We start from the raw sequence: 57,271 nt of genomic DNA, 5'->3' as shown, positions 1-57,271 counted from the left end.
CATTTCGAGTTGACCGGAACTCTCCCGCCGCTGGCAATCCCGGCTACGCTGCACGACTCGCTAATGGCTCGCCTCGATCACCTGGCGCCGGTCAAGGAGGTGGCGCAGATCGGGGCTGTAATCGGCCGCGAATTCTCGCACGATCTGCTGGCCGCCGTGGCGCCGCACGACGAAGGCAAACTGCAGGACGCTTTGGCCCAGCTCTGCAGGTCCGAGCTGATCTATTGCCGCGGTGCGCCGCCGGAAGCGACCTACAGCTTCAAGCATGCGCTTGTGCAGGATGCGGCGTATTCCAGCCTTCTTAAAACTCGGCGGCAGCAGATGCACGCGCGCATCGCCGCGGCTCTCGAAGAGCGTGTGGCAGCGGGTTCCGAGGCTTTGCCGGAGATCATTGCCCATCACTGCACCGAGGCAGGCCTTATCGAGCGGGCAGTCAGCTACTGGTGGCAAGCCGCGCAATCGGCGATCCAGCGCTCTGCAATTTTGGAGTCGATCGCGCACCTGGAAAATGGGCTAAGACTTGTCCGCACGCTACCTGACACTCAGGAGCGCGTCCGCCTGGAGCTGGATATGCAGGTTGCGTTGGGCACCGCCTTTATGGCGGCCAAAGGTTGGTCGTCGCCGGCCACCGCAGCGGCGTTCGCGCGAGCCGAGGAGTTGTGCGAGCGAGTGGACGACATCACTCTGCGCAGCGTGGCCGATTACGGCCGGTATCTCGTCTACCTCCTGCGTGGTCAACTCGATGCTGCGCTGGCAACGACGACATCGATGCTGCGCAGGGCCGAATGCGACTGCGATCGGGCCACAATCATGATCGCACACCGGTGCGTCGGCATCACGTCGGTGCACCGGGGAGATTTTGATGCAGGACGCAAGCATATGGAGGCGTCGTTGGCGCTGTACGATCCGAACGAGCACGCTGCGCTTGCCTATCGATTCGCCTATGATCCCCGTATCGCAAACCTTTGCTATATCGCCCACGCGCTGCTGCACCTCGGTTATCCCGATCAAGCATTCGAGAAATACACCGAGTTGTTACAGGCTATAAGGCACCACCGGCACAGCCCATCCGCGGCGTTCGGCCTGTTCCAATCGGCCCTGTTTTGCACTTATTCGAGAGATCTCGGCGCGTATAAGCGCGACAGCAACTTTGGTGCGGATGAGGCCATTGTCGATGAACTGATCTCAATCAGTACGGAGCACGGTTTCTCACTTTGGCGTACAGCAGGGGTCATTCTCAAGGGTTGGGTTCTGATCCAGGCGGGTGAGTCGGATAGCGGTCTTGCTCAAATGCGTGACGGCATAGTCGAATGGCGTGGCCACGACGCTAAGCTTTTTGTGCCACGCTGGCTGCTCATGCTCGCCAGCGCCCTCAGCAGGCTTGGCAACCCACGCGCGGCACTCGACAGGATCGAGGAAGGGCTCGCATTAATCACCGAGACCAACGAGCGGTGGAACGAGACTGAGTTGCACCTCCGCAAGGGCGAACTGCTCCTGGACTTGAAGGCGGACGAGAAGGCCGAGGCTTCCTTCCTGCACGCGCTTACGTGGCCCAACATCAACGCGCCAAGCTTTGGTAGCTGCGAGCCGCCACATCTCTTGCCCGACTCTGGGTCCAGGGAAGCGAGCGGCAAAGGGCCCACGACCTTCTCGCACCGGTTTGCGGCTGGTTCACAGAGGGCTTCGCGACGCCGGACATCAAGGAAGCGAGGACGTTCCTCGATTTAGTAGAATCCTGATCTGCCGTTTTGGACAATCTGCTGCAGTCAACAATTCAGGGAGGAGATGATGACGTTCCATTCACTCAGGACACGGGAAAAATTACACCCAGCTCGGATTTCGGCGGCGGTGCTGATCGCAATCACCTTGTCTGCCTTCGCGGTCGCTGCAGCGGAAGCGGCAAATGCAGCGGAAGCGGCAAAGAGATTCTTCGACGCTTACCGCGATCGGAAGGTAGACGCCATGACCACTCTTTTTACCGAGAATGCCACGTTCGTCTACGTGCCTTTCGGTGACGCTGGTTCCGGCAATGTCCTCAAAGATGGCGTGCCGGTCTGGCGGACGCTGATCGATGCTTTCCCTGACCTGCGCAACGAGGTTAACACAATCTGGGAGGACAAGAGCGGTGACGTTGCCTTCGTGGATGTTCACATCGGCGGAAAGCAGACTAAGGACGCGTTTGGAATCACGAACAAAGGCAAGGAGTATTGGTTGCGCCATCTGTTCATTCTGGAAACTAACAAGGAAGGCCGGATCATCAAGATCACGAGCTTTTGGGACAACGCTACTTGGTACACTCAGCTCGGCAAGACCAGCCTAGAGTGATCGCGAGTCGCGCTCTATTGCGCTCGAATGAGCCACATAACGACCCGGCCGAAACGGCGCGATTCATCCAACCCCAGGAAGCCGCGCCGGGTCGCTCGTCCCGAAGTAGCGCGTCAAGTCCAATCACTAGATTTCTGGATTGAGTGCGGATAACGATTTCGCAAGTGAGACCACGAAGGTCTGGTATGGCGCTGCCTGTGCGTTCCAATCGGCGACACGGACGGCAGTTAACCGCCCATCGCTGCAATTCGATTTGGGTATCAACCGTTAGATTTTCACGACTAGCACTATGTCTTTGCGGGCGCCGCGCCGCGGCCTGCCTTGGAAACAATGGTACTATCCGAGATCTGGTTCCATCGCTGGACCGGTGCAAAAACCGGCGTCTGGCAACGAGCGCCGATTTACCGGACAGCGCCCTGGCGATAAGCTTGGCACTTATGAGCGAAATCGACCACCGCACCATCATCGCCAGCCTTTCGGTCGAGGATCGTCGCGACCTCACCGCCAAACTGGACAGGCCCGGGATTGTCCGGCTGGCCGTTCACGGCGGGCTGGTTGTGGTGCTGGGTGCGCTGATCGCCGCCCGCATTCCGTTCTGGCCGGTTCTCGTGCTGCCGCAGGGAATCCTGGTCGTCTTTTTCTTCACGCTGTTGCACGAGACGATCCACGAAACCGCCTTCAGGACGCCGTGGCTCAATCGCGCCATCGCCACTGTCACCGGCTTCCTGATCCTGCTGCCGCCGGCATGGTTCCGTTATTTCCATTTCGCGCACCACCGTCACACGCACGATCCGGACAATGACCCCGAACTGATGGCTCCGAAACCGGAGACCATCGGCCAGTATGTGCGCTATCTCTCCGGGATCCCCTATTGGAGCGGCATGGCGCGCGTGATCGTCGTCAACGCCGCCGGCCGCAACCGCGACGGCTTCGTGCCGGACAAGGGCCGCGACAAGGTGATTTCGCAAGCGCGTTGGTTTCTGATCGCCTATGCGGTGCTGCTGGCAGTCTCCCTGGCCGTGCAGTCGGCGCTGCTGTTGTGGGTCTGGATTGTGCCGGTGCTCGTCGGTCAGCCGTTTTTGCGGGCCTATCTGTTGGCCGAGCACGCGCTCTGCCCGCATGTCGCCAACATGCTCGAAAACACCCGCACCACCTTTACCACAAGGCTGGTACGCTTCGTGGCGTGGAACATGCCTTACCACTCCGAGCACCATGCTTATCCGGCCGTTCCCTTTCACCGCCTGCCGCGTTTCCACCAAATTGTCGCCGAACATCTGCGCACGACCGAGCGAGGCTATATCCGCTTCCACAGGAAGCTAGTCGGCAGCTTCGATCGTCGCGCCGGCTGATCAAAACCAGGCCAAGCATCGAATATTTTCGCGTTTCCGTTGCGGCTGCCAATTGCGTCGCTTTTGAATGCGCGCGCGTCGTCCCATAACAAGCAGCCCGACAGCGCTTCCGGCAATGCTCGCACTCACTACAGCGCCGCGCGTCCTATTGGACGCGCAATGGACGCTGTAGCACTTTAAGTCGGCGCATGATCCTTTCCAAAATCGATGCCGATTTTCGGGGTCATGCGCGAGGAGTAGGAAATTCATGGCCGATCTGATCGTCGTCTACTGGCGCGACATCCCCGCCCAGGTCATCGTCAAGAAGGGCCGGCAGAACGCCAAGCGCGAACTGCCGCTGCGCTTTACCGAGGCGATCGACATGTGCGCGATGCGCACCGGCGCCGGCGGCACCGACGACTACCTTGCCGAATGGCGCAAGGCCGACCCCATGCCGGTCAGCGACGATCTTGAAGGCGAGGCGGAAAAAGCCTTTCAGGACATCGACGCGAAATACGACCGCGAGCGGCTGGTCGCTCTGGTCAAGGCGGGCGGAAAAGAAGATGTCTGAAACGACCCCGGCGATTACCCAGGCCACTCTGGTCAAGAAGGCAGCGCCGAAATCCGACTACAAGCCGGCCGACGTGTCGCCGCAGCGGCGCGTGCAGCGCTCCTTCGCAGTCAGGCTGTGGTCCGTCCGCCACTCGCGACTGCTCGAATGGTTCTACGCCAGGTTCTCCGACATGTTTTTGCTCCTCCATCCGCTGTGGAAGCGCATCGGTTACGGCCGCGTCGAAGGTCCGATCAAATTCGTCGAAAAACGCGTCAAGGGTTTTATGTTCGACTGCCGCATGTGCGGCCAGTGCGTCCTTTCTTCTACGGGCATGTCGTGCCCGATGAATTGCCCCAAGCAATTGCGCAACGGCCCTTGCGGCGGTGTGCGCGCCAACGGCAATTGCGAGGTCGAGCCTGATATGCCGTGCGTCTGGGTCAAGGCCTGGGAAGGTTCACGCAATATGGTGCATGGCGACAAGATCCTCGACGTGCAGAAGCCGGTCGACCAGTCGCTGCGCGAGACCTCGGCATGGCTGCGGGTGACCGCACAGGCCGCCGCCGCCCGCGAAGCCGCGCGCAACGTTCCAAAACCTGGGGCACCGGCATGATCGGCCGCCAGCCCGACGAGAACCCGGCCGGCATCCATCTGCCGCTCGACCCCCTGCCCGGCCACACCTCGCGCGGCCGGCTGGAGCGCGTCCTGAGGCGCGGCGAATTCGCCGTGACCACCGAGCTCAACCCGCCGGACAGCGCCGATCCGGAAGACGTCTACAACCGCGCCAAAATCTTCGACGGCTGGGTCGACGCCATCAACGCCGTCGACGCCTCGGGCGCCAACTGCCACATGTCGTCGGTCGGCATCTGTGCGCTGCTGACCCGCATGGGTTATGCCCCGATCATGCAGATCGCCTGCCGCGACAGGAACCGCATCGCCATCCAGGGCGACGTGCTGGGCGGGGCGGCGATGGGCGTCGCCAACATGCTGTGCCTGACCGGCGACGGCGTGCAGGCCGGCGACCAGCCAGGCGCCAAGCCGGTATTCGATCTCGACTGCATGTCACTGCTGGAAACCTGCCGCATCATGCGCGACAACGGCAAGTTCCTGTCCGGCCGCAAGCTGACGACGCCGCCGCAGCTTTTCCTCGGCGCGGCGATCAACCCCTTCGCGCCGCCGATCGATTTCCGCCCCTACCGGCTGGGCAAGAAAATCGCCGCCGGCGCGCAATTCGTGCAGAGCCAGTACTGCTTCGACGTGCCGATGTTCCGCACCTACATGCAGCAGGTCCGCGATCTCGGCTTTACGGAAAAATGCTTCATCCTGTGCGGCGTCGGACCGCTGGCCTCGGCCAAGACCGCCAAATGGATCCGCTCAAACGTGCCGGGCATTCATATCCCCGATTCGATCGTCAAGCGGCTGGAAGGCGCCCAGGACCAGAAGAAGGAAGGCAAGCAGCTCTGCATCGATATCATCAACGAGGTGAAAGAAATTCCCGGCGTCTGCGGCGTCCATGTGATGGCCTATCGCCAGGAGGAATATGTCGCCGAGATCGTCGATGAATCGGGCGTGCTGAAGGGGCGCCAGCCCTGGAAACGCGAAATCCGCCGCGACGATCAGCTCGTCGCCGACCGGCTCGACCACATTTTGCACGACGAGATCACCGAAACGCAGGTCGACATGGTCAAGACCGCGCATTGATGGCGCGGACGCCACCATTCGCTTGATCGAAAACAGAAACGATATAAAGAAGTCTTTATATCACGAGGGAGAGATTGCATGACCCGGACGATCGTCGCCTCGGCGACACGAGAAATCATCATCGGCTTCGACCAGCCCTTCTGCGTGATCGGTGAGCGCATCAATCCAACCGGGCGCAAGAAGCTCGCGGCCGAGATGATCGCAGGCAATTTCGATACCGTCATCAGGGACGCGCTGGAACAGGCCGCCTGCGGCGCGACCATGCTCGACGTCAATGCCGGCGTCACCTCGGTCAACCCGAACGAGACAGAACCCGGCCTGCTGGTGCAGACGCTGGAAATCGTGCAGGGGTTGGTCGACCTGCCGCTGTCGATCGACAGTTCGGTGACCGCGGCGATCGAGGCGGCGCTCAGGGTCGCCAAGGGCCGTCCGCTGGTCAACTCCGTCACCGGCGAGGAAGAAAAGCTCGAAGCCATCCTGCCGCTGGTCAAGAAATACAATGTCCCGGTGGTTGCCATCTCCAACGACGAGACAGGCATTTCGATGGATCCGGATGTGCGCTTCGCCGTCGCCAAGAAGATCGTCGAGCGCTGCGCCGATTTCGGCATTCCGGCGCATGACGTGGTCGTCGACCCGCTGGTCATGCCGATCGGTGCGCTCGGCGACGCCGGCCGCCAGGTCTTTGCCCTACTGCGCCGGCTGCGTGAAGAGCTCAAGGTCAACACCACCTGCGGCCTGTCAAACATCTCGTTCGGCCTGCCGCACCGCCACGGCATCAATGCTGCCTTCATCCCGATGGTGATCGGCGCCGGCATGACCTCGGCGATCATGAACCCGGTGCGTCCGCAAGAGATGGAAGCGGTGCGCGGCGCCAATGTGCTGAACGGCACCGACGAGAACTGCACCAACTGGATCAGGACCTACAAGGACTACAAGCTGGCCGAAAGCGGCCAGGCGATCGCGGCGCCCACGCAAGTCAATGCGCCGGGCGAAGGCAATGGCAATGGCGGTCGCCGGCGCGGGGGTCGTGAAGCCCGTATGGCCCGAGGATAGCGCGCAATCGTGAACTCTCCTGCCAACATCACCGATCCACTCGTGCTGTTCATGCCGTCCGGCAAGCGCGGGCGGTTTCCGGTCGGCACGCCGGTGCTCGATGCCGCACGCCAGCTCGGCGTCTATGTCGAGAGCGTGTGCGGTGGACGCGCCACCTGCGGGCGCTGCCAGGTCGAGGTGCAGGAAGGCAATTTCGCCAAGCACAAGATCGTCTCTTCCAACGACCACATCTCGCCCAAGGGCGCCAAGGAGGAACGCTACGAACGCGTGCGCGGCCTTCCCGAACGGCGCCGCCTGTCCTGCTCGGCGCAGATCCTCGGCGATCTCGTCGTGGACGTGCCGCAGGACACGGTCATCAACGCTCAGACCATTCGCAAGGATGCCGACACCAGGGTCATTGCCCGCGATTCGGCAATCCACATGTGCTATGTCGAGATCGAAGAGCCCGACATGCACAATCCATCAGGCGATCTCGATCGCCTGAAGATCGCGCTGATGAAGGACTGGGGGCTCAACAGCCTCGATTTCGATTTCCATCTGCTGCCGCAGGTGCAAGTCATCCTGCGCAAAGGCAACTGGACCGCGACCGCCGCCATCCACAAGGATGCCGACAGCGAGACCGCGCGGGTCATCTCGTTGTGGCCCGGCCTCAAGAACGAGGCCTACGGGCTTGCCTGCGATATCGGCTCGACCACCATCGCCATGCATCTGGTGTCGCTGCTGTCGGGCCGCGTCGCCGCCTCGTCAGGCACGTCGAACCCGCAGATCCGCTTCGGCGAGGATCTGATGAGCCGCGTTTCCTATGTGATGATGAACCCGGACGGCCGCGAAGGCATGACGGTCGCGGTGCGCGAGGCGATCTCGGGTCTCGTCGACAAGGTTTGCGCGGAAGGCAACGTCCAGCGCAACGACATCCTGGATTGCGTCTTCGTCGGCAATCCGATCATGCACCATCTGTTCCTCGGCATCGACCCGACCGAACTCGGCGGCGCGCCCTTCGCGCTGGCCGTCTCGGGCGCCGTGCACATCAAGGCGTCGGATATCGGCCTGAAGCTCAACCAGGGCGCCAGGCTCTACATGCTGCCTTGCATCGCCGGCCATGTCGGCGCCGACGCGGCTGCGGTGACTCTGTCGGAAGGCCCGCACCGCCAGGACGAGATGATGCTGATCGTCGATGTCGGCACCAATGCCGAGATCGTGCTCGGCAATCGCCAGCGGGTCGTGGCGGCATCCTCGCCCACCGGTCCGGCCTTCGAGGGCGCGGAAATCTCCGGCGGCCAGCGCGCTGCGCCCGGCGCCATCGAGCGCGTCCGCATCGATCCCGACACGCTGGAGCCGAAATACCGCGTCATCGGCTCGGAACTGTGGTCCGACGAGCCCGGCTTCCTCGACAGCGTCCAGGCAACCGGTGTCACCGGCATCTGCGGCTCCGGCATCATCGAGGTGGTCGCCGAGATGTACCTGGCCAGCATCATCTCCGAGGACGGCGTCGTCGACGGTGGGCTCTGCGCCCGCTCGCCGCGCGTCACCGCCAATGGCCGCACCTTCTCCTACGTGCTGAAGGAAGGCGAGCCGAGGATCACCATCACCCAGACCGACGTGCGCGCAATCCAACTCGCCAAGGCGGCCCTCTACGCCGGCACCAAGCTGTTGATGGAAAAGCAGCACACCGATCATGTCGACCGCATCCACTTCGCCGGTGCCTTCGGCTCCTTTATCGATCCGAAATACGCCATGGTGCTGGGACTGATTCCCGACTGCGATCTCGATAAGGTCTCGGCCGTCGGCAACGCCGCCGGTGCCGGTGCGCGCATGGCGCTGCTCAATCGCGGCTATCGCCGCGAGATCGAGGAAACAGTGAGCCGGATCGAGAAGATCGAGACGGCGCTGGAGCCGAGATTCCAGGAGCATTTCGTCTATGCCATGGCGCTGCCGAACAAGATCGACCCGTTCCCGAAACTATCGGCGGCGGTGAAGCTGCCGCCGCGCAAGACCGTGAGCGAGGACGGCATTGCCGGCGATGCCGCCCCACGGCGTCGTTCGCGCGAAGGCCACGCCGCCCGACGCGGCCGGGGGTAGCATCCCGCTGCTATAGGCTGCACTCACCCTCATTCTCATTTGCATGCATATGTTTCCGGATCAGCCCAAACAGAAACAAGGCGCTGTTTTCGCGAAATCCGCCCGATACACACGCGGCGCATTTAACCGGCATCGAACGGCAGGCAGGAAATAACTTTCAGCCGCCGCAGCACTCCAAGGGAGATGAAGATGTCGATGTTCGAAAGCCTCGGCCGCTTTGGTACGGTCATCAAGCATGCGCACAACAGGAACAGGTCGGTCCGGGCCATGAACAGCCTGCCGCCCGAAATTCAGAAGGATATCGGCTGGCCCGTGTCGCCGCGCAACGACCCGCAGGTCACCTTATCGGCCCTGCTTCTGGGTTCGGCGCGCTGATGACCTTCGCCGACAAATGCAAGCTGCTGGCCAAGCGCCGGAACCGTCATCCGGCTCCGGCAGCAAGCGACCGTCGGCTGCGCGCCGTACTGCTGCCCAGGCGCTGAGCGATGCTGCGCTGGCCTTGATTGCCAGCCAGATCACAGGGCCGTGTTGAGACCGCGCAAATCTTGACATTCTGGGCGAAGGCACGATCTTCGATTGCGAGGGGGTTCTCTTAGTCGGCTCAGCCGAAGTCCGTGTGTCCGCATGCCCAGTATCAAAAGCCACGTCGTTTCCTTCGTGCTCAGGTATAGCCGCAAGAAAGCCTTTTCCAGCCCGGAAAACCTGCAGCGCTGGATCGCCTACGCCCGCAAGACGGAGAACCATCAGCCGCCCGCATCGCTGCATCAGCGTTTCGAGATCGCGACGCGTAGCGTGGACGGCTTTCCCGTGTACGAGATCGCGCCGAAGACCGGCGAGCGAAAGCGGATCCTCTACCTGCATGGCGGCGCCTATGTCTTTCAAATCACGTCTTATCACTGGGGACTGATCGCCGATATGGCCGACCGGCTGGGCTTCGGCATCACCGTGCCGATCTACCCCATTGCTCCCGAACACGATTTCCACGCCATGTTCGGCATGGTCGGCGAGGTCTACCGTCAGATGCTCGACGAAACGGAAGCGCAGGACATCGTCTTCATTGGCGATTCCGCCGGCGGCAACATGGCCGTGGTGCTGACCATGATGGCCGCGGAGGAAGCCCTGCCATTGCCGTCGCGCCATGTGCTGATTTCGCCCGGGCTCGATCTGTCGCTCGCCAACCCCGAAGTGTTCGAGGCGGAACGCTACGATCCGTGGCTGGGAATTCCTGGCGGGCTGGAGGCAGTCCGGCTCTACAGTGCCGGCATAGATCCCAGCGACTGGCGCATCAGTCCGCTTTACGGTGACCTCTCGGTGTTGCCGAAAACGCTGCTTTTGACCGGTTCGCGCGACATGCTGACCCCCGACAATCTGATCTTCGCGCAAAAGGCCCGTGCCGCCGGTGTCGCGATAGAGGTTGTGCACGAGCAAGGCATGTTCCATGCCTGGCCGCTGATCGACATGCCAGAAGCGCGGCGCGCGCGGGACAGCATCGTGACGTTTTTAGCCAGCGACAGCGAAAGCTATCATGCCAATGCCGGCGAATTGGCACTGCAAAGGACAGGTCGTGAAGTCTCCACTCACAACCTGTCTGCGCCGTCGAAGTCCTGAAATCAAAACTTTCCGGTTTCTTTGAACACTTCGAAGGTCGCGCGGATGTGATCGGCAACGGCTTTCACTGGCGCGCTGGCGTCCGGCGCCACGACCATGGCCAGATTGTAGGTGCCGATGTCGGGCATGCCGTCCTTCGGGCAAAGCTCGACCATGTCGCTGCCGAGGAACGATTTCGGCAGCGGCGCCACCGCGAGGTCGGACATGATTGCGGCGCGCTGGCCGGCGGTGTGCGCACTCATATAGGCGACGCGGTAGTTGCGGCCCTCACGCCCAAGCGCCTCGAGGGCGCCTGCCCGCCAGGCGCAGCCCTCTTCCCACAATGACACCGGCAGCGGTTCGCGCAGATGCGCGCAGCCGCCCTTGGCGCCGGCCCAGACGATCGGCTCGGTGAGCAGCACTTCGGCGCCGAGCGCGCTGGTCTTGTAGGAATTGGTGAGAAGCGTGATGTCGAGCGCCCGGTCGTCCATGCGCCGGCGCAGATTGATGCTCTGGTCGATGGTCACGTCGACGGCGATCGAAGGATGCGACTGTGCAAAACGCTTCAGCACGTGTGGCAGCACGCGCTCGCCATAATCGTCGGGCGAGCCGAGCCGCACCACCCCGACAATGTCGGGGATGATGAACTTCGACACCACCTCGCGGTTGATCGACAACAGCCGGCGGGCGTAGCCGAGCAGCATCTCGCCATCCGTGGTCAGCGTCACCGAGCGGGCGTCGCGCGCAAACACCGAGCGGCCGAGAATGTCCTCAAGCTTCTTGATCTGCATGGAGACGGCCGACGGCGTGCGGAAGACGGCACTGGCAGCGGTGGTGAAACTGCCGGTCTCGGCGATCGCCACGAAGGTGCGCAAGACGTCGAGATCGAGCAGCGGCAACGGATGATTGAGTGGGGCGTTCATCGGGATCGACCTTCAATTTTTCTGATGCAAACTATCATTCCATTTCGTTTGATTGAACATCACTTTGGGAGGATAGTCAACTCCATCGAAGGCGGACGGCAATGACACTGATCTGCAATCGACACGAAATGAAGCTGAACAAACCGGGTGTAGCGCTTGGTCCGCCGAGCGACCGGCACCCCGGCCCAAACTTAAAGGAGAATTGAAATGTCTATCCTGTCATCCATCGGTCGCATCGCGACCGAATTCAGCGCGGCCCGCGCCCGCTACCAGACCGAACGCGCCATCCACTCTCTGCCGATCGAACTGCAGAAGGATATCGGCTGGCCTGAAGCCGCCGACACCAAGACCGGCACTCGCCACGGCGTTGGATCCTGGGCTGGCGGAGCAAAATAGATCGTGTGTATCAAAAGCTGAAGGCCTGCCGCACAGACCATGTCCGGCAGGCCTTTTTATTTTGCAGCCATTTCCGAGCCATGCCGTCGTTGCATGGTGCCTATGACCGGGCCACATAACAGCTCAAATTTTGAACTAACGCATTGTAAGTGATCATTAATCTGGCGGAATGCCCAAATACGTCGCATGCCGTGTCGCTTTTCCTATCAAGTGCTTCGCTTTTGCGATTTAGTTTCCCTTCACGTAAGCCTATATCAGCGCCAGCCAACGAGCTGCCCCACTCCATCACGCGAAGGCGACCCGTCTGAGCAACCGAATGGAGATGATGATGAAGCTTTTTGCCCGCCTTTTTGCTCGCCGTGAAATGAGCCTGACGACCGCGCTCGAGCGCCAGCGCCTTGCCAACACCATGCCGGGCCAGACCGGCGCCGTGGCCGCCGCACGCCTCGGCTTCGTCGCCTGATCTGCCAAGCTCGCAAGCGGCGCTCGCTGCTGCTGCTTCGAAGTTGATCACAACGCCGCTTCGGTTTGCCGAGGCGGCGTGCTTGGTCATGCCCCGACCTCATGCGAAATGCGCTCAATCCGGCAGCAGGTTTGGTCGTCATCGCCTAGCGATTGCCCATTTGCGACCCATGTCGCAAATAAAGTGTATCCGTTGCCGCCTAGCCGATTGACAGGAAAAGTTTTTCCTGATGTCGCTATGCTGATCGCGACATCCTGTTCGCGCCATTGCAGCGTGAGGGTTACCCTGTGAACGTCGTAAATCATCCGATCAGGCGATCGTTTGTATTCTTCCTGGTCCCCGATTTCACCATGATCGCCTTTGCAACGGCGCTCGATCCGTTGCGCTCGGCCAACCGGATGCTCGGCTACGAAGCCTACCGCTGGCGGCTCGCCAGCATCGACGGCAAGCCGGTGCGCGCCTCGAACGGCGTCGAATGCGCCGTCGACACCTCGCTGGAGGACGAACGCAAGAAGATGTCCGGCCCCGAACGGCCGAACATGGCGGTCGTTTGCAGCGGCATCAATGTCGAGCGCTATCAGAACAAATCGGCCTTCGCCTGGCTGCGCGAGGAATACAATCGCGGCGTCGCCATCGGCGGCCTGTGCACTGGCGCTCATATACTGGCCGCCGCCGGCCTGTTGTCCAACAAGCGCTGCGCCATTCATTGGGAGAACCTGCCGGGCTTTTCCGAAGCGTTCCCGAAGGCCAATGTCTTTGCCGACCTCTTCGAGATCGACCAGAACATCTACACCTGCGCCGGCGGCACCGCGGCGCTCGATATGATGCTGAAGCTGATCGGCGACGATTTCGACGACAATCTCGTTAACAGGGTCTGCGAGCAGGTCTTGACTGACCGCGTGCGCAGCCCGACCGATCGCCAGCGCCTGCCGCTGCGCGCACGCCTTGGCGTGCAGAACTCCAAGGTGTTGACCATCATCGAATTGATGGAAGCAAACCTGTCCGAGCCGCTGTCGTTGATCGAGATCGCCGACCATGTCGACCTGTCACGCCGGCAGATCGAGCGCCTGTTCCGCACCGAGATGGGACGATCCCCTGCCCGCTACTATCTGGAGATCCGCCTCGACCGGGCCCGGCACTTGCTGATCCAATCATCGCTGCCGGTGGTCGAAGTGGCGGTCGCTTGCGGCTTCGTCTCCGCCTCGCATTTCTCCAAATGCTATCGCGAGCTCTATGCGCGCTCGCCGCAGCAGGAGCGCGTCGATCGCAAGCAGTTGCTGGTCGCGTAGACAAGACAAGGCAATATTTTGCGCGCGTACCTCTGGCGGATGGCGATTGAAGTCTAGCGGGTGTCGAACATCCAGCTTCGGTCGCGCCACATTTTCTCGCCGACCTGGCAGTCGGTGGCCGGCTTGTCCTGCGCCAGCACCACCGGCGGATGCGCTGCTTCTTCCGCCGCCCTTTGCGGTGAGGCAGGCCCGGCGAGCTCAAGCACCAGCTTGCGGCGGATCGCTTCGGGAAACTGCGTCCACTCATTGACCGGGATCATGAACGCGCCGGGCCCGCCGATGACGCAGTCGGTGTAATAGCGGTCGAGATAGTTGACGTCGTAGACGCTGGTGAAGCCGCCCCGGGTCATCAGCGGCAGGCCGTTGATGGTGATGCCTTGCCTGACCAGTTCGTCACGGATGATGTCGACGGGAGCACCTTGGTTGTTGGGGCCATCGCCTGAAATGTCGATGACGCGCTTGACGCCCTGGAAGCCGCTTTCGGCGAAGAGATCGCTGCTGAATTGCAAGGCTCCGGAAATCGAGGTGCGCCGCGCGCTGTTGGGCGCATGGGCGGAGAGCTGCTCGACCACCCGCTCGGCGTCGGCACGATTGGCGATCACCGTCCACGGCACGATGATGTGCTGCCAGGTCGTGCCGGCCCATTCGACATAGGTGACGGCAATCTTGCCGTAGGCGCCGTCGGCGATGGCCTGCAGCACCGTGTCGTGCGTCAGTGCAGCGACATAGCCGCGACGCTGGATTTCGAGTTCGGCCGGCGACATCGACAGCGAAACGTCGACCGCCAACACCAGTTCGACGTCGACGGGTTCGGCAGCGCGGGAGTCCGGCGCCTGGACGAGCATCAGCACCAGCGCGGCGGCGCCTGAGAGGAGATGTCCTGCGCGGGGAAAAGCAGACATGCCGCAAGGTAAGCGAAAATCGTCACGCCACAAAGCGAAAAGCCCAGCGCCGGGCTAATGCATGTCGTCCAAAAGCATGCCCTCGGGCTTGAACCAAGGGTGCGCAGCGGGTTTGGGCAACGACTTGCATAAAAACGAGAACTTAAGGCGCTGCGCATGACTCCCCACAAAACGTGACGCGCCTTAAGTCCTTGCGCTCACATTTTGCGAGTCCGCCTCTCACCCTCTATTGTGGGAGGCTCAGCTGCGTGGCTTGAGGTTCTCCGGGTCGTAGAGCGGCCTGTAGCCGACGGCGGCCACTTCGACCGGGTATGTCTCGCCGAAATATTCGACATCCAGCTTGCGGCCCTCCTGGCAATACGCCCACGGCAGATAGGCAAGCGCGATGTTCTTGCCGATGGTCGGGCCGTAGGCGACCGAGGTCGTAAAGGATCGGCGGCCGAGTTCGTCGACCAGCGTTTCACCCGTTTGCGGGTCCATCACCGGCATCGTGCCGACGGGATAGCGGGCCACGCCGTTGGAATCGACATTATCCGTCATGACAAGCGTGCAGAGCATGGCCGGCTGATGCGCGCGGGCGCGATAGTCCAGATGATTTGCCTTGCCGCTGAAATCGGCCTCCTTGACCTTTGGGCGGGCAAGATCGGCCTCCAGCAGATTGTACTCGGTCAAAAGATCCGCATTCTGCAGGCGAAGGCTCTTCTCCATGCGCCGGCTGTTGGCATAGGTCTCGACGCCAAAAGCCATCACGCCGGTCGAACGCAAAGCATCCCATACGGCCAGGCCGTCTTCGTAGCGCATGTGCAGTTCCCAGCCCTGCTCGCCGACATAGGAGATCCGGAAAGCGGTCACGTCCTTGCCGGCGATCCCGACAGGCTTGATCGCCGCAAAGGCGAAATTCTCCGGCGTCAGGCCGTCCGGGTCCTCGACGACCTTCTGCAAGGTCGAGCGCGCGTTCGGACCCCAGATGCCGACGGTCACGTATTTTTCGGTCACGTCGGTGATGGCGACATCGAACCCTTTGTCTTCTGCCGTCCGCCGCATGTAGTGGAAGTCGCGCGGGCCGGCATCGGCGCCGTCGATGACGCGGCAGCGGTCGGCCATGCGGATGACGGTCAGGTCGGCGCGCACCATGCCCTCGTCGTCGAGGAAATGGGTGTAGATGCCTTTGCCGATATTGCCGTCGCCGCCGATCCTGGCCGCGCACAGCCACTCCATCAGCGCGACATGATCAGGGCCTTCCACGTCGTACATTGCGAAATGCGACAGGTTGACGATGCCGCAATCCTCGCTCATGGCGAGATGCTCGGCATTGGAGACGCGCCAGAAATGGCGGTTGTCCCACTCGTTTTCGCGCACCGGCACGAGGTTGCCATATTTCTCGAGCAGGTGCTCGTTGGCGGCATAGCCATGGGCGCGCTCCCAGCCGCCGAGTTCCATGAAATAGCCGCCGAGTTCCTTCTCGCGCTCCCAGAAGGGCGAGCGGCGCACGTCGCGAGCCTTGGAGAAGGGCTCGCGCGGATGGACGGCCGGATTGTAGACCTTCATCGCCGTTTCGGTGCAGCGGTCCCAGATGAACTGCTCTTGCGTCTGGTGCGGATAGAAGCGCGAATAGTCGATGGCGTGGTGGTCGATCGACGTCCGGCCGTCCGTCATCCAGTCGGCGATGAGCTTGCCCATGCCGGGGCCGTCCTTGACCCAGATCGCGACGGCATACCAGAGGCCCCGCACCTTCTGGCTCTCGCCCATGGAGGGGCCGCCGTCTGCCGTCACCTGCAGAAGCCCGTTGAAGGAATGGCTTTCATTGTAGCCCAGTTCGCCCAGGATCGGCGTCAGTTCCATGGCGCGCTCGAGCGGCGCCAGGATCTGTTCCATGTCGAGGTCGCGCTGCGAGGGCGATAGACGGGCCTGGTCCTTCTCCAGGAGGTCGCGCGGATGGCAAAGTCGCGGATTGGTCTCTTCGTAATAGCCCCACTCGATCTGCCCGCCTTCGGCGGTCCTGGGATCGCCGGTGTCGCGCATGTAAGCCGAGTTGCCCTGGTCGCGCAGCAGCGGCCAGCCGATCTCCTTGCCGGTGCCGGCGAACTCGGTATAGGGCCCGAAGAAGGTGAGCGGATGGTCGATCGGCATGACCGGCAGGTCCTCACCCACCATTTCCGCAATCAGCCGGCCCCAGATACCGGCGCAAACGATCACGTAGTCGGCTTCGATGGTGCCGCGATCGGTCACCACGCCCTTGATGCGACCGTTCTCCACGACGAGCGACCTGGCCGGCGTGTTGGCGAAGGATTTGAGTTTTCCGGAGGCTTCCGCCTGGTCGACCAGCTTGCCGGCGACCGTTTGCGAGCGCGGGATGACAAGACCGGCATCTGGATCCCACAGCCCGCCCTGCACCATCTCTTCTTCGATCAGCGGGAATCTCTGCTTGATTTCGGCCGGCTCGATCAGGCGGGCACGCGTGCCGAAAGCCTTTGCCGAGGCGATCTTGCGCTTGATCTCCGCCATGCGGGCGTCATCGCCGACCCGGGCAACCTCAAGGCCGCCGATGCGGGCGTAATGACCCATCTTTTCGTAAAAATCGATGGAATAGAGCGTCGTCCAGCAGGACAGGAAATCATGGCTGGTGGTGTAGCAGAAGTCGGAAGCATGCGCTGTCGAGCCGATATCGGTCGGGATCCCCGACTTGTCGATGCCGACGATGTCGTCCCATCCGCGCTCGATCAGGTGATGGGCGACCGATGCGCCGACAATACCGCCCAGCCCGACGATGACGACCTTCGCCTTTTCCGGAAACCCTGCCATTGCCCGCGACTCCAAAGTGGTAAAGCGGGCACCGGCGCCCGTTTGATCGGCGCACAATATGCAGGCGACAGCCGCCATGCTACCGCCTGTTTGCGACACGCTGCAAGTGCGACGCGACCCGCAAAAATCAGGTGCTATCGGGCTCCGGGGCTATCCCTCAGGCGAAGGCCCAGATGTCCTCGGCCTGGAAGCCGACCTGGTAGCCGGCGGTCTTCAACTTGACCACGACCTGGCCGATCTCGGCCGCCGGCAACGCACCAACCTCGACCTTGATCATGCCGGGACGGTAGCGCTCGAGGTCGAGCTGCTCGAAGACGATCCAGTCGGCGCCTTCGCAATCGACAAGGAAGGCGTCGATATGGGTGATGCCGTTGCGGTCGAGCAGCGTCTGCAATGTCTCCGACGGCACTTCGATATCCCTGAGGTGCGGCGCGAATTTGTTGAAGTTGGCATCGGCCTGGCCCCAGGCATTCTTGCCCGACATCAGATTGGTGTCGGTCACCGACGAGCAGCCGATGAACTCGATCGGCAGCGTGCCAGCCTCGAGTGCGGCGGCATCGAAGGTGTGGACCGTGATCGTTCCCTTGCTCTTCGTCACCGCGACCGGCTCGATGATGAAGCGACCCGTATCGGTATAGTTGGCGCGCAACCGCTTCTGGTTGTGCGGGATCGGCTCGACCAGTACGGCGCGAGCGTGCGGGATGCGGTGCAGCCACGGCGTCACATCGTCGAACAACACGCCATCGCAGGCGCCGATATTGACCATCTGGAACCGCCTTTTTGCCCCACTGAGGCGCGCCTTCAGCGCGGCCTTCGCCAGGAACTTCGTACCGCGCAGCGACGGCCCGCGATCGAGGATGCCAGCGGGGAGGCCGAGCGACAGCGCGATGCGCGCCAGGCTGGAAACGGAACTCATGACTTGTCTCCAGGAATGACGTGCAATGGCGCGGCGCCGCGCCCTTTGGTGCTCGCTGATGCCCACAACGCCATGAATGGCCCGGCGAGCAGCAGGAACGGCGGGATCAGATTGGGAAAATAGATGCGGGTGTCGTGGATCGGGAAGACCGTGAATTTGGCCAATACGCCGAGCACCAATGCCGCAAACAGAATGCCGGCGCGGCGGTCGAGCTTGAAGCCGGCACGGCTTGAGGCATACCACCCCGCCAGCGCCAGCACCGAGACGCCGACCCAGTTGTTCAGGCTGACGGCACGGATCAGGGAGACGGCAAAAGCCCGGAGGTAGGCGACAGCCGAGAACGGCGGATCGAAGCCGGCCATATTGTAGTGCTGCTCGATCGAGGAGAACCACAGATGCGGCCACCAGCCGGGATGCTGCGCCCAGTGGGAGATGGCGAAATAGGCGACGAGCGAGGCGGCAAAGCCGGCCAGCGCGCCCCACGCCTTCTGCCGGAAGACCAACAGCAGCACGGCAAAAATAGCAAGGAAAACAATATTGTCGGGCCGAGCCATGAAAGCGAGGAAGAGCAGGATCGCGGTGGCCACTTCACGACCGCGCCGATAGGCAAAGAGCCCGCCGAGGAACAGCGCTGAGCACAGCAGGTCAGGCGTCAACGCCCGCGCCGCGTCGCCGAAATCGGCCATCATCAGCACCGCGCCGAGAACCGGCGCCAGCGCCAGCGCGCCCTCTGAGCGCAGCCAGAGCAGCGCGATCGCGCCGAACAGCAGCACCGAGAACACCTGCAGCAGCCGCATCGCCGCGACCGGCGACATCGCCGAGCTCATCGTCGACAGGATCTCGGCGTAAAGGAACTTGATCCGGTACATGCCGAGCAGCGAATGGAAATCGGCGGCATTCCCGGCCATATGACTGCGGAAGCCGCCGCCATCATCGGTCAGCGCCTTGTAGTCGCTCGCCGACAGGCCGTCCCTGACCGTGCCATAGGCATAATCGTGCAGCGCCTGCACATCGCGATAGGTGCCCTCCTCGGCGATCGCAAGGTAGGGCAGCATGTCCCAATTGGCGTCAGGCATGAACCATGCCGTAGCCGCGGTCAGCAGGATGTAGAGCGCGAAGGCAGCCGCGCCGATCGGTGCGGCAAGACGCGCATAGGTGCCCTCGCCCCATGCCAGACCGGCCTTGGTCAGCCGGTCGAGCAGGTTTGTCGGAGCCGGAGACTTGCTCAGCATGGTCTCGCTCGGCGCACCTGGCTAACGAACCTGGCTTTTGACGAAATCCTTCACGATCGACACGATGCCGCGCGACAACAGGCTGTCGAGCGCCTCGACGAAGCGGTCGACATGTTCGCGCTGGCAGATCAGCGGCGGTTCGAGACGGATGACGTTGCGGTTGTATTCGGTGAAGGCAACGAGCACGTCGTAGTCACGCAGCAGCAAAGCACCAACAAAACCGGACAAGGATCCCTTCAGCTTGTCGTCAAGCACGCTGACCACAGGCCGCAGCACCATCGGCAAGGTCTGCGAAAAGTCGTGGAATTCCAGCCCGACCATAAGGCCTTTGCCGCGGACCTCCTTGATGATCTTCGGGTATTTTTCCCGCAACGTCTGCAGGCGTTGCAGCAGATAGTCGCCGGTGACCGCGGCGTTGTCGATCAGCCCCTCGTCGTAAAGCACGTTGAGCGCCTCGATCGAGGTGACGCAGGCCTCGCCCATGCCGCCGAAAGTGGCCATGGCGTGAATCATCGCCGTCTTCGGCGTGCCATAGGCCTTCATGTAGACCTCGCGCCTGGCGATCATCGCGCCGACCGCCGCCTTGCCGCCACCGAGCGACTTTGCCAGCGCCGTGACGTCCGGAACGACGCCGTAGTGCTCGAAGGCATAGAAGCGGCCGGAGCGGCCATAGCCGCACTGCACCTCGTCGGCGACCCACAGAACACCGTATTGGTCGCATAGCGCACGCAGCTTCTGCCAGTATTCGGCAGGCGCCTGGATGATGCCGCCGCCGCCCTGGATGGTTTCGAGCACGATGACGCCGACCTCGGGATCGGAGCGGAACGTGCGCTCGACCGCTTCGACGTCGCCGAACGGAATGCGCATGACATTGTCGGCCATCTTGAAGTCGGCGCGATAGAGCGAGCCGTCGGTGATCGCCAGCACGCCCTTGGTCTTGCCGTGGAAGGAATTCTCGGCATAGACGATTTTCGGCCGCTTCGGGCCGGCGGCGCGCTCGGCGAGCTTCACCGCCGCCTCCATGGCTTCGGAGCCGGAAGAGCCCAGAAACACCATGTCGAGGTCGCCGGGCGAGCATTTGGCGAGGTTGTGCGCCAGCGCCGCCGCGTATTGCGACATGAAGGCGATGGCGATCTCCTGCCGCTTCTCCTCCTGGAACTTCTTGCGCGCCTCGAGAAGGTGCGGATGATTGTGGCCGAAGGCCAGCGAGCCGAAGCCGCCGAAGAAATCCAGGATCTTGCGGCCGTTCTGGTCGATGTAGAACATGCCTTCGGCGCGCTCGACCTTGATCTTGTGGAAGCCGAGCAGCTTCATGAAATGCAGCTGGCCGGGGTTGAGATGCGCCTTGAACAGGTCGGTCATGCGCGCGACGTCCATCGCCTTGGCCTGCTCGACGCTGATCAGATCGGGCTTGGCGGTGGTGGCGGGCGAAAGTGCCGCGCTGACCGTGGCGCGCGCAGTCGTGTGGTCTGGCTTGGTCATGACGGTCATCTCAAGAATCTCCTGCTGGCCCTTCACTCGGCGGGCACATGTTTGGCGGCGACAGCATGGCCGTCTTTCTTGGCGCGATATTCGCTGTAGGCAGCGATCAGCATGTCCTCGTCGCGATATTGCGGCACCCAGCCGAGCTGGCGTTCGGCCTTGGACACGTCGAGCACGCAGTCCTCGTCGGCGATCAGATACTGCTCCGGATCCATGATCGGCATGTTCAAGAGGTCGAGCAGGTCGAGCGTTCGCTTGACTGCCCAGCCCGGGGTCGGGATCAGGATCGATTTCGAGCCGGCATGCCTGATCAGGTCGCCGAGCAATTTCCGGACCGGCGGCGGGTTGAGCGAGCCGAGATTATAAGCCTCATCAGGCACGCCGGCCTTCCACGCAGCGCGCGCCGCCTCGGCGCAGTCGAACACCGAGATGAACTGATACGGGTTCTTGCCCGAGCCGATCGTCGGCACCGGAAGGTTCCAGTCGATCAGCTTGAACAGCTTTTCGAGGATGCCGAGGCGGCCGGGGCCGATGATCAGGCGCGGCCGAAACAGCGAGATCGACATGCCGCGCTTGCGCCATTCGACGGCCAGTTCCTCGGTCTTCTGCTTCGACCAGCCATATTCGCCGAGCGGCGCGACCGGGTGCTCCTCGGTCATCGGCTGCGTGACCGTGTGGCCGTAGATCATGTCGGTCGTGTAATGGACGAGCTTGGGCGCGCCGGCTCTGTCCATCGCCTGCATGATGTGCTCGGTGCCGTGGAAATTCACCGGGAAGAAGAATTCGTGGCGCCTGGCGCGCACCTGGATCGGCGACAGCATTTTCGCCGACAGATTGTAGACCATGTCGTCGGCCTTCAGCCCAACCGAAGCGACCGAGGCCGGATCGGTGACGTCGCACCGGACATATCGGACCGAGCGGTAATGCGGCAGGTCGCTTTTGGCGATATCTGCGACGACCACCTCCTCGCCATCGGCCAGGAGTTTCGGGGCAAGGTGGCGGCCGACGAAACCGTCGCCGCCGAAGATCACATGTCTCATCGAACGATCCCACTTTGAATCTTGTCGGACGAAAAGGAGGCCGTTTCCTCGTCATTCCCGCGACCACCCAAATCCCGGCTATCCAAATCCCGGCCACCCAGATCCCTGCCACTTTGGGCGATCAGCACCGTGCCGACGCAGATGAAAGCGATGCCGGCGATACGCCAGCCATTGAGGTCTTCGCGGAAGATGAAATAGGCGAAGATCGCAACGGCGACATAGGCGAGGCTGAGGAACGGATAGGCGAAGCTGAGCTCTACCTTGGACAGCACATAGATGTGCGCCGCCATCGAGATGACGAAGGTGCACAGGCCGAAGAAAACCCATGGGCTGAAGACGACCTGCAACAGCTTCAGCAACGGATTGCTGCCCTCGAAGGAAATCGGACCGAGTGACATCATGCCCTGCTTCAGCATGAGTTGCGCGGCGGCGTTGGTCATGACCGTGAACAGAATTGAGACGATGTATTTCATGTTTTTCCCATCAACCTTTTTCGTTCTACTGAAAACTTCCAAACATTTCGTGAAGCACAAAAAAGTTCGAGGAAAGCTTGAATTATCGATCTGTTTACCACGAACTATTCGAATGTTATCTATTCCGCGGCTTCGGCGGCTCCGTGTCGCGCCTCGAGCCTTTTCGCCGTTCGCGCCCAGAAACTCGACATGAAGGCGGGATCGCGGATCGCTTCGAGGCGTTGCCATTCCGGAAAGGAGGCTGCGAAAACGTCGTCGCCCATGCGGGCATCCTTGTAGGGATTGACCGCACCACCGGCATCGACCGTGATTTGGTCGAGCTCCTTCAGCAGCGCCAGCGTCGCCCTGCCACGGTTGGGGAAATCCAGCGTCAACGTGAAACCCGGCCGCGGGAACGATAGCACTGCCGGCGAGCGGACCCCGCCGAAGCGCTTCAGGACTGTGAGGAACGAGCCCTGCCCGGCACGTTTCGCCGCCGCAAGCAACGCCGGCACCACTCGGCGCGCGACGTCTTCCGGCATCACGCTCTGGTGCTGGAAAAGCCCATTCGGTCCATAGAGGCGGTTCCAGTTGCCGACGCCGTCGAGCGGAAAGAAGAAACCCTGGTAGCCGATCTGTCGCGGCGCCGTCGACCGGCCTTTCTTCCACCGGTAGAGGGCATTGAAGGCAGTCAGGAACGGCCGGTTGAGCACGTTGAACGGCGGCTGGAACGGCACCGAAAGATTTGCACCGGCCCGCAAGGCCACATGGGAGCCATGCTCGGCGTGATTGCCGGTGAACAGCAGCCCGCGCCCGCGACTGTGGCCGCCGGCAAGCTGGTCGATCCACGCGACGACGTATTCGTTGGCCTGATCGGCCGCGTCTGCAAGTTCGAAGAATTCGCCGAGGTCACGGAACGGCGTCACCTTCTCGATGATGTCGAGCGATGACACCCGCATCAGCCGGATCGATGCGGACAGTATCAGGCCAGTCAGCCCCATGCCGCCGATCGTCGCCGCGAACTGGCGTTCATTCTCGGTGGCCGAGCTGTAATGGGCCTGTCCGTCCGATCTGAGCAGCGTCAAGGATTCGACGTGGCAGCCGAAGGTGCCGCGCCGGTGATGGTTCTTGCCGTGAACGTCGTTGGCGATGGCGCCGCCGAGCGTGACGAACTGCGTGCCCGGGACGACGGCGGGAAAGAAGCCGTATGGCGCTGCATGGGCGATGATGTCGGACAGAAGCACGCCGGCCTCGGCCTCGATCACGCCGGTCTCGGCATTGAAGGCGCGGATCCTGTTCAGCGGCCGCATATCGATGATCGTGCCGGCCCCATTCTGGCAGGAATCGCCATAGGAGCGGCCGTTGCCGTAGGCGAGCAAAGCGTTTCTTGTCGCCTTGCCGCTCTTCAGCAACGCTACAGCGTCGTCCGCCGGGATCACATCGAGTGCCGGTGGCGTGGCAAGACCGAAGCTCTGGAACCGCTCCTGCCCCACGCCTACCAGCCTCCGACGACCAGAAACACAGCGCCGATGAGCACGACGATCTGGCTGCGCCAGTCGCGGATGATGAAGACGACCGGATCGTCATGCATCTGGTCGCGGCGGGCGAGAATCCAGACGCGCATGGTCAGGTAAAGCACGATCGGCGCCAGCGGCCAGACCAGCCAAGGATGCGGATAAAGTTCGCGCACCGCAGCGCTGTCCATATAGAGCGCCAGCACCAGCGCCGAGGAAAAGGCCGACGCCATGCCCGCCTGGGCGACGATCTCCTGGTCTTCGGTGCGGTAGCCGCGGCCGGCAATGCGCTCGCCGGCCGGAATGGCGGTCGTGCGCAGCTCGACAAACCGCTTCACCAGCGCCAGCGACAGGAAAAAGAAGATCGAGAAGGCCAGCAGCCAGAAAGAGACGTCGACGCCGGTTGCCGCGGCGCCCGCCAGAACGCGGATGGTGTAGAGACCGGCCAATGTCAGCACGTCGATCAGAAGCATGCGCTTGAACGACAGCGAATAGCCGGTGGTGATGACCATGTAGCCACCGAGCACGCCGAGGAACTCGATCGGCAGCAGAAGCCCTGCAGCAACGCCTGTTGCGAGCAGCACCATCATTGAACCGAGGCCGAACGGGATCGAAAGCGCGCCGCTGGCGAATGGCCGGTTGCGCTTGGTCGGGTGTTTGCGGTCGAGCGCGAGATCGAAGAAATCATTGAGGATGTAGATGGCGGAAGCGACTGCGCTGAACGAGACGAATGCCAGCAGGCATTCCCAGATCATGTCGGCGTTGAAGTATTCGTGCGACAGCACCATCGGCACTGCGATCAGCGAGTTTTTCAGCCACTGATGAACGCGCAGCATCTTGACGATGGTTCTGAATGTCGGTTTCGGCGCCGGCATGATTTCAGCACTGTGCGCGGCCTGCCAGCGCGCAGCATGACGGTCGGGCGCGACGACGATTGCCGTGCGCGCGGCGTCGAATACCTTAAGGTCGTGCCGACTGTTGCCGGCATAGTCGAAGCCGCCATCGCCATAGGCTGCGACAAGCGAGGCGCGCTTTCTGCCTGACGTCATGTTGTGGGGGCCGTCGGTCGCCAGGACGCGATCGAATATCCCGAGATGTGCGGCGATCGCCTCGGCGAATTTACGCGGCGTCCCGGTCGCCAGCACGATCTTGCGGCCTTCGCCATGTTCGGTGCGAAGGCGCTGAAGCAGCGCCTCGCGGTAGGGGAGCGACGCAGGATCGATGTCGATGCGTTGAGCGATGGCCTGCTTCAACCGCGCCGGCCCGCCGGCGAGCCAGAACGGCACCAGGAAAACATAGAGCGGATTCTTCTTGAGAAGGATGAACAGACCTTCCCACAACAGGTCCGTCGCGATCAGCGTGCCGTCGAGATCGACAGCAAGCGGGATTGCGTTCCTGTCCGACCGCGCATCCATTCTTCGTTGCCCTGCCTAAAAGCGCATGATCCCGAAAGCCGACCTTTCGGAAAGGATCAGGCGCCGATCCAAAACCCCATGCTTCGGCGTCTTCGGCCCGATATAGCGGGCAACAGCGCAGCGATCGTTAAAGCGTCCGGCCCGGCCTAGCTTGCGTGACGGTATTTTCCCTTTCATCGTTAAGTTTCGATAACCCGAAACGATCAAAGGCCGGGCATTTGCCCGGCCTTCTAAAAACTAGTCAACGTTTTTTGACGCGGTTACTTGATGCGGGCGACGCCGCCAGAGATTTCGATTGTTTCCGAACCGGTCAGCGCTTCGAGGTCGCCATTCGGCATGGTAACGAAACAGCCGGTCGGGCAGAATTCAGCGGTTTCGCCGGCGGCCAGCGCCAGCTCCGTCTTGCCACCGCCTTCGGTCACGACGAGGGTGCGGGTCTCGGCGTCCTTGTTGGTGGCGCTGGCGGCAAGGGCTGAACCACCCACGGCAAGAAAAGCGATGGCGGCGACGAGAGACTTCCACATTTGCAGTATCGGTGTTGCCACCGCCTCTGTTGCATTTCGCAAGGCATTCCCGCCGTTTGCATGTGAGCTTATATGAGATGCAAGCTGAACGGCAACTGAATGCCGCATTCATGCCGCAATTGCTTTGGCTGCGTACCGGAAGCGCAGGTATCGGCCGTTCGCAGGCCGGCTGAATATCAATAAACCCTAATCGGGATCCGGCTTGCGGGTCTTGCGCCCGGATCTGGCCAGGCGTTTCGTCTCGGCCACGGCTTCCGCCTTTGCTTGCTCCTGTTCGGCGAAATCGACCTCGATCTTGTCGTCATCGATCGGCCACGCTTCATGCTTCTTGGTCTCGACGACGGCGCGCGGCGCCGACGGAATTTCGATATGCTGATCGGCGAACACATCGAGGACGGCGAAACGAATGTCGTTCTGCACGATGTTGCCGTTCATCACGTCGGCCAGGAACACACGGATTTCGAATTCGAGAGCGGCCGCCCCGAAATTGGTGAACAGCACAAAGGGTTCCGGATTTTTCAGCACCAGCGGATGGCCGCGCGCAATCTCCAACAGCACAGCATGGGCCTGCTTGACGTTGCTGCCGTAGGCGACGCCGACCTTGATGTCGATGCGACCGAGCTTGTTGCGGTGCGTCCAGTTGCCGACCGCATTGTTGATCAGGTTTGAATTGGGCAGGATCACCGACTGGCGCTGGAACGTCTCGATCTCGGTGGCGCGCACGCTGATCTTCTTGACTGTGCCGCTGATCTCACCGGCGACGATCCAGTCGCCGACCTTGAACGGCCGCTCGGCCAAAAGGATCAGGCCGGAGACGAAGTTGGAGACGACATTCTGCAGGCCAAAGCCGATACCGAGCGACAGGGCGCCGGCGACAAGCGCCAGGTTGGAGAGATCGATGCCCGCCGCCGAGACGCCGACGAGGGCTGCGAGCGCGACGCCGGCATAGCCGACCGCCAGCCGGATCGAGTTGCGCACGCCGGTATCGACCTTGCCGCGCGCCATCACCGAGCCGTCGAGCCAGCCCTGGAACCAGCGCGTCAGGAAATAGCCGATGATGAAGACGATGATGCCGGTCAGGATGCCGGTCACCGAGATCGTCACCGAGCCGACGGTGAGGCCCGTCGCCAGCTTGTAGGCCCAGGCCTCGATGTCGCCGGGCTGGAAGCCCCACATCAACAGGATCAGCGGCAGGAACACCAGCACGATCATCAGGTTGATGGCGACGCTGACGACCAGGCCGAGCTGGTCGAGCGCGGACTCCTCATAACTGGAATTGGTCGATAGCCAGCGCCCGATCGACGTGTTGGCAAAGCCACCTTCCTCGCTGATCGCCCGCGCTGACAGGAAGCCGATATAGGCGGTCACCAGAATGGTACCGGTGACCACGACCTGCAGCGAGACGAAGATGGCAAGGCCGATATAGCCGAGCAGCGCCGTGGCAATGGTGAAAAGGCCTAGCGCGACAGCGGTGTAGCGCAGCCACGCCGGCCAGGGGCGCCAGCTTCCGTCGGTGGCCTTGAAGGGCTTCAGCAGCCCCATCAGGATCAGGATGATGCCGACGATGATGGTGGCGACAAAACTTCTGGCGATGGTCAGCGACAGCGGTGAGCCCATCGTGTCGTTGACGACCGACAGGAAATAGTTGACGCCGATCACCACCGCCGTGGCGGTCGTCAGCCGCACCAGCCAGCGTGCCGGGCCGGATTCAACGGGGATGAGCCGCCAGTTCGGCAGCCGCGGCTCCAGCGTCGCATTGGCCAGTCGGTTGACGCAGAACACCACCGCGATGACCCCGACCAGCGCATTCAGGAAAACGCCAATGTCGCCGCGCAACACATTGTAGTAGTTGAAAAAGAACACGGTCGAGACCAGGAAGACGCCGACCGCCAGCGTCGGCAGCAATGTCGACCAGAACGCCACCGACAACCGGCTGAGATAGGACGGATCTTCGACCGACGGGTCCGCTTCGAAGACACGCCCGAACAAACGCCGCCCACCGACAAAAAGCACCGCCGCCAGGGAAAGCGCCGTCAAGGTCGCGGCCAGCACCGCCTGGAACTTGAACTTGAAGACGAAGCTCAGCCACGACGACACTGCCTTGTTGAAGCCGGTAAATTCACCATTGGCATCGGAAATGACCTCAGGGCTCAACGCGTCGGACAGCACGTAGCGCTTGGTGAGCAGATTGCGAAACAGCTCGCTGCGCATATTGCCGATCTTGGCGATGAGGCCGCTGATGCGGATCGACAGGTTTTGCGCCGCGGCGATGACTGCATTGATCTCGGCCTTTTCGGACGCCAGCGCCTGGCGTTCGCTGGTCACGATGTCGGGTTCGGGCGGCTGGCCCGCGGCCGGCGGCGCCCCGAGTTGATCGAGCCTTGCGTTGATCTCCGAAAGGCGCGGGCGGAAGGCAAGAGCGCTGTTCAGCGCACCTTGCGACATTTCCTCGAACTGCAGGCGGATGTCGACAAGGCTGGCGTCGTCGTCACCGTCCTCCTGGATTTTCTTTTCGAGATTGTCGGTCTTTGTCGTCAGGTCCTGCAGGATTTTTTGCTGGTCGGCGACCACCCCAGAGACAGCCTGGTCAAGCCCCTGCGCCGCCGCATCAATCGACAGCCGCGCCGAGGCGACGATCGCCAGGACCAGAACGAAGCGGAGCAGTCGGAAAAGCATGATCGTTTGGCGACTCACAGGCGGTAAGGCGTTCTAAAGCTCGCCCTTGATAAAGACGCTCATACCGGGGAGCAAGCCGTCCCGCCCTGCCCGCCTTCGGAGTCGGCCAGTCGAAAAGCGATGGCGCAATATTGGCTTTGCGGCAGCGGCCTGCTCTATAATGTGCCGCATCGCCCAAAACGGCTGACGAAAGCCAGAACGGACAACAAAAGAATGGCGGAATATTCGGCCTTCTCGCTTCTCAAAAATGCGCTGACCGGCAACAAGGACTGGAAACCGGCCTGGCGCAAGCCGGACCCGAAGGCGTCCTACGACGTGATCGTCATCGGCGGTGGCGGCCATGGTCTGTCGACCGCCTATTATCTCGCCAAGGAGCACGGCATCACCAACGTGGCAGTGCTGGAAAAGGGCTGGCTCGGCTCCGGCAATGTCGGCCGCAACACGACAGCCGTCCGCTCCAACTACCTGCTGCCGGCCAACACGCGCTTCTACGAACATTCGATGAAGCTGTGGGAGAACCTGTCGCACGATCTCAACTACAACGTCATGTTCTCGCAGCGCGGCTGCCTCAACCTCGCGCACACGCCCGCCCAGCTCGACGATTTTGCCCGCCGCGGCAACGCCATGCGCCATCTCGGCGTCGACGCCGAACTGATGACCACGGCCGAGATCGCGCGCCTGGTGCCGGCGCTGGACGTCTCCGCCACGGCGCGCTTCCCAATCGTCGGCGGCCTGATGCAGCGGCGCGCCGGCACCGCCCGCCACGATGCCGTCGCCTGGGGCTATGCGCGCGGCGCCGACCGCCGTGGCGTCGACATCATCGAGAATTGCGAGGTCACCGGCTTCCTGCGCGACGGCGACCGCATATCAGGCGTCACGACCTCGCGCGGCGAGGTTCGCGCCAGGAAGGTGGCGGTCGCGGTGGCCGGCAGCACCGGGCAAGTCATGCGGCTCGCCGGCATCGATACGATGCCGATCGAGAGCCACGTGCTGCAGGCTTTTGTGACGGAATCGGTGAAGCCGTTCATCAACACGGTCCTGACTTTCGGCATGGGCCATTTCTACATGTCGCAGTCGGACAAGGGCGGCCTTGTCTATGGCGGTGACCTCGACGGCTACAACAGCTACGCCCAGCGCGGCAGTTTGCCTGTTGTCGACGAGGTGATGAGCGAGATGCTGGCGCTGTTTCCGGGTCTCGCCCGGGTTCGCATGCTGCGCTCCTGGGGTGGCGTCTGCGACATGTCGATGGACGGTTCTCCGATCATCACCACCGGCCCGCTGCCGGGCATGTATCTCAACTGCGGCTGGTGCTACGGCGGCTTCAAGGCGACGCCGGTCTCCGGCTGGTGCTTTGCCTGGACCATCGCCAAGGATGAACCGCACGACATCAACGCGCCCTTCACGCTGGATCGCTTCCATCGCGGACTGGTGATCGACGACAAGGGCCAGGGCGCGACGCCGCGGCTGCATTAGACCATGATCCCGAACCGCAGGTCGGCGTATCAAAGAGTGGAAACCGGTTTCGGCCAAGATCATGGTCAAACGAGAAGATACAATCGCATGCTGATTACCTGCCCCTATTGCGGCCCGCGCGACGTCATCGAGTTCACCTATCAGGGTGACGGCAACCGCGAGCGCCCTCAGCCTGCCTCGCAGGACCTCGATGCCTGGAACGCCTATGTCTATGACCGATTGAACCCGGCGGGTGACCACAACGAGATCTGGCAGCATTCCGGCGGCTGCCGTGCCCATCTCAGGGTCGTGCGCAACACGCTGACACACGAGATCTCCAGCGTCGCGTTCACGCGCGGCGACCACAAAGTGGCTGCCCGGCACAAGGCGGAGGGCAAGTCATGAGCCCGCGCCGCACCGATGCCGGTGGCCGGATCGACCGGCTGCGAACCATCCGGTTCACCTTCGACGGCGCGCCTTACACCGGCCATGCCGGCGACACCCTTGCCTCAGCGCTGCTGGCCAATGGCGTCACCCTGTTCGGACGCTCGTTCAAATATCACCGTCCTCGCGGGGTGCTGACAGCAGGCGTCGAGGAACCGAACGCCCTGGTGACAGTGTTGCGGGGCGACGTTCGCGAGCCCAACATCGCCGCGACCATGGTCGAGATCCATGATGGGCTGACCGCCGTCAGCCAGAACCGCTTTCCATCGCTGGCCTGGGATGTCAGCGCCGCCAACCAGCTCGGCGGCAAGCTTCTGTCCGCCGGCTTCTATTACAAGACCTTCATGGGGCCCGCGATCGGCCCGCTGAAGAGCACGCGTTTCTGGATGTTCTGCGAGCATTTCATCCGCCGCGCCGCCGGTCTCGGCCGCGCCGGGACGGCTGCCGACACGGCGCGTTACGAGCGCATGAACGCCTTCTGCGATGTGCTGGTGGTCGGTTCCGGTCCGGCCGGACTGATGGCCGCCAGGGCAGCCGCCGATCAGGGCGCGCGTGTCATCCTCAGCGACCTCGAACCGCATTTCGGCGGCTCGGCCAACTGGTCGGGCGAGACGATCGACGGGATGCCCGGGGCCGACTGGGCAGCGCGAGCCGCCGGCCAGCTCGAAGGCTATGACAATGTCCGCCTGCTGCCACGCACCACGGTCTGGGGCTATTACGACGGCAACACGCTCGCCGCGTTTGAACGGGTTGCCGACCATAAGGAGAGGCCCGGCAAGGGCGAACCACGCCAACGCTACTGGATCATTCGCGCCAAGTCGGTGGTGCTGGCCACCGGCTCCTTCGAGCGGCCGCTGGTGTTTCCGGGCAACGATCGGCCGGGAGTGATGCTGGCGCATGCCGCCGAGCGCTACGCCAACGAGTACGGCGTGCTGGCGGGCAACAGGATCGCACTGTTCACCAACAATGACAGCGCCTATCGCTCCGCCCTGGCGCTGAAGAAGGCCGGCGCGGCGATTGTCGCGATCGTCGACGTGCGGCCGGAGCTTTCGAGCGAGATGCGCGAGTTCGCCGATGAAGCGGAAGCCAAGATCCTTTTCGGTCACGCCGTGGTCGCCACCGAAGGCGGCAAGGCGCTGTCCGGCGTCAAGGTGCAGCGCTTCGACATGGTCAACGGCGCGCTTGCCGGCGAGGCGCGCAGCATTCAAGCCGACTGCCTGCTGATGTCGGGAGGCTGGTCGCCGACCATCCATCTGGCCAGCCAGGCCGGCGCCAAGGCGGAATGGAATGCCGCCAGACAAGCCTTCCTGCCACCGAAGCCAACCCAGCAATGGCCGACCCAGCGATGGATTGGCGCCGGCGCTTTCACCGGCAGCTTTTCAACCGCCGAGGCGATCGCCGAAGGCCGCGCCGCCGGGCTTTCGGCGACAGGTGGAACAGGCGTGCCTACGGCCCTGCCGGTCGTCGAAGCCGCACCGGGCGGTCCCGACCCGGCGCCGGTGTTCGAGATCAGGGCCAATGGAAAAAGCTTCGTCGATTTCCAGCACGACGTGACCGCGGAGGATGTACGGCTTGCATATCGCGAAGGCTTCGTCTCGGTCGAGCATCTGAAGCGCTACACCACGCTCGGCATGGCGACCGACCAGGGCAAGAGTTCCAACATACCCGGCCTCGCCATCATGGCCGAGGCTCTGGGCAAGCCGATTCCCGAAGTCGGCACGACACGCTTTCGCCCACCTTTTTCGGCCGTGTCGATCGGCTCACTCGCCGCCGAGCGTTTCGGCGACCTGAGGCCCCAACGGTTGACGCCGATGCATGACTGGCACGTCGCCAACGGCGCGACCATGTATTCGGCCGGCCTCTGGTATCGCCCGATGATCTATGGCGATCCCGGCGAGACGATCGAGCAGGCCTATGTGCGCGAAGCCAGGGCGACGCGCGAGAGCGCCGGCATCGTCGATGTCTCGACGCTGGGCAAGATCGCCGTGCAGGGCCCGGACGCGGCGGAATTCCTCGACCAGGTTTACACCAACATGTTCTCGACATTGGCCGTCGGCAAGGCCCGCTACGGGTTGATGCTGCGCGAGGACGGCCTCGCCTTCGACGACGGCACGACGTGGCGGCTCGGCGAACAGGACTTCCTGATGACCACCACGACCGCCAATGCCGGCAAGGTGATGCAGCAACTGGAGTATTTCCTCGACGTCATCTGGCCGGGGCTTAAGGTCCATGTCACCTCGGTGACCGACGAGTGGGCGGGTGCGGCGATCGGCGGGCCAAAGGCGCGAGCCATTCTTGCTGCCTGCGTCACCGGCACCGCCGTCGACAACGCAACCCTGCCTTTCATGGGCATCGTGCACGGCAAGATATCAGGCGTGCCGGTGATGATCTGCCGGCTTTCCTTCTCCGGCGAAATGGCCTTCGAAGTCTACTCCGGCGCCGGCTACGGCGCCCATGTCTGGGAAGCCTTGTTCGAAGCCGGCAAGCCGTTCGGACTGGTGACCTACGGGCTTGAGGCGCTTGGCACGTTGCGCATCGAGAAAGGCCACGTCACCGGCGCCGAGATCGACGGCCGAACCACCGCACGCGACCTGCATCTCGACTGGATGCTGTCCAGGAAGAAGCCCTTCATCGGCTCGGCGATGATGGATCGCGAGGGCCTGATCGCGCCTGGCCGCCTGGAACTCGTCGGCCTGATTTCGCTGGACAACCAGCCGCTCAACGGCGGCGCGCACATCGTCGAAGCGCTTGACGAAGCCAATCCGCACGATTCCATCGGCCACATCACCGCTTGCTGTTATTCGCCGGCGCTCGGCAAGTACATCGCGCTCGCTCTGGTCAAGGACGGCAAGGCACGGCGCGGCACGCGCGCCCATATCTCCGATCCTCTGCGCAACCGGTTCGGCCCGGTCGAGATCGTCTCCAATCACTTCTTTGATCCGGACGGGAGCCGCATGCATGGTTGAGCGCCAATCCCCGCTTGAACTGGAGCTGCGCACCGGCTCGCATGGCGATTTCGAACACGGCATCGAGGTCATCCTCTCCGAAACCAGGCCGGGATCGATCCTGCAGCTCGCTGCCTGGCCGGGCCAGGAGAAGGCGTTGATAGCAGGCATTCGCACCGTTACCGGCCTTGCGCTGCCCGACGGCGCCGGCGCCGGCAGCACCAACGGCGTGAGGTCGGTGTTCGGATTTGCACCGGGAAAATTCACCGTGGTCGACGAAGCCGAGGGCCTGGCATCGGCCTTTGCCAATGTCGTCACCCCTGATATCGGCACGGTGACCGACCTGTCGCACGGCCGCACCGCGATCCGCATCGCCGGACCGAAGGCGGAATGGGTGCTGGCAAAGTTCTTCGCCATCGACTTCGCGCTGCCGGCCTTCCCGGTCGGTGCCGGCCGCTCGACCATGCATCATGATGTCTTCGCCCAGATCCAGCGCACCGGCGCCGACCAGTTCGACATCTATGTGTTCCGCTCGTTTGCGCGCTCGTTCTGGAGAGCGCTCTGTCACGCCAGCGAGGAAGTCGGCTACGAAGTGCAGTAGACCGACGCGGCGCGTCTTCACCACGCTTGGCGTCACCTCAACTGGCGAACGTCACCCACTCTTCCAGCGGCGCGCGGTCGGTGCGGAACGCGTTTTCGGGCTTGGATGTGTCCTCACGGCCAAGCGCCATGCCGCAGACGACGATCTCCTCGTCGGGAATGTTGAGCACCGGCCTGATCTGCTTGTGATAGGGTGCAAAGGCCGCCTGCGGGCAGGTGTGCAGGCCCCTGCCCCGCGCCGCCACCATGATGTTCTGCAGGAACATGCCGTAATCGATCCACGACCCCTTGTTCAGCCGCCGGTCGACGGTGAAGATCATGCCGACCGGCGCGTCGAAGAAGACGAAGTTGCGGTCGTGCTGCGCGCGCATCCTGTCGACCTCACGCCGGCCGATGCCGAGCACGCTGTAGAGGCCGAAGCCGTTGGCCCGCCGCCGGGTCAGATAGGGCTCGAAGAACTGGTCGGGATAGTAGCGATACTCGTCCCACTCGGCCTTTTCGGCACGGATGCCGGAGTTGAGGATGGCGTCGGTGATCCGCTGCTTGACCTCGCCCTTGGTCACGTAGACCCGCCAGGGCTGCATGTTGGTGCCCGAAGGCGCACGCGCGGCAACGGCGAGTATGGCGCGGATCGTCTCGTCGTCGACCATGTCGGGCAGGAACGCCCGCACCGAACGGCGCGACGTCATCGCCTCGTCGACGATCGCCGCGCCATCCGTAATCTTAGTCCTGTTTTCCAGCATGGGCGTCCCTTTGCGCGTGCCCCGGAAACCGGAATCAATTCCGGAAAGGATACATGCGCCGTCTAGAAATGAGAGAGCACCATTGCGGTCCAATTTGACGCATGGCGCTCTAACGCAAGCCTCGACCGGACGCCCTCACTCGCCGTTCGTGGCCGAGCCTTTGCCTGAACCGTCAAAACGGCGCAAGCAAATCTTGTGGCCCCATGAAAATTCTCTTGATTTTTTCACGAACCTGACCCCTGATGAAATTTGCCCTCAATTTTTCACCAGGGGGAACTTTTCACCAGACAGATTTTTACCGAGAGAAAAGCTTTGACCTCGACCGCCGTAAGATCGGAGCAGGAAAACCGCGAACGGCTGCTGGCCGGCGATATCAGGGCGCTGCGCAGGGCGCGCGGGCTGACGCTTGCCGAGACCGGCCTGAAGCTCGGCCGCTCGGTCGGCTGGGTCAGTCAGGTCGAGCGCGGCCTGTCGATACCGTCGCTTAGCGATCTCAGCGGCTTCGCGGAATTGTTCGGCGTGCCGGTCAGCCTGTTCTTCAGCCACGACGTGCCCGTCGAGAACGAGCGCGGCGTGGTCGTGCGCGCCGGCAGCCGCCGCACGCTTGGCACAAGCGATTCCGGCCTGGTGGAGGAGCTTCTTTCGCCCGATCTCGGCGGTAGCTTCGAGATGCTGCGTTCGGTCTTCGCGCCGGGTGCTGAACTGAAGACCGAAGCCCGCCGGCCGACGGAGGAAGCCGGATATGTCGCTTCCGGCAGCTTCGACATCGAGATATCAGGCGTCTGGCACCGGCTTGGTGAGGGTGACTCGTTTCGCTTCGACGGCAAGCCGTTCCGCTGGCGCAATCCCGGTGCGGAGCCGGCGGTGGTCATCTGGGTGGTTTCGCCACCTGTCTACTAGAGGTCTGGAGAAGAATATGGCCGGTTTGCCGACCACGGCACGCGTGGTGATCATCGGAGGCGGTGTCGTCGGTGCGTCGGCGCTCTACCATCTCGCAAAGGCGGGCTGGACCGACTGCGTGCTCCTCGAAAAGAACGAGCTCACCTCCGGCTCGACCTGGCATGCGGCCGGCAACGTGCCGACCTTCTCCTCGTCATGGTCGCTGATGAACATGCAGCGCTATTCGACCGAGCTCTATCGCGGGCTGGCCGACGCGGTCGGCTATCCCATGAACTACCATGTCACCGGCTCGCTCAGGCTGGCCCATACAGCCCAGCGCATGCAGGAGTTTCAGCGCGCCAAGGGCATGGGCCGCTACCAGGGCATGGACATCGATGTGGTCGGGCTCGACGAGATCAAGCGCCGCTACCCGTTCATCGAAACGCATGAATTGAAGGGCGCGCTCTACGATCCGAGCGACGGCGACATCGACCCGGCGCAGTTGACCCAGGCGCTGGCCAAGGGCGCCCGCGACCTGGGTGCGAAGATCATTCGCTTCTGTCCGGTCACCGGCGTGCGCCGCGACAAGGACGAGTGGGTGGTCGAGACCGCTCAGGGCGAGATCCGCTGCGAGATCGTCGTCAATGCCGCCGGCTACCGTGCGGCCGAAGTCGGCAGGATGTTCGGCCGCGACGTGCCGATGATGGTGATGAGCCATCAATATATCCTGTTCGAGGAAATCCCCGAACTGGCCGCGTGGTCGAAGGAGCAGGGCAAGAAACTGCCGCTGCTGCGCGACGTCGACACCTCCTATTATCTGCGCCAGGAAAAGAACGGCATGAATCTCGGCCCCTATGAGCGCAATTGCCGTGCCCATTGGGTCGGCCACAACGATCCGATGCCAGACGATTTTTCGTTCCAGCTGTTCCCCGACGATCTCGACCGGCTCGAGGACTATCTGGCCGATGCCGTCGCCCGGGTGCCGATTCTCGGCACCGCCGGCCTGTCCAAGGTCATCAACGGCCCGATCCCCTACGCGCCGGACGGCAACCCGCTGATCGGCCCGATGCCCGGCGTGCCGAACGCCTTCGAGGCCTGCGTCTTCACCTTCGGCATCGCCCAGGGCGGCGGCGCCGGCAAGGTGCTGGCCGAATGGGTGACTGAAGGCCAAACCGAATGGGACATGTGGTCCTGTGATCCGCGCCGCTTCACCAGCTTTGCCTCGGCCCCGGATTACTGCGTCGCCAAGGGCATGGAAATCTACGGCAACGAATACGCCATCCAGTTCCCGCGCCATGCCTGGCCGGCAGGGCGCGACCGCAAACTGTCGCCGATCCACGATCGCATCAAGGCGCTCGGCGCTTGCTTCGACGCCTATAATGGCTGGGAGCGCGCCACCTGGTACGCGCAAGCCGGCGACGACGTCTCGGAAACCGCGACGCTGACCTTCCGCCGCGACGGGCCGTGGCAGCATCGCGTGCGCGAAGAATGCCTTGCCGTGCGCGATGCCGCCGGCATTTTGGACCTGCCCGGGTTCTCCCGCTTCAATCTCGACGGTCCGGGCGCGGCCGACTGGTTGAGCCAACAGATCACCGGCCTGGTGCCGAAACCCGGCCGCATCGGCCTCGTCTATTTTGCCGACGACAAGGGCCGCATCGTCACCGAAATGTCTGCCGTTCGCCACGACGAGAATTTGATGACGCTGATCACCGCCGCGGTGGCGCAATGGCACGATTTTGAATGGCTGAAATGGCGCATGCCGAAGGACGCCTCGTTCAGGCTGGTCGACCGGACCGAGGAATACGCCACGCAGATCCTCGCCGGGCCCAATTCGCGAAAAATCCTCACCGATATCTGCGCCGCCGACCTTGCCCTGCCCTGGCTGACCCACCAGGAGACGACAATTGCCGGCCGTTGGGCAAGGCTGGTGCGCGTGTCCTTCGCCGGCGAACTCGGCTGGGAAATCCACACCAGGATCGACGACACCGCCACCGTATTCGACGCCGTCTGGGCGGCAGGGCAGAAGCATGGCCTGAAGCCGTTCGGCATGTACGCGCTGGATTCATTGCGGCTTGAAAAATCCTATCGCGCCTGGAAAGGCGACCTGTCGACCGACTATTCGATCCTGCAGGGTGGGCTGGAGCGTTTCGTGAAATGGGACAAGCCGGATTTCCGTGGCAAGGCGGCGCTGCAAAACGAGAAGCAGCAGGGCGTCAAGAAGCGCTTTGTCACGCTGGTCGTCGAAAACCCCGGCGACTGCGACGCGCCAACCATGTCGACGCTGTGGCATGACGGCCGGATCGTCGGCGAGACGACGTCCGGCGGCTGGGGTCATCGGATGGACAGGTCGATCGCGCTCGGCGTGCTGCGCGCCGACCTGACTGAGCCGGGAACTGCGATCGAGGTCGAGATCTTCGGCGAGCGCTTCAAGGCGGTCGTGCAGAAGGACGAACCGCTGTGGGATCCAAACAACGAGAGGTTGCGCGCATGAATTCAGTCATTCTCACCGACGGCGGCATGGGCCAGGAACTGGTCCGCCGCAGCAAGTCCGAGCCGACGCCGCTATGGTCGGCCAGGGTGCTGATCGACGAACCGGATCTGGTGCGCGACCTGCATGCGGAGTTCATTCGGGCCGGCGCCCGCGTCATCACCATCAACACCTATTCCGCAACCCCCGAGCGGCTGGCGCGCGAGGGCGCGGAAGAGCTGTTCAAGCCGCTGCAGCAGCGCGGCATAGAACTGGCAAGGCAAGCGCGCGACCAGGCCGGCGACGCGGCAATCGCCGGCTGCCTGTCGCCGCTGTTCGGCAGCTACGCACCGGCCCTGACGATATCCTTCGAGGATACGCTCGACATCTACCGCCGCATCGTTGCCGAGCAGGCCGACGGTGTCGATCTATTCCTGTGCGAGACCATGGCGTCGGCCGAGGAGGCGCGCGCGGCTGTCACCGCCGCGTCGGAAAGCGGCAAGCCGGTGTGGGTGTCGTGGACGCTCGCCGATCACGGCGCGCCGCGGCTGCGCAGCGGCGAAACCATAGCGGCGGCAGCAAGAGCTCTCGACGGCCTGCCGGTCGCAGCCAGGCTGATCAATTGCTGCCGGCCCGAAGCCATTGCTGCAGCGCTGCCCGAACTGATCGCTCTCGGCGGGCCGGTTGGCGCCTATGCCAACGGCTTCACCTCGGTCGAGGCGCTCAAGCATGGCGGCACGGTGGAAGTGCTGCACGCCCGCCACGACCTCGATCCGGATGCCTATGCCGACCACGCGGTCGGCTGGGTCGAGGCCGGCGCCGACATCGTCGGCGGCTGCTGCGAAGTCGGGCCGCCTCATATCGCCGCCCTGCGTGACCGGCTCGAACAGGCCGGCTACGAAATTTCGGGAGTAGCATAATGCCCAGGCCGTCATCGCGCATTTCCGGCATCGTGCCTTCCGGCAAGGACGGCTGGGAGGTCCATTTCGCCGCCTGGACGCGCAAGCAGGCCGGCGAGGACATCATCATGCTGTCGGTCGGCGACCATGATTTCGACACGCCGGCGCAGACGATCGAAGCCTGCGTGACCGCGGTTCGCGCCAGCAATCACCACTATACCCCGCTTGCCGGTATTCCGCGCCTGCGCCAGGCAATGGCGGCGGCCTCGACCGCCTGCACCGGCGTTGCGACCAACCCCGACCAGGTCATCGCTACGCCGGGCGGGCAGGCGGCACTTTATGCGGCGGTGCAGGCCGTTCTCGACCAGGGCGACCATGCCATCGTGGTGGCGCCCTATTACGCGACCTACCCCAACACCTTCAGTGCGGCGGGCGCCGATTTCACCGTGGTCGAGACACCGGCCGAGGATGGTTTCCAGCCGCGTGCCGCCGACATTCGCGCCGCACTTCGGCCGAACACCCGCGCCATCCTGATCAACACGCCGAACAACCCGACGGGTGCCGTCTATTCGCGCCAGCGGCTGGAAGAGCTGGCGCAGATCTGCCGGGAGCATGACCTCTGGCTGCTGTCGGACGAGGTCTATTGGACACTGGGCGGCGGCGAGCACGTCTCGCCGCGTTCGCTGCCCGGCATGGCGGAACGCACGCTGGTCATCAATTCCATGTCGAAGAGCCACGGCATGACCGGCTGGCGGATGGGCTGGCTGAGCGGGCCCGAACAGATGATCTCGCTGCTGACCAACCTCAATCTGGTGACCACCTACGGCCTGCCGGCGTTCATCAGCCTCGCTTGCGCCGAGGCGCTGGAAAACGGCTACGGAGTCAAGGAGATCGCCGAACGCTATGCCGCACGGCGCAGCGTCGTCCTCGATGCCATGCGCGGCATGAACAACGTCACCGTGCGCGGCTCCGAAGGCGGCATGTATGTCATGCTCGACATCTCGGCTCTCGAGCCGGACGACGAGAAATTCGCCTGGGCCCTGCTCGACAAGGAAAAGGTCGGCGTGATGCCCGGCTCGAGTTTCGGCGAGGCCGCCGCCGGTCATATTCGCGTCAGCCTCTGCCAGCCCGAGGCGGTGCTTCTGGAAGCAACCCTTCGCTTGCGCCGCTTCGCGTCCAGCTACCGCCGCGAGGCCGCATGAGCGCCCTGCCCCAGAAAACCATTCTGGCCAAAACCATTCCTTCCAAGGCGAGGGCCGTCATCATCGGCGGCGGCGTCTCCGGCTGCTCGGTCGCCTATCATCTGGCCAAGCTCGGCTGGACCGACATCGTGCTGCTCGAACGCAAGCAGCTGACATCGGGCACGACATGGCATGCCGCCGGCCTGATCGGCCAGTTGCGCGGTTCGCAGAACATGACACGGCTGGCGAAATATTCGGCCGACCTCTACGTCAGGCTGGAGGCCGAGACCGAAGTCGGCACCGGCATGCGCCAGGTCGGTTCGATCACCGTGGCGCTGACCGAGGAACGCAAGCACGAGATTTATAGGCAGGCGTCGCTCGCCCGCGCGTTCGATATTGACGTGCGCGAGATTTCGCCAAACGAAGTCAAGCAGATGTACCCGCATCTTAATGTTTCCGATGTGGTCGGCGCCGTGCATCTGCCGCTCGACGGCCAATGCGACCCGGCCAATATCGCCATGGCGCTGGCCAAGGGTGCGCGCCAGCGCGGTGCGACGATCGTCGAGAATGTGAAGGTCACCAAGGTCCACACCAGGGATGGCCGCGTCACCGGCGTTTCCTGGACGCAGGGCGACGAGCAAGGCATGATCGAGGCCGACATCGTCGTCAATTGCGCCGGCATGTGGGCACGCGAGCTTGGCGCCCAGAACGGCGTCAGCATCCCGCTGCATGCCTGCGAGCATTTTTATCTCGTCACCGAACCGATCCCCGGCCTGACCCGGCTGCCGGTGCTGCGCGTGCCGGACGAGTGCGCCTACTACAAGGAAGATGCCGGCAAGATGATGCTCGGCGCCTTCGAGCCGGTGGCCAAGCCGTGGGGCATGGACGGCATAAGCGAAGATTTCTGCTTCGATCAGTTGCCCGAGGATTTCGAACATTTCGAGCCGATCCTCGAAATGGGCGTCAACCGCATGCCGATGCTGGCCAGCGCCGGCATCCACACTTTCTTCAACGGCCCCGAGAGTTTTACGCCTGATGATCGCTATTATCTCGGCGAGGCGCCGGAGCTTTCCGGCTACTGGATGGCGACCGGCTACAACTCCATCGGCATCGTCTCCTCAGGCGGCGCCGGCATGGCGCTGGCGCAATGGATCAACGATGGCGAAGCACCCTTCGATCTGTGGGAGGTCGACATCCGCCGCGCCCAGCCGTTCCAAAAAAACCGCCGCTATCTCAGAGAGCGCGTCTCCGAGACGCTCGGCCTGCTCTACGCCGATCATTTTCCGTACCGGCAGATGGCGACCTCTCGGAACGTCAGGCGCTCCCCGCTGCATGAACATCTGAAGGCACGCGGCGCGGTGTTCGGCGAGGTTGCCGGCTGGGAGCGGGCCAACTGGTTCGCGCGTAAAGACCAGGAGCGCGAGTACCGCTATTCCTGGAAACGGCAGAACTGGTTCGACAACCAGCGCGACGAACATCTGGCGATCCGCAACGGCGTCGGCCTGTTCGACATGACTTCGTTCGGCAAGATCCGTGTCGAGGGCCGCGATGCCTGCGCCTTCCTGCAGAGGCTTTGCGCCAACGACGTGGAGATGGCGCCGGGCAAGATCGTCTACACCCAGATGCTCAACCAGCGCGGTGGCATCGAGAGCGACCTTACCGTCTCGCGGCTGTCTGAGACCACTTTTTTCCTCGTCGTGCCGGGCGCCACGCTACAGCGTGATCTCGCCTGGTTGAAAAAACATCTCGCCGATGAATTCGTCGTCATCACCGATGTCACCGCGGCCGAGGCCGTGCTCTGCCTGATGGGCCCGGATTCGAGGAAGCTGATTCAAAAGCTGAGCCCGAACGATTTCTCCAACGAAACCAATCCGTTCGGAACGTTTCAGGAGATAGAAATCGGCATGGGGCTGGCCCGCGCCCATCGCGTGACCTATGTCGGCGAACTCGGCTGGGAGCTTTACGTCTCGACCGACCAGGCCGCACACGTGTTCGAAGCGATCGAGGCGGCCGGCGCCGATGTCGGCCTGAAGCTTTGCGGCCTGCACACGCTGGATTCCTGCCGCATCGAAAAGGCCTTCCGGCATTTCGGCCACGACATCACCGACGAGGACAATGTGCTGGAGGCAGGCCTTGGATTCGCAGTGAAGACTGCCAAGGGCGATTTTCTTGGCCGCGATGCCGTGCTGAGGAGACAAGAAACCGGATTGAACCGGCGGCTGGTGCAATTCCGCCTGAAAGACAGGCAACCCTTGCTCTTCCACAACGAAGCGATCCTGCGCGACGGCAAGATTGTCGGCCCGGTCACCTCGGGCAATTACGGCCATCATCTCGGCGGCGCCGTCGGCCTCGGCTACGTGCCTTGCCAGGGCGAGAGCGAGGCGGATGTGCTATCGTCTTCCTACGAGATCGAGATCGCCGGCGAGCGCTTCGCCGCGGAAGTGTCGCTGAAGCCGATGTATGATCCGAAAGCGGAACGGGTGCGGATGTAGAGCGCCCTTCCCTTCTCCCCTTGTGGGAGAAGGTGGCCGAGCGAAGCTCGGTCGGATGAGGGGTGTTCCAGCTTGGCACCCCCGCACTCCGTCCAGCACCCCTCATCCGTCTCGGCGCTGCGCGCCGATCCACCTTCTCCCACAGGGGGAGAAGGAAATCTCCGCCAGCTCAAAACCGCTCCAGTTTCGCCCGCACCTTCGCAAGGAAAGCAGCCCGGCTCCCGGGTGTCGACGCATCCATCAAATAGTGCGCCAGAAAGAACGTCCTGCAGCGGGTGGCGCAGAGCGCCCGCATGCCGCGCAGGATTGTCTTGCGTCCCGGCTGGCCGACGACGACGCTCCACCAGGTCGGTGCGCCGCAGGTCGTGATCACCCCGATCTTCGTCACATGCCTCACCAGTGACTGGATCCGTCCCTTGCCGGCCGGCAGTCGGAAGGCGACGTCGGTCGCCCACACCCGGTCGAGCCAGCCCTTCAGCATCGCCGGCAGCCCGTACCACCATGTCGGATAGATGAAGAGGATTGCCTGGGCCCAGTTGAGATTTTCGATATGCGGCTTGAGCGCCGGATCCTGCGGGGCGTGCTCATTATAGAAGCGTCGCTCGTCACAGCCCATGACCGGATCGAAATTTTCCGCATAGAGGTCGAGCAGCCGCACCTCCCAGCCTCTCGCCTCCAGCACCTCGATGGCACTATCCCGGATCGCGGCGCAAAAGCTTTCCGGGACCGGATGGCAATAAACCACCAGGACCCGCATCAGAAGACATCCATGCTGGCGGCGACCTTCGCCGTAAATCTCTTCCGCGTTTCATCGGTCGACAGGTTCATCGAATAATGCGCGAGATAGGACACCGAGGCACCTGGCTTGACCGTCGCGCGCAAGACACGCTTGACCAGCTTGCGCGGCGGGTCGCCCATCAGCATGGCGTGGAGCCGGCTGCCACCATAGGTGGTGACCGCCGCCAGCTTGCGGATGTTGTGCAGCGACGGCTGCACCTTGCCACTGACCAGCTTGAACGAGACGCCGGGCAGGAAGACGCGGTCGAAAAAGCCTTTCAGGATCGCCGGATAGCCGTAGTTCCACACCGGAAACGACAGCACCAGCGCCTCTGCCCGCAGCAGGCGCTCGACATAGGGCGCTGCCGGATCACCGGCGCCGCGCTCGTCGTGATAACCGAGCCGCTCGGCCCGTGTCAGCCGCGGGTCGAAATCCTCGGCATAGAGATCGCAATCGTCGACGGCGTGGCCGGCGGCCGTCAGCCGCTCGACGATCGTCCGGTGCAGACCGGCGTTGAAGCTGGTTTCGACCGGGTGGGCATAGAGCACGAGGATGTTCACCGAAGACCTCGCAGGTCAGCGCGACAGCGCCACACGCTCGTCATCGTTCACCCCGCCTTCTGCAATCCCTTGAACAGGAACGACTTGCCCGAGCGATAGTCGTAGTCCGGGTTTTCCCAGGCGATCATCTTGCCGGGATTGAGCAGCCCTTGCGGATCGGTTTCGCGCTTGAAGGCGAGCTGCACCTCGTCCGTCTGCTTCATGCCGCCTTCTTCCAGCGTGTAGCGGTGTGGATTGAAGACCCAGCAGCCATTGTCTTCATGGATGCGGATGATCTCGTCGAGCCGCTCGGCCGTGGTGAAGCGGACCAGCGGCAGTCCAGCGACGCCGATCGCGCCGTCGAAGCGGATGAATTCGAGATGAACCGGCACCTCGTCGCCGAAGCGGTCGATCATCGCCTTGACGTAAGCGAGGTGATCCGGCGAGGGATAGCGGGTCTGCAGATAGGTAATATCAGGGTCGACCCTGATGGCGCGCAGCGTCGTGTGGTTCCAGGTCAGCTCATAGGCCGGCGGCAAGCCCTTGAGATCGGCCTCCTTGTCGGCGCGGAAGACGATCTCGCCGTTGCTGCGCGCCGTGAGGGCGACAAAGGCGTCCATCGCCTGCGGGGCAATCATGCAGACGACGATGCTTTGCTCGCGCCGGAAGAATTTCTGGTGCCGCTTGAAATAGTCGTAGGGGATCGGAGCGGCGATCGGCGTGATCAGCTTCGCCAGGATGCCGTCCTGGATGGCGAGATCGTTGCCGAAGCCGGCCGCATCCATGAAATCGTCGAAGCCGACGATGACGTCGATCCAGTCGCAGGATGCGGTCAACGGCATCTCGACCTCGGTGATGATGCCGTTGGTGCCGTAGGCATGCATCACCTTCAGCACCTCCTCGCCGGCAAGATCCATGATGCGAGGCTCCGCCTCCATCGTCACGGTCCTGAGCCGGATGACGTTGCCGAGGTCGCGCAGGCCGCCCCAGCGGATCGAGCCGACACCGCCCGAGCCGCCGGCGACAAAGCCGCCTATGCTCGCCGTGTTGTAGGTCGACGGCGACATCCGCAGCTCCTGGCCGGAATGCGCGCGCGTCGCCCTGTCGATGTCGGCGAGGATGGCACCTGGACCGGTCACGACGCGACCAGGCGATATCGTCTTGATCGTATTCATCTCGGCGAGATTGAGCACGACGCCGCCGGACAAGGGCATCGCCTGACCGTAATTGCCGGTACCGCTGCCGCGTGGCGTCACCGGAATGTCATGCCGGTGGCACGCGCCAAGCACGCGGATCACCTCGACTTCGGTCTTTGGCGTCACGATCAGGTCGCCGGTGACATGGTCGAGCTGTTGCTTCAGCACCGGGCTGTACCAGTAGAAATCGCGGCTCTTCTGCTGGACGATCGCCGGATGGTCGTCGATCTTCAGACCTTCGAGATCGCGTTTGAGCGCAGCCAGGTCCATCATCGCACCATCAGATCGTCGAGTTCGGCATAGTCGGGCAATTGGCGCTCGATGGCGCGGCCGTCCCGCACCACGATGCGATCCGATTCGGGCCGCGACAGCAATTCCGTCCAGTTCCGCCCCCTGAAGACGACGAAGTCGGCGCCACCGCCTGCGGCAAGGGTGCCGAACCCGTCGAGCCGCATCACTCTGGCCGGCGTCGAAGTCACCGCTTGCGGCCAGTCGCCGACCGGGTGATCGAAATGCAGGATACGCGTCGCCATGCGATAGACCTCCAGCATGTCGAGATCGCCATAGGCGTAGAACGGATCGCGGGTGTTGTCGGAGGCGACGGCGACGGGAATGCCGCGCGCCTTCATCTCGTGCAGCAGCGTCACGCCGCGCCAGCGCGGCGTGGTGTTGTCGCCGCGCCGATCCTGCAGATAGAGATTGCACATCGGCAGCGACACCACGGCGAGCCCCGCCTTCGCCATCTTGTCCAGCGTGTCGAGCACATCGAGATCGGGCTGGCGTGCCAGCGAGCAGCAGTGGCCGACGAGGATGTTTCCCTCAAACCCGTTCCACAGCGCCGCCTCGGCGATCTTCTTCAGCGAGATCGCCGAGATGTCGTCGGTCTCGTCGGCATGGAAATCGAGGTCGAGGCCATGCTTGATCGCCTGCGCGAAAACCCGATCGAGAAGCTCTTCCAGGTCCGGCAGCATATAGGTGACGACGCCAAGCACGCCGTTGGCCGCAGCGACGCGTTTGGCCAGGCTCTCGAACCATTTCTTGTCGCGCACGCCTTCGATGCCGAGCAGGCAGGCGGCCTGCAGCTCGATGCGGCCACGCCATTTCTCCCGCACCGTCTCGAACACCGGCCAGGAGATCTCCTCCTGCGGTGCGACGCTGTCGAGATGGGTGCGCAAAGCCCTGGTGCCGTGCGCGTAGGCGCAGCGCAGCGAAAAATCCATGCGGCGAGCGACGTCCTTGGCGCTCCAGCGGGCAGCACGGTCGGCGCCGGTGGCGTTCAGCGCACCCATGAAGGTGCCGTCCGGATTGGGTTTCCGGGGCCAGATATGGCCTTTGTCGATATGGGTGTGGCAGTCGACGAAGCACGGCATAACAATACGGCCGCCGAGGTCGACGGCGCCTGCAGGTGTATCGGGCCGGCGATTCGCGACGATGCTGGAGATTTTGCCGTCGGCGACGGTGATGTCGGCGAGCGCAAAGCCGTCCGCATCGAAGGCTGCGGCAAGGTCTGGCGTCAAAGATGAATGAAGCCGGACGTTGGAAAGTACGAATTGGCCGGTTTCGGGAATAATTTCTGAGGTCATCGCTGCCCCTCATCTGCCTGCCGGCATCTTCTCCCCGTGAACGGGGAGAAGGGGGCTGACGGCAGCCTTGGCGCTCGTTCTGCGACGCTGGTGGTTGGCGAAACCGTCGATGAAAGCGCCCTTCTCCCCGTCTCTATACGGGGAGAAGTGCCCGGCAGGGCGATGAGGGGCAGCGCCAACGACAAAAAAGACGACAGGCAGTTTTTGCCTTGAACAGGACCCACCATCATCGCTCCTGCTTCAGCGCACTCTCGTGCCAGCGTCGCAGGATCAGGTGCGAGATCAGCGACAGCACCAGGAAAATCAAAATGCCGGTGAACGAGATCAGGATCAGCGCCGCGAACAGCCGCGGTGCGTTGAGCCGGTAACCGGCCTCGATGATGCGCGAGGCCAGCCCCGACGACTGCCCGGTGGCCCCGGCGACGAACTCCGCCACCACCGCGCCGATCAGCGACAGGCCGCCGGCGATCTTCAGCCCACCGAGGAAATAGGGCATCGCCGCCGGCAGGCGCAGATAGCGCAATTGCTGCCACCGGGTCGCGCCGTTGAGCTTGAACATGTCGCGCAGGTTGCGGTCGACCGAGTTGAGGCCGAGCGTCGTGTTGGACAGGATCGGGAAGAAGGCGACGATCCAGGCACACAGCAGAAGCTTGGTCGTCTGGTTGTCGACATAGATGTTGATCAGCGGGAAGATCGCGACGATCGGCGTCACCTGCAGCACGATCGCAAACGGGAAGAACGACATCTCCACCCATTTCGATTGCGTAAACAGCACCGCCAGCCCGACACCGCCGATGACCGCCAGAAGCAGGCTGAGAAAGGTGATCCTGAGCGTCACCAGCAGCGAGGAGAACAGCAGCCCGGCATCGTCGAACAGCGTTTGCAGCACCACGCCGGGGCGCGGCAGGATATATTTCGGGATGTCGTTCCAGACGCAGATGCGATCCCACAGCCAGATCGCCAGGACCATGATCGCCAGCGGCAGCAGCCATCGGCCGATCCGCTCGAGCCGCTCCTGGCGCACGCGACGCGCCTCCTCTGGATCCAGGGTTACGGCAGTATGATCAATGGCCGTCATGATGCGGTCCGGCGGTTGAGTTGATGGCGCCGATTAGCACATCGGACGCCTGACGGCAGAGCGCGGCATAGGCGGGCGAGGTGCGGAAGGCTTCGTTGCGCGGATAGGACGCATCGATGGCGAGTTCTTTGAAGACCCTACCCGGCCGCGCCGCCATGACGACGACGCGGCTGGAGAGGAAAACGCTTTCGAAGACGCTGTGGGTGACGAAGACGACGGTAAAACGCTCGTCCTGCCACAGTTCCAGAAGATCGTTGTTGAGCTTGAAGCGGGTGATCTCGTCCAATGCCGCAAATGGCTCGTCCATCAAAAGCACGCGCGGCTTGGTCACCATGGCGCGGGCGATCGAGACGCGCATCTTCATGCCGCCGGACAATTCGCGCGGCACGGCTTTCTCGAAGCCGGTCAGATGAACCCGCGCCAGCATCTCCATTACGACAGGCGCGGCCTTGGCCCGCGACACGCCCTTCAGCCTGAGCGGCAGCCAGACATTGTCGAAGACGTCGGCCCACGGCAGCAGCGTCGGTTCCTGGAAGACGAAGCCGATGTCAGAGCGATCGGCAGCGCTGCTGCCGCGCCAGTCGAGCAGGCCGGAGGTCGGCGTTGCAAGACCGGCGATGAGGCGCAAGGCCGTCGACTTGCCACAGCCGGACGGGCCGAGAAGGCTGAGGAAGTCGCCTTCCCGGATCGTCAGGTCGACGTCGCTGAGCGCTGTCACGCCGTTGGAAAAGACTTTGCCGACGCCGCGCAGCGCCAGCAGCATCGGACCTTTGCCCGATGCGCTTGCCGGCGCTTGCGCCACTTTCTCCTGCATCATGCCCGGGTGCTATTTCTTCAGGTCGATCCCGACGCCCTTGTTGACGAAGGCCAGTGTGTAGGACTTTTTGATGTCGACGTCGGCCGGCACGACCTTGGCCTTGACCATCTTGTCGTAGAAGCTCTGGATGCGCGCGTCGGTCATCGCGCCGATGCCGAGTTTTTCGGTATCGCCGGAATCGACGATGCCGAATTTCTTCATCTGCTCGATCGAGAACGCGATCTGCTCGTCGCTGATGTCGGGGTTGTCCTTCTTGATCGCCGCGTTGGCGGCAGCGTTGTCGCCGTAGAGATAGTTGTACCAGCCCTTGGCCGAGCCATCGACGAAGCATTGAACCACCTCCGGCCGCTTGTCGATCGTCGCCTGCATGGTCTCGATCGTCGTCGCATAGGTGTCGAAGCCGTAGTCGGCGAGCAGGAACAGATTGGGCTGGAAGCCGCCTTCCTTGGCGACGGCGAAGGGCTCCGAGGTCACGTAACCCTGCTGGATCGACTTCGGATTGGCGATGAAAGGTGCGGGGTTGAACGTATAGGGCACGCGCTTGGCCGGATCGAAGCCGAACTCCGTGATCATCCACTGGAAGTAGCTCTGTGCACCTTCGTCGCCGATGATGTACTGGTCCGCGTTCTTCAGATCCCCCCATCTGTCGAGGCCCTGGCCCGGATGGCTCATGATCACCTGCGGCTCTTTCTGGAACGAGGCGGCGACGACGCGCAGCGGAATCTCCTGCTGCACGGCGTCGAAGGCCTGCAGCATGTTGCCGCCCATGTAGAAGTCGATCTTGCCGGCAAGCAGCAGCGGCCGGCCGCTGACCTGCGGGCCACCTTGCATGATCGTCACGTCGAGCCCGCACGCGGCATAGGTGCCATCAGCGACCGCCTGATAATAGCCACCGTGCTCGGCCTGGGCGAGCCAGTTGGTGCCGAAGGTGATCTTCTCGTTTGCTGCCGCGCTCAGCGTGCTTGCTACAAGCAGCACGATCGCGCCAGCCGAAATCTTGAGTTTTCCGTCCATCCACACCACCCTCAGTTGGCTCCGTCGCGCCGCGCGCCGGGCTCGACACCATCGATCGAAGAAGCAAGACACATGCCATCGCCCGGACCGCCCGCCTTGCGCAACAGTGGCGCGCGAAAGCCGGACCGGTCATGCCGTACCGGGGGCATCGTGCCTATTTTTTGAACGCCTGTCCACAATCGCCCTGATAGTATGCACTGCATCTTGAGGGCTCGCCTGATCCGGCTTTACGCTGGCAGCAGACTGGAGATTTTCATGTTCAAGTTCCTGACGCCGAAGTCGATCAAGCCGCCCTTTGCCCGCTACAGCCATGGCGTCGAGGTGCCGCCCGGCAAGCGGCTGGTGCTGTGTTCTGGACAGGTCGCCATCACGCCGGACGATCAGATCCCGCAGGATGCCGGCGCGCAGGCCGAGCTCTGTTTTCAAAGCATCGCAGCGATTCTCGGCGACGCCGGGCTTGGACTTTCCGACATCGTGCGCATCAACGCCTATGTCACCGACCGCGTCTTCCTGAAACCCTATATGGACGTGCGCGATCGCCTGTTCACCAGCCCGGCGCCGGCTTCGACGCTGATGATCGTGTCCGGTTTCGCGCGGCCGGAATTCAAGGTCGAGATCGAGGTCATCGCGGCAGGGTGAGGAGCCGGCTGGAATCGACAGGCCGTTGATCTCCAGTTACACGACAAAGGCTGGTGCTGCCCCTCATCCGCCTGCCGGCACCTTCTCCCCGTATTCAGTGACGGGGAGAAGGGAAGCGCTCCAACGCTGGCGACCCCCTCTCCCCGTCTCTATACGGGGAGAGGGTACGGGTGAGGGGCAGCGCCAACGCCGCCAGTTTGCTCGAGGTTTCAAAATGACCGTTGCAACGAAACGCGTGTGGTGGGGCGACTACCGGACCACCGAGTACGCCACCATCGACCCGGAGGCGACGATCGCCGTTCTGCCGGTGGCGGCGATCGAACAGCACGGGCCGCATCTGCCGGTTTCGACCGACACCTCGATCATGAACGGCATGCTCGAAACGGTGATCGCGCGCCTGCCTGGCGATCTCGACATCCGCATCTTGCCGGTCCAGGCGGTGGGCAAGTCGAACGAGCACCTGCATGCGCCGGGAACCCTTACATTGCCGGCGGCGACCTTGATCGAGGCCTGGACCGAGCTTGGCCTGTCGGTCGCACGGGCCGGGTTAAGGAAGCTGATCGTCGTCAACTCGCATGGCGGCAACGAGGAGATCATGGGCATCATGACGCGAGAATTGCGCGTGCGGGCAAAGATGCTGGGTGTGAAGACGAGCTGGCAGCGCTTTGGCCGGCCGGCCGGCTTGTACACCGAGCTTGAGGATAGCCACGGCATCCATGGCGGCGATGTCGAGACCTCGCTGATGCTGCATTTCCGGCCGGATCTCGTCGACATGGCAAAGGCCGACAATTTCGTGTCCAACGTCGCCCGCGCCGAAAAGCAATTTTCGCTGCTACGCCACACCGGAACGCACGCCTTCGCCTGGATCGCCACCGATCTCAACCCGAACGGCGTGGTCGGCGACGCCAGCATTGCAACGGCCGAAAAGGGCCGGCTGACCGCCAACCATCAAGCCGACGGTTTCATCAGCCTGTTGAAGGACGTGCGCAAGGCCAAGCTTGCAGATTGGCTGGCCTAGGAGGCTTTTCGCCAGCGCCGCGCCGCCCCTCACCTGCCTGCCGGCATCCTCTCCCCGTAAACGGGGCGAGGGGCGCCCTCATCAATGTTTTCGCCTATCGCCGGCATTGCAAAAAAGGCGCCAGCGCTGCGGCCAGCCCCTTCTCCTCAAGACTAGGATCAGCCGTCGATCTTCAGCTCGAAAGGCGTCCCCTCGAAGGCCTCGGCGCCGCGCCCGATCGCCTCGATCGCACCCGTCATGCGGCCGTTGCGATCGAGCAGCGCGTCGGCGACCGCGATCAGCCGCGGATTGGGTGTCGCCGTCGGCGACAGTGCACGCAGCGTCTCAGCCAACTCGACCTCGCAGCGCTGCGGCGCCAGTGCCGCCGCGATGATGTAGGCCGAGGCCGTCGACCGGCTGATACCGGCATAGCAATGCACGACCAGCGGCCTTGCGCGATCCCATCGGCGCGCGAAATCGAGCAGGTTGCGAACATGCGCCTCGCCCGGCATGGTCATGCCCTCCTGCGCCACCGCGATATCGTGCATGACGAGCTGCAGATGGTTTTCCTGGGCGATCGACGCCGGCCGAGTCACCTCGGTGCCGGCGGCCAGCAGCGAAAGCAACCGCTCGGCCCCGGTCTTCGCGACGGTTTCCTCGACTTTTGAAAGCGAACAGACATGGATCATTGCTGGACCTCGCTTGTGTTATCGTGGCGCTGTTGCGCCCAGTCGGCAAGAGCCGATTCGAGCCGCTGCCATTCCTCGCCCCCGCCCGGCAGCCCGGCGCGCAGCACCTCCGGCCGGCCGGAAAAATGCCGAAGCAGGATGCCGCGCTCGCCAAGCACCGAAAACAGAGAGGCGGCGTCGCTCAGCCTGATATAGCGGAACAGCGTGGTGCCGCCGTCGACCGGGACACCGAAGCGGCCAAACAGCGCATCGAGCCTCGCTGCATCCTTGGCCAGACGGCGCCGCATCTCGGCCTGCCAGCCGCTGTCGGCAAGCGCGCGGATGCCATATTCGAGCGCCGGACCGGCAACCGCCCACGGCCCGAACTGGGCCTCCAGCCGTTCGACCGTCAGCGCGTCGGCCAATGCAAAGCCGAGCCGCAGGCCGGCAAGACCAAAAAACTTGCCGAAGGAGCGCAGCACGACGATGCCGCCATGCTCGACATCGCCGGCCACGCTCTCGCCAAGCGGGCCGACATCCATGAACGCCTCGTCGACGACCAGCAACCCGCCTCTGGCGCGCAAACTTTCGGCAAGCGCAAGCAGCTTCTTGCATTCGATGATACGTCCGTCCGGATTGTTGGGGTTGACGACGATGGCAAGGTCGGCTCCTGCCAGGGCATCGAAATCGTCGACCTCCATCGCCGCATGGCCGGTGATGGCCGCTGCCCGCTGATGCTCGGCATAGGTCGGCCCGAGCACCAGCGCCTTGCCGGGGCTGACCAGCGAAGCGATGCGCGGCAACAGGATCTGCGTGCCCGGCGCTGCCACCACGTTGGCCGCCGATGGTGCGCCATAGGCGCTCGCCGCGACATCGGCCAGATCACGGACCCGCGCAGCTTCCGGCAATCTCGACAGGGCGGTGGCGGGCAGCTCGAAAAACGGATAGGAGTGCGGATTGATACCGGTCGAGAGGTCGACGAAGGGCTGTGGCGCATGCGGAAAAAGCGCCCTCGCCCGGCCAAGGCTTCCGCCGTGATCCACCACTGCCGCCGCTCCATCAAGAGACTTCATGTCGATCCTGATCGCTTTCCTGTCACTGCTTGTTGAATTCGCTGTCGGCTATCCCAGCTGGCTGCTCGGCGCCATCGGCCACCCCGTCACCTGGTTCGGCAGGTTGATATCCTTTCTCGACCGCAGGCTCAACCGCGATACTGATTCCGACGTTCTGCGCCGCCGGCGCGGTGTTCATGCGCTGCTGATCATCGTGCTGGTGCCGGCCACCATCGCTTTCGCGGTGGAAACCATGCTTGCGGGCATTCCAGCCGGTTTGATCCTCACCGCGCTCCTGGCGACATCGCTGCTGTCGCAGAAGAGCCTGGCCGAGCATGTCGAGGCGGTGGCCGACGGACTCGACAATGGCGGACTCGACATCGGTCGTGTTGCCGTCTCGCAGATCGTCGGCCGCGATCCGGAAAAGCTCGACAGAGCCGGTGTCTGCCGCGCTGCGATCGAAAGCCTGGCCGAGAATTTTTCCGACGGCGTCGTCGCGCCGGTCTTCTGGATCGGCGTCGGCGGGCTGGCCGGCGGCGTCGCCTACAAGGCCGCCAACACCGCCGATTCGATGATCGGCCACCGCACGCCGCGCCACGAGGCCTTCGGCAGGGCGGCGGCGCGCTTCGACGATCTGATCAACCTGCCGGCGTCGCGGCTGACCGCACTGCTCATCGTGCTGGCCGCCTTCCTCGTCAAAGACGCTGACGCCGGCAACGCCTGGCGCACCGTGCGGCGCGACGCGAAAAAGCACCGCTCGCCCAATGCCGGCTGGCCTGAAGCAGCAATGGCCGGCGCGCTCGGCCTGGCGCTGGCCGGGCCGCGCTCCTACGACGGCGTCATGGTCGACGACGCGTTCATGGGTGAAGGCGGCCGCCGCGATGTCGAGAGCGTGGACATCAGACGAGCGCTAAGACTCTATCGGGTTGCCGACTTTCTGCTGATGGGACTGTTCGGCTTGCTGTCGGTGATCGTCATCGTTGCATGACGTCCACGAGCAAACAAATATGTGCTGCTTCAGGGCAATCGCTTGAGGTTGGCGCAGCCCCTCATCCGCCTGCCGGCACCTTCTCCCCGTATAGTGACGGGGAGAAGGGGCTGGCCGCGGCCTCGGCACCCATTCTGCAACGCTGGCGATTGGCGAAATCCTTTGCGAAGGCGCCTTTCTCCCCGTCACTATACGGGGAGAAATGCCCGGCAGGGCAATGAGGGGCGGCGCAGAGATCGACAATTAGCCATTTCAACACAAGTTGGATGCATCGTCTGCCCGAAGCATTGCCCTGCCCCTCGCGCGAACGAAACCTCAGAACTCTATGCCCTGCTGCGCTTTCACGCCGGCGGAAAAGTGATGCTTCGTAACTCCCATCTCGGTGACCAGATCGGCGGCATCGACCAGCGCCGGCTTGGCGTTGCGGCCGGTGACGACAATATGCAGGTTTTCGCGGCGGCCCTTCAGCGCCGCCACCACCGTGTCGAGATCGAGATAGTCGTAGCGCAGCGCGATGTTCAATTCGTCGAGCACCAGCAGGCTGATCGATGGATCGGCCATCAGCTCAAGCACCTTGGCCCAGGCAGCCTCGGCGGCGGCGATGTCGCGCTTCAGATCCTGCGTTTCCCAGGTAAAACCCTCGCCCATCGTGTTCCAGACGACCCGGTCGCCGAAAGCGGCAAAGGCGTCCTTCTCGCCGGTATGCCATTTGCCCTTGATGAACTGGACGACGCCGACGCGCCTGCCGTAGCCGAGCATCCTCAGCGCCAGCCCGAAGGCGGCAGTGGTCTTGCCCTTGCCGGGCCCGGTGTTGACGATCAGCAGTCCCTTCTCGACCGTCTTGGCCGCGACCTCGGCGTCCTGCACCGCCTTGCGCTTGGCCATCTTGGCGCGGTGGCGTTGCTCGTCCCTGTCGTCGATATCGGTCATATCACTTCACCTTGAGCGGCAGTCCCGCCACCATCAGCAGCACCGTGCCGGCGACGGCGGCGACCTGCTGGTTGAGCCGGCCGGCGGCATCGCGAAATCGGCGGGCAAGCGCATTGTCGGGCACGATGCCCTGCCCGACCTCGTTGGAAACCACGAACCACGGCCCGCGCGGCCGCGACAGCACATCCGCAAGCCCTCGGCATTCGGCCTCAATGTCGCGTTCGGCCAGCATGTGGTTGGACAGCCACAGCGTCAGGCAGTCGATCAGGACTGGCCGGCCGTCAGGCAGCGCCTCGATCGCGCCGACGAGATCTAGCGGCGCATCGACGGTCGTCCAACCCTCGCCGCGCCGCGCCCGGTGCAGCGCGATGCGTTCGCGCATCTCGTCGTCATAGGCTTGCGCCGTGGCGATGTAGGTCCACGGCGCCGGACAGGCCTTCACCAGGCTTTCGGCATGCGCGCTCTTGCCCGAGCGTGCACCGCCGATGACCAGGGTCAGCTTGCTGCCTGGAGCAGCGCGATCAGGCAAGGCTGTCGCGCAGGCTGGTTGCGGTGCCGGTCAAGCGGCCGCGCAACAAGCCGACGACAGCGCCGAGCACCAGCCAGAACACCAGATTGGTCAGCGTCACCGCCACCACGAACTGGTGGTGCAGGCCTTCCGGGATCGGCGATTCGAAACTGTCGGGCTGCGGCGCGCCGACAATATGCGGGGCCACGATCAACGCCACGGCAATCACCGCCAGCGGCAATGACTTGCGAAAGGCGAGCAGGCCGAGACCGGCCGCGGTCGCCACCACCGTTGCCGTCCACCAGATCTGGCGCTGGGCGAGATCGGCCGCCGGCATCGCCGGCAGTTCGGGCGGCAGGCCAAGGTTCGGGGCCAGCGTGAACACGGCAAAGCCGGCAAGGCCCCAGAACAGGCCCTGTCGCCAATTGCCGATGCCGCCGGCGAATTCCGAAGCGGCGACCAGGATCAGCGCAAAGCCGATGCCGGTGACGACGTTGGCAACGACGTTAAAGGCGAAGCGCTCGAAGCCATCGGCCGGAGCCCAGCCTTCCTCTTCCGCGGTGGCTGCTTCAGCCGGCACGGCGCTGCTCATGGCATTACTGCCTGCTGCGGCCGGCGACAAACCATGGTCATGCGTGTGACCACCGCCGGCCTGTTCGTAGACTTCCGCCTTGAGGATGAGTGGCACCGTGGCGTAGGCCTGCATGCAGGCGAGAACGACGCCGGCCACAAGCCCTGCGATCGCCGCGATGAACACGACGTTGCGAAACAGTGTCATGGTGTCAGCCCCTCGTCAGTGGCAGGGAAAGCCCATCGAATGGCGATAGTCGTGGGCGGCATTGTGGACCGCATCGATATGCGAGAAGCCGACAAAACCCATGACGAAAACGCCGAGAAATGCAGCAAGCGCCAACTGCACGAAACGCGACTGCGAGGAGACGGAAGCGCCGAGCGAGACGGAAGCGGTATTCATGTCTTGTCCTTTCGCCCTCCACCCGAGGGCATAGAAGTCAGTTCTCCTGTCGCCGGCAGGTCTCCTGGCTCGCGGATCAGCGCCCTTCCCCACCTTCCCGAAGAAGCTCTTCCCGAAGAAAATCTTCAGTGGCATATGGAGAGGACTACCGCACACAGTTGCGGGGGCAGCCACGGCATCGGGCGAATTTTGCCCCTACCGCATTCCCTCTTGGTTCCAAAACGGAACCGACGACGGCTGCGACTATAGGCAGAATCGCCGCGCCCGGCAAACCAAATTCCGCCAGCTACCAGCGCGAATGCGCCGTGCCGGCAGACCAGCTTGGTTCCTCGACGCCGCGATCTTGACACGTTGAAAGCCGATCGTCCGCGCTGCCCCTCACCTGCCTGCCGGCATCCTCTCCCCGTAGAACGGGGAGAGGGCGCTGTCATCGGCGGTCTCGCCAATCATCAGCGTTGCAAGAAGGGAGCCGGCGTTGCGGCCAGCCTCTTTCGCCCCGTTTACGGGGAGAAACGCCCGGCAGGGCTATGAGGGGCGGCGCCGGCCTCGACCACTGGCTGCGAGCGGCATACGGCGCTTTAGCCTAAGCCCTGGGCATCAATGGGCCCTGTCTTCTTTTGTCCGGGGCAACCATGATAGTCGTCTTGCAGCACTGAATCAGAATTGCGAGACCATGACCATTCCTACGCCGGCCGTTCAGGACCGATCCAGGCGCATCGTCGCTATCGACGTCGCCCGCGGCATCGCTTTGCTTGCCATG

52 protein-coding genes and 1 riboswitch (2 of these 53 only partly in view) are annotated in these 57,271 nt (G+C 63.2%); of the genes, 25 read left to right on the top strand and 27 right to left on the bottom strand.

The features are described 5' to 3' along the window. From AC0L18_RS07325 to AC0L18_RS07280, 10 genes are all read left to right on the top strand, one after another. Positions 1 to 1,728: the 3' portion of a hypothetical protein gene (locus AC0L18_RS07325; protein ID WP_473491315.1), read on the top strand. 321 nt of this gene lie to the left of the window's left edge; only the last 1,728 of its 2,049 coding nucleotides appear in the window; the start codon falls outside the window, past its left edge; the stop codon is at positions 1,726 to 1,728. Between the two features lie 60 nt (positions 1,729 to 1,788). Next, positions 1,789 to 2,325 carry a nuclear transport factor 2 family protein gene (locus AC0L18_RS07320; RefSeq protein WP_473491313.1) on the top strand — a complete coding sequence of 179 codons (537 nt, stop codon included), beginning with the start codon at positions 1,789 to 1,791 and terminating at the stop codon, positions 2,323 to 2,325. 437 nt (positions 2,326 to 2,762) lie between these two features. After that, entirely contained in the window at positions 2,763 to 3,674 is a 912-nt protein-coding gene (locus AC0L18_RS07315; RefSeq protein ID WP_473491312.1) for a fatty acid desaturase, read from the top strand. A gap of 247 nt (positions 3,675 to 3,921) precedes the next feature. Next, positions 3,922 to 4,224, top strand: a complete 303-nt coding sequence (locus tag AC0L18_RS07310) for a virulence factor (protein ID WP_128173850.1) — start codon at positions 3,922 to 3,924, stop codon at positions 4,222 to 4,224. Beyond that, positions 4,217 to 4,816 (top strand): methylenetetrahydrofolate reductase C-terminal domain-containing protein, encoded by a 600-nt coding sequence (locus AC0L18_RS07305; protein WP_027154500.1) that lies wholly within the window; start codon positions 4,217 to 4,219, stop codon positions 4,814 to 4,816. Before AC0L18_RS07310 ends, AC0L18_RS07305 begins: the two co-directional genes overlap by 8 nt. Beyond that, positions 4,813 to 5,904, top strand: a complete 1,092-nt coding sequence (locus AC0L18_RS07300; protein WP_027154501.1) for a methylenetetrahydrofolate reductase — start codon at positions 4,813 to 4,815, stop codon at positions 5,902 to 5,904. The genes AC0L18_RS07305 and AC0L18_RS07300 overlap by 4 nt, the downstream gene beginning before the upstream one ends. 78 nt (positions 5,905 to 5,982) lie before the next feature. Then, a complete protein-coding gene (locus AC0L18_RS07295; RefSeq protein WP_473491311.1) occupies positions 5,983 to 6,957 on the top strand; it encodes a methyltetrahydrofolate cobalamin methyltransferase in 975 nt (324 codons plus the stop codon). A 9-nt stretch (positions 6,958 to 6,966) separates the two neighbouring features. Beyond that, on the top strand, positions 6,967 to 9,036 hold the full coding sequence (locus AC0L18_RS07290; protein WP_473491309.1) for an ASKHA domain-containing protein: 2,070 nt from the start codon (positions 6,967 to 6,969) through the stop codon (positions 9,034 to 9,036). 189 nt (positions 9,037 to 9,225) lie between these two features. Continuing rightward, on the top strand, positions 9,226 to 9,411 hold the full coding sequence (locus tag AC0L18_RS07285) for a hypothetical protein (protein ID WP_473491307.1): 186 nt from the start codon (positions 9,226 to 9,228) through the stop codon (positions 9,409 to 9,411). 249 nt (positions 9,412 to 9,660) lie between these two features. Then, entirely contained in the window at positions 9,661 to 10,644 is a 984-nt protein-coding gene (locus AC0L18_RS07280; protein WP_473491306.1) for an alpha/beta hydrolase, read from the top strand. Between the two features lie 2 nt (positions 10,645 to 10,646). Here the strand turns inward: AC0L18_RS07280 and AC0L18_RS07275 are convergent, their stop codons facing one another. Continuing rightward, complete coding sequence (locus tag AC0L18_RS07275; RefSeq protein ID WP_473491304.1) at positions 10,647 to 11,546, bottom strand: LysR substrate-binding domain-containing protein; 900 nt, start codon at positions 11,544 to 11,546, stop codon at positions 10,647 to 10,649. A gap of 207 nt (positions 11,547 to 11,753) precedes the next feature. Between AC0L18_RS07275 and AC0L18_RS07270 the strand changes: the two genes are divergently transcribed. Beyond that, complete coding sequence (locus tag AC0L18_RS07270; RefSeq protein WP_473491302.1) at positions 11,754 to 11,942, top strand: hypothetical protein; 189 nt, start codon at positions 11,754 to 11,756, stop codon at positions 11,940 to 11,942. A gap of 100 nt (positions 11,943 to 12,042) precedes the next feature. Here AC0L18_RS07270 and AC0L18_RS07265 read toward each other — a convergent pair whose 3' ends face one another. Then, positions 12,043 to 12,495, bottom strand: a complete 453-nt coding sequence (locus tag AC0L18_RS07265; RefSeq protein ID WP_473491396.1) for a hypothetical protein — start codon at positions 12,493 to 12,495, stop codon at positions 12,043 to 12,045. 197 nt (positions 12,496 to 12,692) lie between these two features. Here AC0L18_RS07265 and AC0L18_RS07260 point away from each other — a divergent pair, with 197 nt between their 5' ends. After that, the gene (locus AC0L18_RS07260) at positions 12,693 to 13,694 is read left to right on the top strand and encodes a GlxA family transcriptional regulator (protein WP_473491301.1); all 1,002 of its coding nucleotides are present in this window, start codon (positions 12,693 to 12,695) and stop codon (positions 13,692 to 13,694) included. A 53-nt stretch (positions 13,695 to 13,747) separates the two neighbouring features. Here AC0L18_RS07260 and AC0L18_RS07255 read toward each other — a convergent pair whose 3' ends face one another. From AC0L18_RS07255 to AC0L18_RS07205, 11 genes are all read right to left on the bottom strand, one after another. Beyond that, on the bottom strand, positions 13,748 to 14,596 hold the full coding sequence (locus AC0L18_RS07255; protein ID WP_473491300.1) for a DUF1194 domain-containing protein: 849 nt from the start codon (positions 14,594 to 14,596) through the stop codon (positions 13,748 to 13,750). Between the two features lie 240 nt (positions 14,597 to 14,836). Beyond that, positions 14,837 to 17,398 carry a GcvT family protein gene (locus AC0L18_RS07250; protein ID WP_473491299.1) on the bottom strand — a complete coding sequence of 854 codons (2,562 nt, stop codon included), beginning with the start codon at positions 17,396 to 17,398 and terminating at the stop codon, positions 14,837 to 14,839. Positions 17,399 to 17,555: 157 nt separating this feature from the next. Beyond that, positions 17,556 to 18,314, bottom strand: coding sequence for an FkbM family methyltransferase (locus AC0L18_RS07245; RefSeq protein ID WP_287311018.1), 759 nt, complete (start codon positions 18,312 to 18,314; stop codon positions 17,556 to 17,558). Beyond that, entirely contained in the window at positions 18,311 to 19,546 is a 1,236-nt protein-coding gene (locus AC0L18_RS07240; RefSeq protein WP_473491298.1) for a hypothetical protein, read from the bottom strand. Before AC0L18_RS07240 ends, AC0L18_RS07245 begins: the two co-directional genes overlap by 4 nt. A gap of 21 nt (positions 19,547 to 19,567) precedes the next feature. After that, positions 19,568 to 21,037 (bottom strand): aspartate aminotransferase family protein, encoded by a 1,470-nt coding sequence (locus AC0L18_RS07235; protein WP_473491296.1) that lies wholly within the window; start codon positions 21,035 to 21,037, stop codon positions 19,568 to 19,570. 23 nt (positions 21,038 to 21,060) lie between these two features. After that, positions 21,061 to 22,068, bottom strand: coding sequence for an NAD-dependent epimerase/dehydratase family protein (locus AC0L18_RS07230; protein ID WP_473491295.1), 1,008 nt, complete (start codon positions 22,066 to 22,068; stop codon positions 21,061 to 21,063). Then, on the bottom strand, positions 22,065 to 22,541 hold the full coding sequence (locus AC0L18_RS07225) for an EamA family transporter (protein WP_473491294.1): 477 nt from the start codon (positions 22,539 to 22,541) through the stop codon (positions 22,065 to 22,067). The genes AC0L18_RS07230 and AC0L18_RS07225 overlap by 4 nt, the downstream gene beginning before the upstream one ends. 119 nt (positions 22,542 to 22,660) lie before the next feature. Beyond that, positions 22,661 to 24,013: an FAD-binding oxidoreductase gene (locus tag AC0L18_RS07220; protein WP_473491293.1), complete on the bottom strand. Its 1,353-nt coding sequence runs from the start codon at positions 24,011 to 24,013 to the stop codon at positions 22,661 to 22,663. Between the two features lie 2 nt (positions 24,014 to 24,015). Then, positions 24,016 to 25,449, bottom strand: a complete 1,434-nt coding sequence (locus tag AC0L18_RS07215) for a UbiA family prenyltransferase (RefSeq protein WP_473491291.1) — start codon at positions 25,447 to 25,449, stop codon at positions 24,016 to 24,018. A 260-nt stretch (positions 25,450 to 25,709) separates the two neighbouring features. Beyond that, entirely contained in the window at positions 25,710 to 25,973 is a 264-nt protein-coding gene (locus AC0L18_RS07210) for a hypothetical protein (protein ID WP_091594431.1), read from the bottom strand. A gap of 186 nt (positions 25,974 to 26,159) precedes the next feature. Beyond that, positions 26,160 to 28,649: a mechanosensitive ion channel family protein gene (locus AC0L18_RS07205; RefSeq protein WP_473491289.1), complete on the bottom strand. Its 2,490-nt coding sequence runs from the start codon at positions 28,647 to 28,649 to the stop codon at positions 26,160 to 26,162. A gap of 213 nt (positions 28,650 to 28,862) precedes the next feature. Here AC0L18_RS07205 and AC0L18_RS07200 point away from each other — a divergent pair, with 213 nt between their 5' ends. From AC0L18_RS07200 to AC0L18_RS07185, 4 genes are all read left to right on the top strand, one after another. Beyond that, entirely contained in the window at positions 28,863 to 30,122 is a 1,260-nt protein-coding gene (locus AC0L18_RS07200) for a sarcosine oxidase subunit beta (protein ID WP_473491287.1), read from the top strand. Between the two features lie 87 nt (positions 30,123 to 30,209). After that, a complete protein-coding gene (locus AC0L18_RS07195) occupies positions 30,210 to 30,506 on the top strand; it encodes a sarcosine oxidase subunit delta (RefSeq protein ID WP_128166926.1) in 297 nt (98 codons plus the stop codon). Continuing rightward, positions 30,503 to 33,511: a sarcosine oxidase subunit alpha gene (locus tag AC0L18_RS07190; RefSeq protein WP_473491285.1), complete on the top strand. Its 3,009-nt coding sequence runs from the start codon at positions 30,503 to 30,505 to the stop codon at positions 33,509 to 33,511. The genes AC0L18_RS07195 and AC0L18_RS07190 overlap by 4 nt, the downstream gene beginning before the upstream one ends. Next, positions 33,504 to 34,091, top strand: coding sequence for a sarcosine oxidase subunit gamma (locus AC0L18_RS07185; protein ID WP_473491283.1), 588 nt, complete (start codon positions 33,504 to 33,506; stop codon positions 34,089 to 34,091). Before AC0L18_RS07190 ends, AC0L18_RS07185 begins: the two co-directional genes overlap by 8 nt. Before the next feature lie 37 nt (positions 34,092 to 34,128). Here AC0L18_RS07185 and AC0L18_RS07180 read toward each other — a convergent pair whose 3' ends face one another. Further along, positions 34,129 to 34,833, bottom strand: a complete 705-nt coding sequence (locus tag AC0L18_RS07180) for a nitroreductase (RefSeq protein WP_473491281.1) — start codon at positions 34,831 to 34,833, stop codon at positions 34,129 to 34,131. Positions 34,834 to 35,145: 312 nt separating this feature from the next. On the opposite strand from AC0L18_RS07180, the gene AC0L18_RS07175 reads away from it, so the two are divergent. The 5 genes from AC0L18_RS07175 to AC0L18_RS07155 are packed head-to-tail and all read left to right on the top strand — an operon-like array spanning position 35,146 to position 42,751. Then, positions 35,146 to 35,733 (top strand): helix-turn-helix domain-containing protein, encoded by a 588-nt coding sequence (locus tag AC0L18_RS07175; protein WP_473491280.1) that lies wholly within the window; start codon positions 35,146 to 35,148, stop codon positions 35,731 to 35,733. A gap of 16 nt (positions 35,734 to 35,749) precedes the next feature. Then, positions 35,750 to 38,203, top strand: coding sequence for a GcvT family protein (locus AC0L18_RS07170; protein WP_473491278.1), 2,454 nt, complete (start codon positions 35,750 to 35,752; stop codon positions 38,201 to 38,203). After that, positions 38,200 to 39,099: a homocysteine S-methyltransferase family protein gene (locus AC0L18_RS07165; RefSeq protein WP_473491277.1), complete on the top strand. Its 900-nt coding sequence runs from the start codon at positions 38,200 to 38,202 to the stop codon at positions 39,097 to 39,099. The genes AC0L18_RS07170 and AC0L18_RS07165 overlap by 4 nt, the downstream gene beginning before the upstream one ends. Continuing rightward, positions 39,099 to 40,280, top strand: a complete 1,182-nt coding sequence (locus AC0L18_RS07160) for a pyridoxal phosphate-dependent aminotransferase (RefSeq protein WP_473491275.1) — start codon at positions 39,099 to 39,101, stop codon at positions 40,278 to 40,280. Before AC0L18_RS07165 ends, AC0L18_RS07160 begins: the two co-directional genes overlap by 1 nt. Continuing rightward, positions 40,277 to 42,751, top strand: a complete 2,475-nt coding sequence (locus tag AC0L18_RS07155) for a GcvT family protein (RefSeq protein WP_473491274.1) — start codon at positions 40,277 to 40,279, stop codon at positions 42,749 to 42,751. The genes AC0L18_RS07160 and AC0L18_RS07155 overlap by 4 nt, the downstream gene beginning before the upstream one ends. A gap of 169 nt (positions 42,752 to 42,920) precedes the next feature. Here the strand turns inward: AC0L18_RS07155 and AC0L18_RS07150 are convergent, their stop codons facing one another. From AC0L18_RS07150 to AC0L18_RS07120, 7 genes are all read right to left on the bottom strand, one after another. Then, entirely contained in the window at positions 42,921 to 43,508 is a 588-nt protein-coding gene (locus AC0L18_RS07150) for an NAD(P)H-dependent oxidoreductase (protein ID WP_287342845.1), read from the bottom strand. Next, entirely contained in the window at positions 43,508 to 44,089 is a 582-nt protein-coding gene (locus AC0L18_RS07145) for an NAD(P)H-dependent oxidoreductase (protein WP_473491273.1), read from the bottom strand. The genes AC0L18_RS07150 and AC0L18_RS07145 overlap by 1 nt, the downstream gene beginning before the upstream one ends. 47 nt (positions 44,090 to 44,136) lie before the next feature. Beyond that, the gene (locus AC0L18_RS07140; protein WP_473491392.1) at positions 44,137 to 45,534 is read right to left on the bottom strand and encodes an FAD-binding oxidoreductase; all 1,398 of its coding nucleotides are present in this window, start codon (positions 45,532 to 45,534) and stop codon (positions 44,137 to 44,139) included. Next, positions 45,534 to 46,847, bottom strand: a complete 1,314-nt coding sequence (locus tag AC0L18_RS07135) for a cytosine deaminase (protein ID WP_473491271.1) — start codon at positions 46,845 to 46,847, stop codon at positions 45,534 to 45,536. Before AC0L18_RS07135 ends, AC0L18_RS07140 begins: the two co-directional genes overlap by 1 nt. 226 nt (positions 46,848 to 47,073) lie before the next feature. Beyond that, a complete protein-coding gene (locus tag AC0L18_RS07130; protein ID WP_473491269.1) occupies positions 47,074 to 47,925 on the bottom strand; it encodes an ABC transporter permease in 852 nt (283 codons plus the stop codon). Then, positions 47,912 to 48,742 carry an ABC transporter ATP-binding protein gene (locus AC0L18_RS07125; RefSeq protein WP_473491268.1) on the bottom strand — a complete coding sequence of 277 codons (831 nt, stop codon included), beginning with the start codon at positions 48,740 to 48,742 and terminating at the stop codon, positions 47,912 to 47,914. The genes AC0L18_RS07130 and AC0L18_RS07125 overlap by 14 nt, the downstream gene beginning before the upstream one ends. A 9-nt stretch (positions 48,743 to 48,751) precedes the next feature. Beyond that, positions 48,752 to 49,756, bottom strand: coding sequence for an ABC transporter substrate-binding protein (locus tag AC0L18_RS07120; protein ID WP_473491267.1), 1,005 nt, complete (start codon positions 49,754 to 49,756; stop codon positions 48,752 to 48,754). 255 nt (positions 49,757 to 50,011) lie between these two features. On the opposite strand from AC0L18_RS07120, the gene AC0L18_RS07115 reads away from it, so the two are divergent. Further along, a complete protein-coding gene (locus AC0L18_RS07115) occupies positions 50,012 to 50,395 on the top strand; it encodes a RidA family protein (protein ID WP_473491266.1) in 384 nt (127 codons plus the stop codon). Positions 50,396 to 50,609: 214 nt separating this feature from the next. Continuing rightward, on the top strand, positions 50,610 to 51,413 hold the full coding sequence (locus AC0L18_RS07110; RefSeq protein ID WP_091594395.1) for a creatininase family protein: 804 nt from the start codon (positions 50,610 to 50,612) through the stop codon (positions 51,411 to 51,413). 158 nt (positions 51,414 to 51,571) lie between these two features. Here the strand turns inward: AC0L18_RS07110 and AC0L18_RS07105 are convergent, their stop codons facing one another. Together AC0L18_RS07105 and cobD are read right to left on the bottom strand one after the other, a co-directional pair. Continuing rightward, entirely contained in the window at positions 51,572 to 52,081 is a 510-nt protein-coding gene (locus AC0L18_RS07105) for a tyrosine phosphatase family protein (protein ID WP_473491265.1), read from the bottom strand. Next, positions 52,078 to 53,133: a threonine-phosphate decarboxylase CobD gene (gene cobD, locus AC0L18_RS07100; RefSeq protein WP_473491264.1), complete on the bottom strand. Its 1,056-nt coding sequence runs from the start codon at positions 53,131 to 53,133 to the stop codon at positions 52,078 to 52,080. Before cobD ends, AC0L18_RS07105 begins: the two co-directional genes overlap by 4 nt. Here cobD and cbiB point away from each other — a divergent pair. Beyond that, positions 53,132 to 54,100 (top strand): adenosylcobinamide-phosphate synthase CbiB, encoded by a 969-nt coding sequence (gene cbiB / locus AC0L18_RS07095; RefSeq protein WP_473491263.1) that lies wholly within the window; start codon positions 53,132 to 53,134, stop codon positions 54,098 to 54,100. The genes cobD and cbiB overlap by 2 nt on opposite strands. Before the next feature lie 315 nt (positions 54,101 to 54,415). On the opposite strand, the gene cobO is transcribed toward cbiB, so the two are convergent. The 4 genes from cobO to AC0L18_RS07075 are packed head-to-tail and all read right to left on the bottom strand — an operon-like array spanning position 54,416 to position 56,511. Beyond that, a complete protein-coding gene (gene cobO / locus AC0L18_RS07090; protein WP_473491262.1) occupies positions 54,416 to 55,030 on the bottom strand; it encodes a cob(I)yrinic acid a,c-diamide adenosyltransferase in 615 nt (204 codons plus the stop codon). 1 nt (position 55,031) lies between these two features. Further along, on the bottom strand, positions 55,032 to 55,529 hold the full coding sequence (gene cobU, locus AC0L18_RS07085; protein WP_473491391.1) for a bifunctional adenosylcobinamide kinase/adenosylcobinamide-phosphate guanylyltransferase: 498 nt from the start codon (positions 55,527 to 55,529) through the stop codon (positions 55,032 to 55,034). A 22-nt stretch (positions 55,530 to 55,551) separates the two neighbouring features. After that, complete coding sequence (locus tag AC0L18_RS07080; protein WP_473491261.1) at positions 55,552 to 56,316, bottom strand: CbtA family protein; 765 nt, start codon at positions 56,314 to 56,316, stop codon at positions 55,552 to 55,554. 15 nt (positions 56,317 to 56,331) lie between these two features. After that, positions 56,332 to 56,511, bottom strand: a complete 180-nt coding sequence (locus AC0L18_RS07075; protein ID WP_023798882.1) for a CbtB domain-containing protein — start codon at positions 56,509 to 56,511, stop codon at positions 56,332 to 56,334. 37 nt (positions 56,512 to 56,548) lie between these two features. Next, positions 56,549 to 56,758: riboswitch (cobalamin riboswitch) on the bottom strand. Positions 56,759 to 57,184: 426 nt separating this feature from the next. On the opposite strand from AC0L18_RS07075, the gene AC0L18_RS07070 reads away from it, so the two are divergent. Continuing rightward, positions 57,185 to 57,271: the 5' end (the start) of a heparan-alpha-glucosaminide N-acetyltransferase gene (locus tag AC0L18_RS07070; RefSeq protein ID WP_473491260.1), read on the top strand. The gene runs 906 nt beyond the window's last position; 87 of the gene's 993 nt are visible here — the first part of the coding sequence; the start codon lies at positions 57,185 to 57,187; its stop codon lies beyond the right edge, outside the window.

It is taken from the genome of Mesorhizobium sp. WSM4819, from assembly GCF_055811215.1.
The sequence above is the reverse complement of the archived record's forward strand: the minus strand, read 5'-3'. Positions and strand labels throughout refer to the sequence as shown.

Excerpts from the sequence above, each read along its gene's own strand:
- AC0L18_RS07320 (WP_473491313.1), top strand. The coding sequence starts at position 1,789 with ATGACGTTCCATTCACTCAGGACACGGGAAAAATTACACCCAGCTCGG.
- AC0L18_RS07315 (WP_473491312.1), top strand. The coding sequence starts at position 2,763 with ATGAGCGAAATCGACCACCGCACCATCATCGCCAGCCTTTCGGTCGAG.
- AC0L18_RS07310 (WP_128173850.1), top strand. The coding sequence starts at position 3,922 with ATGGCCGATCTGATCGTCGTCTACTGGCGCGACATCCCCGCCCAGGTC.
- AC0L18_RS07305 (WP_027154500.1), top strand. The coding sequence starts at position 4,217 with ATGTCTGAAACGACCCCGGCGATTACCCAGGCCACTCTGGTCAAGAAG.
- AC0L18_RS07300 (WP_027154501.1), top strand. The coding sequence starts at position 4,813 with ATGATCGGCCGCCAGCCCGACGAGAACCCGGCCGGCATCCATCTGCCG.
- AC0L18_RS07295 (WP_473491311.1), top strand. The coding sequence starts at position 5,983 with ATGACCCGGACGATCGTCGCCTCGGCGACACGAGAAATCATCATCGGC.
- AC0L18_RS07285 (WP_473491307.1), top strand. The coding sequence starts at position 9,226 with ATGTCGATGTTCGAAAGCCTCGGCCGCTTTGGTACGGTCATCAAGCAT.
- AC0L18_RS07280 (WP_473491306.1), top strand. The coding sequence starts at position 9,661 with ATGCCCAGTATCAAAAGCCACGTCGTTTCCTTCGTGCTCAGGTATAGC.
- AC0L18_RS07275 (WP_473491304.1), bottom strand. The coding sequence starts at position 11,546 with ATGAACGCCCCACTCAATCATCCGTTGCCGCTGCTCGATCTCGACGTC.
- AC0L18_RS07270 (WP_473491302.1), top strand. The coding sequence starts at position 11,754 with ATGTCTATCCTGTCATCCATCGGTCGCATCGCGACCGAATTCAGCGCG.
- AC0L18_RS07265 (WP_473491396.1), bottom strand. The coding sequence starts at position 12,495 with ATGACCAAGCACGCCGCCTCGGCAAACCGAAGCGGCGTTGTGATCAAC.
- AC0L18_RS07255 (WP_473491300.1), bottom strand. The coding sequence starts at position 14,596 with ATGTCTGCTTTTCCCCGCGCAGGACATCTCCTCTCAGGCGCCGCCGCG.
- AC0L18_RS07250 (WP_473491299.1), bottom strand. The coding sequence starts at position 17,398 with ATGGCAGGGTTTCCGGAAAAGGCGAAGGTCGTCATCGTCGGGCTGGGC.
- AC0L18_RS07245 (WP_287311018.1), bottom strand. The coding sequence starts at position 18,314 with ATGAGTTCCGTTTCCAGCCTGGCGCGCATCGCGCTGTCGCTCGGCCTC.
- AC0L18_RS07240 (WP_473491298.1), bottom strand. The coding sequence starts at position 19,546 with ATGCTGAGCAAGTCTCCGGCTCCGACAAACCTGCTCGACCGGCTGACC.
- AC0L18_RS07235 (WP_473491296.1), bottom strand. The coding sequence starts at position 21,037 with ATGACCGTCATGACCAAGCCAGACCACACGACTGCGCGCGCCACGGTC.
- AC0L18_RS07230 (WP_473491295.1), bottom strand. The coding sequence starts at position 22,068 with ATGAGACATGTGATCTTCGGCGGCGACGGTTTCGTCGGCCGCCACCTT.
- AC0L18_RS07225 (WP_473491294.1), bottom strand. The coding sequence starts at position 22,541 with ATGAAATACATCGTCTCAATTCTGTTCACGGTCATGACCAACGCCGCC.
- AC0L18_RS07215 (WP_473491291.1), bottom strand. The coding sequence starts at position 25,449 with ATGGATGCGCGGTCGGACAGGAACGCAATCCCGCTTGCTGTCGATCTC.
- AC0L18_RS07210 (WP_091594431.1), bottom strand. The coding sequence starts at position 25,973 with ATGTGGAAGTCTCTCGTCGCCGCCATCGCTTTTCTTGCCGTGGGTGGT.
- AC0L18_RS07205 (WP_473491289.1), bottom strand. The coding sequence starts at position 28,649 with ATGCTTTTCCGACTGCTCCGCTTCGTTCTGGTCCTGGCGATCGTCGCC.
- AC0L18_RS07200 (WP_473491287.1), top strand. The coding sequence starts at position 28,863 with ATGGCGGAATATTCGGCCTTCTCGCTTCTCAAAAATGCGCTGACCGGC.
- AC0L18_RS07195 (WP_128166926.1), top strand. The coding sequence starts at position 30,210 with ATGCTGATTACCTGCCCCTATTGCGGCCCGCGCGACGTCATCGAGTTC.
- AC0L18_RS07190 (WP_473491285.1), top strand. The coding sequence starts at position 30,503 with ATGAGCCCGCGCCGCACCGATGCCGGTGGCCGGATCGACCGGCTGCGA.
- AC0L18_RS07185 (WP_473491283.1), top strand. The coding sequence starts at position 33,504 with ATGGTTGAGCGCCAATCCCCGCTTGAACTGGAGCTGCGCACCGGCTCG.
- AC0L18_RS07180 (WP_473491281.1), bottom strand. The coding sequence starts at position 34,833 with ATGCTGGAAAACAGGACTAAGATTACGGATGGCGCGGCGATCGTCGAC.
- AC0L18_RS07170 (WP_473491278.1), top strand. The coding sequence starts at position 35,750 with ATGGCCGGTTTGCCGACCACGGCACGCGTGGTGATCATCGGAGGCGGT.
- AC0L18_RS07165 (WP_473491277.1), top strand. The coding sequence starts at position 38,200 with ATGAATTCAGTCATTCTCACCGACGGCGGCATGGGCCAGGAACTGGTC.
- AC0L18_RS07160 (WP_473491275.1), top strand. The coding sequence starts at position 39,099 with ATGCCCAGGCCGTCATCGCGCATTTCCGGCATCGTGCCTTCCGGCAAG.
- AC0L18_RS07155 (WP_473491274.1), top strand. The coding sequence starts at position 40,277 with ATGAGCGCCCTGCCCCAGAAAACCATTCTGGCCAAAACCATTCCTTCC.
- AC0L18_RS07150 (WP_287342845.1), bottom strand. The coding sequence starts at position 43,508 with ATGCGGGTCCTGGTGGTTTATTGCCATCCGGTCCCGGAAAGCTTTTGC.
- AC0L18_RS07140 (WP_473491392.1), bottom strand. The coding sequence starts at position 45,534 with ATGGACCTGGCTGCGCTCAAACGCGATCTCGAAGGTCTGAAGATCGAC.
- AC0L18_RS07135 (WP_473491271.1), bottom strand. The coding sequence starts at position 46,847 with ATGACCTCAGAAATTATTCCCGAAACCGGCCAATTCGTACTTTCCAAC.
- AC0L18_RS07130 (WP_473491269.1), bottom strand. The coding sequence starts at position 47,925 with ATGACGGCCATTGATCATACTGCCGTAACCCTGGATCCAGAGGAGGCG.
- AC0L18_RS07125 (WP_473491268.1), bottom strand. The coding sequence starts at position 48,742 with ATGATGCAGGAGAAAGTGGCGCAAGCGCCGGCAAGCGCATCGGGCAAA.
- AC0L18_RS07120 (WP_473491267.1), bottom strand. The coding sequence starts at position 49,756 with ATGGACGGAAAACTCAAGATTTCGGCTGGCGCGATCGTGCTGCTTGTA.
- AC0L18_RS07115 (WP_473491266.1), top strand. The coding sequence starts at position 50,012 with ATGTTCAAGTTCCTGACGCCGAAGTCGATCAAGCCGCCCTTTGCCCGC.
- AC0L18_RS07110 (WP_091594395.1), top strand. The coding sequence starts at position 50,610 with ATGACCGTTGCAACGAAACGCGTGTGGTGGGGCGACTACCGGACCACC.
- AC0L18_RS07105 (WP_473491265.1), bottom strand. The coding sequence starts at position 52,081 with ATGATCCATGTCTGTTCGCTTTCAAAAGTCGAGGAAACCGTCGCGAAG.
- cbiB (WP_473491263.1), top strand. The coding sequence starts at position 53,132 with ATGTCGATCCTGATCGCTTTCCTGTCACTGCTTGTTGAATTCGCTGTC.
- cobD (WP_473491264.1), bottom strand. The coding sequence starts at position 53,133 with ATGAAGTCTCTTGATGGAGCGGCGGCAGTGGTGGATCACGGCGGAAGC.
- cobO (WP_473491262.1), bottom strand. The coding sequence starts at position 55,030 with ATGACCGATATCGACGACAGGGACGAGCAACGCCACCGCGCCAAGATG.
- AC0L18_RS07080 (WP_473491261.1), bottom strand. The coding sequence starts at position 56,316 with ATGACACTGTTTCGCAACGTCGTGTTCATCGCGGCGATCGCAGGGCTT.
- AC0L18_RS07075 (WP_023798882.1), bottom strand. The coding sequence starts at position 56,511 with ATGAATACCGCTTCCGTCTCGCTCGGCGCTTCCGTCTCCTCGCAGTCG.